Genomic DNA, 57671 nt, shown 5'->3' on the forward strand with positions numbered 1-57671 from the left:
AGTGATAAATGATGATATTTTGCACTATTTTGGTGATCCAAATCACGATTTTAATGATTAATTTATTTTTAAATGGAACTAACATGTTTCTAGCAGAAGTGTTGACGGTATCGTTTGCTTCCTGACTTGTTAAATGAAAATATGATTTTCTCGTTTTATTCACACATGAGGCCAAGAATTGATCGAATTGCTACCTGTACCGTAGATCTTGTAAAACGAACATATGGTACTAAGTAGTGAATGAATTAATGCTTTTTCCGCTCGGCTCTGTACTGCTTCCCGGCGGAAAAATGAAACTGAGGATTTTTGAGCCTAGATATAAGAGGCTTATCAAGCAAGCGTGTCAGGCCGATAACACGTTCGGTATCTGTTTGTATGATTCGAACGCCGAATCCGGAGACCCTGCGCTGTCGGTCGTCGGAACCCTTGCTGAGATTGTCGACTTTGAAGTTTTGGACGGTGGGCTGCTAGGTGTCACCATAGTCGGAACAAAGCGATTTAAGATCATTAAAGTCCGCTCGGAATACGACGGGTTAAGGCAAGCCAAAGTTGAATGGCTAGATACTTGGACCTACTCGAAAATAAAAGTCGAGCATCGGCACTTAAGTGAATATCTTAAAGATGTGTACCGCCGCTTCCCTCAGTTTTCCGAGCTTCACCCAGAGTGTTATTTCGATGATGCCACTTGGGTTTGCCAGAGATGGTTAGAACTCCTCCCTGTCAACCAAAAAGAAGCAGACCATCTGCTCATGCAGAGCGATTGTCAGCAGGCTATAGAATTTTTATCTCAGTCGATAGAGAACTAAACTTTAGATAAGATAGAGTCCAATTTTATGAACTCGAATGTGATCACTTTGCTGTCAGTGTTCGTATACCGACTAATACAGCACGTAAAAGGAACTCGGCATGTTATCTAAAGACACTGAGTCGTTTGCTAAGCAAGACTGGTGTGAGTGCATGGACAGAGTGAAAGAGCAGGATAAAGACGCTTTTTCTCTGGTCTTTAAGCATTTCGCACCGCGTCTCAAGCAGTTTGCTTTCAAGCACATGGGGAATGAACAAGTCGCACTTGAGATGGTCCAGGAAACTCTGGCAACAGTGTGGCGAAAGAGCCAACTTTTTGATGGAGCGAAAAGTTCTTTATCTACATGGATATATACTATCGCGCGAAACCTATGCTTCGACACACTACGTAAGCAGCGTGGGCGGGAGTTACATATCCACTCTGAAGATATCTGGCCAGATGATTTTTGTCCGCCAGATCGAATCGAAGATTATGCCCCAGAGCACGAGATGCTCAAAGAGCAGGTCGTCAAGTTTTTGAGCGTACTGCCAGAGCCGCAAAGAAAGGTTGTACAAGCAGTGTATCTGGAAGAACTTCCTCATCAGCAAGTCGCTGACATGTACGATATTCCAGTGGGGACGGTGAAATCGAGACTGAGATTGGCCGTTGAAAAATTACGTCACTCAATGGAGGTAGAGCGGTTATGAGTTATCATCCTGAACTACACATCCTCAAAGCGTATGCGGCAGGAGAACTTAACTCCGTTGACGGGTTTGCTATTGCTACGCATCTAGAGAGCTGTCCAGACTGTAAAGTAAACGTGTTAAAGCACGAGCAATATTTGGGTGAGGAGCTGAGTTCTCTCAAGGGGGAACAAGATCCGAGCTTTGAGTCTATGTTCGCGGACATAGTTGACTCTGAGCAAGAAATCATGCCAATGAGGCCGTTCAGAAAGCCTCTATCAGTGCAAGTGCATGGCAAAACCTTTTCTCTGCCGCTTTCACTGTCTAGGTTTGAAAACAAAATTGGTGAGTGGCGCAGTTACGGCGGCAAAGTATTTAGTGCTCCGGTCGATGTGTGTGACTCAGTCAAAGTGAATCTGTTGTATATCGCGGAGGGGGTGAAAATTCCTCAGCATACACATAAAGGGGTTGAATCGACCTTGATATTGCACGGAGGTTTTAGCGATGAAGCCGGGCATTATGAGGCGGGAGATTATCTAGTCAAAGATGGTTCAGACAAACACAGCCCTTATACTAAAGATGGCGAAGATTGTTTATGCCTTACCGTATTAACCGAGCCAATGATGTTCACTCAAGGAGTGGCGAGAATATTTAACCTGTTTGGCAAGGGAATGTATCCCTAACTTGCACTAAATAGGAAAAGGCTTGGTGATGAAACCAAGCCTTTTTTTATTCCTTTTGTCTATTCGTTCAACCGTGATTTTCTTCGTTATCTTTTTGCTGAGCTTTGTTCAGTAAGTCGGTGAAATGGTGGCGAAGCGAATACAGCATTATCAGGCTTGGAATCACCATTAAACAGGTAATGATAAAGAATGTTGACCAATCGTTTAAATAATCGACCAACTCACCACTGAAGGATGCCAGGGTTGTGCGCCCCAAATTACCAAGTGATACGAGCAGGGCGTATTGGGTCGCCGAAAATGCTTGGCCAGTGAGAACGGTTAGGAAAGACACAAAGGCAACCGTGGAAAATGCCGTTGTGAAGTTATCGACAATGATGGTTGCCAAGAACAGATGCTCATTTGGCCCCACTGATGCTATCCATGCAAACATTAAGTTGCTCGCCGACATAGTGATACCACCAATCATCAACCCTCGAACAATACCGAACCTTACATTGACCATGCTGCCTACTAAGGTGAACAACGTCGTTAGTCCCCAACCTACGAGCTTAGAGTAATAGCCAATCTGCTCATTTGAGAACCCGATTTCCTTGTAAAAAGTAATCGACATTCGGCCAAGGAAAGCTTCACCGATTTTAAATAAGAACACAAATAACAGCAGTGTGAGAGCGACACGTGTCCCATTGCGCTTGAAGAAATCTAGAAAAGGTTCGATAACGGTAACCGTCAGCGATGCTATCACTCTATTTCCAACTACATTGCTATGGCGATCTTCAGCCGCTGCTTGTAATTTCTCTCGATCAGTCGCGGGCTCACCAACTAAAAGAGTAAACAGCATCAACACAGCTACTATGATGGCCATTCCGTAATAAACCCCATTCCAGCCAATGGTGTCTGCGTTGATGAATGCTACATAGCCGGGTAGAGAATATCCTGTCCACCATCCCATTACCGCCATTGCTGAAGCTTGAGGTAGTTTGGAGGAATCTGATTTTGGGAAAGTATCAATACGAAAAGCATCTATAGCAATGTCTTGAGTAGCGGACGAGATTGCTATCGCAAGCGCCAGCATTGATGTGAACAGGAGATTTTCTGCTGGATCAACTCCTGCGATCCCTATGGTGCAGATTAAGACGAGTGATTGACAAAAGAAAATCCAGCTTCTGCGTTGACCTAAGAAGGCATGGAGCAATGGAAGCTTAATTCGGTCAACCAATGGTGCCCAAAGAAAATTGATCGCATAGACAGCAAAGACACTGCCAAAATATCCGATAGCTGCTCGCGTTAGACCAGCGTCTTTTAGCCAGCCAGACATATTTGAACCAATCAGTACCCAAGGAAAGCCACTAGAGCAGCCTAACATGAATACCCAGAGCAATCTTTTGTCTGAATAGCTACGTAGAGTGGCTAGCCACGATTTGGAACAGGAATTGATTGACATGAACTCATCCTAATAGCGTTTAAATGTATACAATCACAAGTAGCTCTCACCCTTTAGGCTGGAGCTAGATACTTAAGCTCTTTAAAACAGCTTTAGTCATAGTGGTTAAAAATATTGCTTAGCCCTTAATAAGGCGAGATGATTATGTTCACTAATAATTTATTTATCAATAATAAACAGCTCCAACCTGCTAGGTTAGAGCTTGCTCTTAATTTAGGGTACTAAAGTTGTTTTAGTGATGATGATTGCCGGGTCAGGGACGTCACGGTAGCGACCTTTGGTTGTCGTTGATACTTTGCTCATGTTTTTGACAGTATCAAAGCCCCTAATGACTTTACCAAAAACAGCATAGCCGTCTGTTAAAGGTTTCGTCTTGTCATTTTTGTTGTAATCAAGGAAGTTATTATCCTTGTAGTTAATGAAAAACTGGCGAGTAGCCGAATTCGGATCGCTAGTTCTGGCCATCGCGATTGTTTCAACTTGGTTTTTTAACCCATTAGATGCTTCATTTTTAATGGGAGCATAAGTAGGTACAGGGTTCATGTCTTTGTCAAATCCACCACCTTGAGCCATAAAGCCAGGAATGACCCGATGAAATTGCGTACCTATATAACTGCCATCTTTGACGTATTTTACAAAGTTGGCGACTGTAATCGGTGCCTTTTCTTTATCGAGCTCAACGGTAAATGCGCCTAAAGTGGTTTCAAATACTACTTTAGGCCCAGCAAAAGCTAGGCTACTAAAAAGCGCCAATGAGGCAATGATTGTCTTCCACATTAGAAGCGCTCCTGCATGTAGTCTTTGAGCTCACGATCGTTGGCGACTTCTTTTAACACTAAGTTAGTCACATCGTTGAGTACCATACCTATTTCATCATCTGATGCGCTTAGTGCTCCATTTCTTTTTGCGGTCCCCGTGTAGGTCTTCACTAGCTTACCCTTGGGAGTTTCAGCGGTGATTTCGAGTACGACTTTGCCGTCCATTTCATTGGCCATAACCGAGTGTTTTACAGATACGAGAGCTTCTTGTATCTCCACACTTACAGAGTTTTCGCTGTTGACTGTGGTATTAAAACCTTGGGATTGGAATTGCTCTAATAAGGCGTTCTCAATACTGATGCGAACATTTTGTCTTGAGTGTATTGGTTCAATGTTAGAGCGCCCGCTGTCTATCAATGCTACGTATTGAGCCGATCGAACATCTTTACTTGTGAGCGTAAAATTTGCATTTTGAACAAGGTTGCTGTTACTCAGAACAGGCTGAGGCATAAAGTTTAGCTGTTCTTGTTGAGGGGAGGCGCATGCAGTAAGTAACGCCACTGAGGCGGCTAGAACCAGTTTTCTCATCATAATTTCCTTTAACGTAACTCTAATATAGAGACATGATAGTGAACTATTTAGTTGCCTGTAAAATAACAAATTTCTTATTTGAGGCGATAAGTTTGACCTTAGGCTTACCAAACAACTTAGATAACTTTACATCGTAGCCGAGGTGTCGATTGCCGATAACTAATAATTTGCCATCATTGCAAAGAACATGCTTTGCATCACAGAACATTTGCCATGCTATGTGATCCGTAATAGCTTGTTGTTGATGAAAGGGAGGATTACACAAAACCAGCTCTGCACTATCGATTTGAAACTTATCCAGACAGTTATTGGTGATACATTCTATCTGTCTATCGGAACCAAGAGCATCGAGTAGATTTTCCTTTGCAGAGGATGTAGCCATGTAACTTTCGTCTACACATGTAATACTTACATCGGGGTTGTCGAGTCCTAGTTTTACTGATAGCACGCCGTTCCCACATCCAAGATCAATGACTCGCTCTGTGGTTAAGCCTTTTGGTAAATGCTCGAGCATAAAGCGAGCGCCTTGGTCGAGCTTTTCTCCCGAGTAGACATTGGGCAAGTTCTTCAGTTCAAAGTTATGCGGCTCAACTTTCCATTTAGTGATGGGATCGACAGCAATAGCGTCAGGAGCGTCAGGAGTAGAAAAAACTAAGCGGTGCTTTTTCCAAGCGAGAGAGGTATGAGTGCTTCCTAGATGTTTTTTGAACAATTTGAGTGTTGAAGAATGGATTTCTTTGGCTTTATTCACCGCAATTACAGGAGTGGCTTTGTCCAAATGTAGCCTCAACTGACTCAACTGCCATGTAAGATGGCGATTGTTTCTTGGGATTTGCATTAGGACGTAATCCACGTGAGCTGGGATATTGGCTAGCGTGCTGCATAAGGTGATATTGTTACTTTGATTATCCGCTAGGTTTTGCTGTGTCGCTTGATGTGCAACATGAGAGTCACTCATCAAGGTAACCTTATGGTTAAGTGAAAACCAGCAGCTTAGCGCACCGAAACTATCGTTTAGGATCAAAATATGTTTGCCAGGGGTAATGTCTAACTCTTCCATGTGGTTTATGAGGTATTCATCTCCAGCATCCCAAGCTTGTAGTGTTTCATTATTCCTTTTGGGGTAGCGATGAAGAGTTAAAGTGCGTTGGTGAAGCGCAAGTTTAGTTTTCATATTTGTAATGGTATGGAAATGTGTACGATAAATTGTCGCAGAAGCAGAAGGTAGTTAAAACTAAAACCTTTAGCTTTATTCATAACAAGAGTATTATTCGTGGACAGGAGCAATTCGTATTGAGGTTGACGTAATGGTACATGAAGCAATAGAAGCTAAACTCTCGGACTACTTTGAACCAGCCCACCTTGAGGTAATAAACGAAAGTTATATGCACAATGTTCCAGAAGGTTCAGAAAGTCATTTTAAAGTTATCATTGTCAGTGAGAAATTTACAGGACAGAGATTGATTGGCCGTCATCGTCAGGTCAACCAAGTTTTGGCAGATGAACTCGCAAATCATATCCACGCACTCTCTATTCATACTTACACAATAGACGAGTGGAATAAACAAAATCAGGTAGCTCCTGACAGCCCAATGTGTTTAGGCGGATCCAAGTAGTATAGCGTATTATAAAAGCCTTGGTGGTAAGCTGTATTTTTCTGATTATAAATTAACCAAGTTTTTAACACTAAATATACAAATACACGGCTTGATTGGCTCGATCGCTAAGTATTTCATACTATGAATAAAATATAGCATTATGAGGTGTGTGGTTATTGCTGTTTGTGCGGTGGTTCAAACTTATGACCAATACTTAACCTTTTAAACTCAAATCCTTCGAAATATATATCTGATTCCTTTCTTTGGTCATGGCGTATACTTCTAAAAAGATGATAGACTACCGCACCTGATAAATCTCGACTAAATTTGTAGCGAGGTTTTTAATAGGATGTTGCGATTTTGGTGTTTTAAACAGCATCAAAACCGGACACTAATGTCGTGTCTAAAAGTTACGCAATCAATGAATCTTTTTCCCGATAAAAGTAGTGCAAGTGCGTATGATTACAATAAAGAAGGGTTTGGACCTGCCAATCGCAGGAACTCCTACCCAGGTGATTAATGATGGTAAAACCATCAAGAAAGTCGCCTTGCTTGGCGAAGAGTACGTCGGCATGCGTCCTACCATGCATGTTCGCGTAGGTGATGAAGTGAAAAAAGCTCAAGTTCTTTTTGAAGACAAGAAGAACCCGGGCGTGAAATTTACTTCACCAGCAAGTGGTAAAGTAGTCGAGGTTAACCGTGGCGCTAAACGTGTCCTTCAATCTGTTGTGATTGAAGTGGCAGGTGAAGAGCAGGTTACGTTCGATAAGTTTGAAGCAGGACAAATAGCTGGAATTGGCCGTGATGTGGTTAAAACTCAGCTTGTTGATTCTGGTCTTTGGACCGCTTTGCGTACTCGTCCCTTTAGCAAGGTTCCAGCTATTGAATCTTCTACACAGGCAATTTTTGTTACTGCTATGGATACTAATCCATTGGCGGTTCAGCCTGAGTTGGTCATTAATGAACAGCAGGAAGCATTCGTCGCAGGTCTGGATGTACTTTCAAACTTGACTGATGGCAAAGTTTACGTTTGTAAAGCCGGCACCAGTCTTCCTCGTTCTTCTCAAAGCAATGTTGAGGAACATGTTTTTGACGGCCCCCATCCAGCAGGACTTGCCGGCACTCACATGCATTTCCTGTATCCAGTAAATGCAGAGAATGTTGCTTGGAGTATTAACTATCAGGATGTGATTGCATTCGGTAAGTTGTTCCTAGCTGGTGAACTGTACTCAGAGCGTGTTATTTCGCTTGCTGGCCCTGTTGTTAATAACCCCCGCTTAATTCGCACCATTCAGGGAGCAAACGTTGCTGACCTTACTGATGGTGAATTAATGCCAGGTGAAGTTCGTATTATCTCAGGCTCAGTTCTTTCAGGAACTCAGGCTTCTGGCCCGCATGCTTATCTTGGTCGCTATCATGTACAGATTTCAGTCTTACGTGAAGGCCGCGATAAAGAGCTGTTCGGTTGGGCGGCGCCTGGTAAGAATAAGTTCTCGATAACGCGTGCCTACTTAGGTCATATTTTCAAAGGTCAGTTGTTTAACATGACTACAACGACCAATGGTAGTGATCGCTCTATGGTGCCGATTGGTAACTACGAACGTATTATGCCGCTGGATATGGAACCTACTTTGTTACTTCGCGATCTATGTGCGGGCGATACTGACAGTGCTCAAGCACTAGGTGCGCTAGAACTGGATGAAGAAGATCTGGCATTGTGTACCTTTGTATGTCCGGGTAAGTATGAGTACGGAGCATTGCTTCGTGAATGCCTAGACACGATCGAGAAGGAAGGGTGATTTTCATGGCTCTTAAAAAGTATCTTGAAGACATTGAACATCATTTTGAGCCTGGTGGTAAGCATGAAAAATGGTTTGCTCTGTACGAAGCTGTTGCGACAGTATTCTATACTCCAGGTCTAATTACGAAGAAAAGTTCGCATGTTCGTGACAGCGTTGACCTAAAACGCATCATGATCATGGTTTGGTTAGCGGTTTTCCCTGCGATGTTCTGGGGAATGTATAACGCTGGTGGCCAAGCTGTAGCGGCTTTGAACCATATGTACGCTGGTGATGAGTTTGCCTCAATTGTTGCTGGCAACTGGCACTACTGGCTGACGGAAATGCTCGGCGGTACTCTTGCAGTCGATGCAGGCTGGGGCAGTAAAATGCTCTTGGGTGCGACTTACTTCCTACCTATTTATGCAACAGTATTTGTTGTTGGTGGTTTTTGGGAAGTACTTTTCTGTATGGTGCGTAAACACGAAGTTAACGAAGGTTTCTTTGTGACTTCCATTTTGTTCGCACTCATTGTTCCTCCAACGCTTCCTCTGTGGCAAGCAGCCCTTGGTATTACTTTCGGTGTTGTGGTTGCTAAAGAGATCTTTGGTGGTACAGGTCGTAACTTCTTAAACCCTGCGCTTGCTGGTCGTGCGTTCTTATTCTTTGCTTACCCAGCACAAATTTCCGGAGACGTAGTTTGGACTGCTGCTGATGGCTTCTCTGGTGCAACAGCTTTGAGTCAGTGGGCTCAAGGTGGTAACGGTGCTTTAATGAATACCGTAACCGGTGCTCCAATTACTTGGATGGATGCGTTTGTTGGTAACATTCCAGGTTCTATCGGTGAAGTGTCTACGTTAGCGCTAATGATTGGCGCAGCAATGATCGTATATATGCGCATTGCGTCGTGGAGAATCATCGCTGGTGTCATGATTGGTATGATTGCAACAGCAACATTATTCAATCTAGTCGGCTCAGATACTAACCCAATGTTCAATATGCCATGGCATTGGCACCTAGTTTTGGGTGGTTTTGCATTCGGTATGTTCTTTATGGCGACAGATCCAGTATCTGCTTCGTTCACTAACAATGCCAAATGGTGGTACGGAATACTTATTGGTTTGATGTGTGTGTTGATTCGTGTTGTGAATCCGGCTTACCCAGAAGGGATGATGCTTGCGATTCTATTTGCGAACCTGTTTGCACCTTTGTTCGACCATGTAGTCATCGAGAAGAACATCAAGCGGAGATTAGCACGTTATGGCAAGTAATAACGACAGCATTAAAAAGACGCTGGGTGTTGTTATCGGGTTGAGCCTTGTTTGTTCAATCATAGTATCAACAGCCGCTGTAGGTTTGCGAGATCAACAAAAAGCGAACGCTGTGCTGGATAAGCAAACTAAAATTATCGAAGTTGCTGGTATCGATACTGACGGAAAAAAAGTTCCTGAGCTTTTCTCTGAATTTATCGAAGCGCGTTTGGTTGATTTCAAAACTGGTGATTTTGTTGACGGCGACGCTGCAACCTATGACCAGCGTAAAGCAGCTAAAGACCCAGCCACGTCAATCAAGTTAAGTCCTGACGAAGACCAAGCTAAGATACTTCGACGAGCTAATGTAGGTACTATTTATCTCGTTAAGCAAGGCGATACTGTGTCTCGGGTTATTATACCCGTTCATGGTAACGGCCTATGGTCAATGATGTACGCTTTTGTTGCCGTAGAAACGGATGGCAACACAGTGTCAGGGATTACCTATTACGAGCAAGGTGAAACACCTGGACTTGGTGGTGAGGTTGAAAACCCATCATGGAGAGCTCAGTGGGTCGGCAAGAAATTGTTCGATGAAAACCACAAGCCTGCGATTAAAGTCGTTAAAGGTGGTGCTCCGGCTGGTTCTGAGCATGGTGTCGATGGTCTATCTGGGGCAACATTAACCAGTAATGGCGTTCAACACACATTTGACTTCTGGTTAGGAGACATGGGCTTTGGCCCGTTCCTAGCAAAAGTTCGTGACGGAGGTCTGAACTAATGTCTAGTGCACAAAACGTTAAAAAGAGCATTTTAGCGCCTGTATTGGATAACAACCCAATTGCGCTTCAGGTTCTTGGTGTATGTTCTGCGCTTGCAGTAACAACCAAACTGGAAACTGCATTTGTTATGACGCTAGCGGTAACCTTTGTTACTGCTATGTCTAACTTTTTCGTTTCTTTGATCCGAAACCATATTCCAAATAGTGTGCGTATTATTGTCCAAATGGCAATTATCGCCTCTCTTGTTATCGTGGTTGACCAAATACTTAAAGCCTATCTTTACGATATTTCTAAACAGCTTTCGGTATTCGTAGGTCTTATCATAACCAACTGTATCGTAATGGGCCGTGCGGAAGCATTCGCAATGAAATCAGCACCACTACCTTCTTTCATTGATGGTATCGGTAATGGTTTAGGTTATGGCTTCGTCCTTATCACTGTTGGTTTCTTCCGCGAATTGCTTGGCTCAGGCAAGCTATTTGGCATTGAAGTGCTGCCTCTAGTGAGCAATGGTGGTTGGTATCAGCCTAACGGCTTGATGCTACTTGCCCCATCTGCGTTCTTCTTAATCGGCTTCCTGATTTGGGCAATCCGTATTCTTAAGCCAGAACAAGTAGAAGCGAAGGAGTAAGAGAGTCATGGAACATTACATTAGTCTGTTAGTTAAATCGATTTTTATCGAGAACATGGCTTTGTCCTTCTTCTTGGGTATGTGTACTTTCCTTGCCGTATCTAAGAAAGTAAAGACCTCTTTCGGTCTTGGTGTTGCTGTTGTTGTTGTACTGACTATCGCAGTACCAGTAAACAACTTAGTATACAACCTAGTTCTTAAAGAGAATGCCTTGGTTGCTGGGGTTGACCTTAGCTTCCTAAACTTCATTACCTTTATCGGTGTTATTGCGGCTCTAGTACAGATCCTAGAAATGGTGTTGGACCGCTTTTTCCCACCTTTGTATAACGCGCTTGGGATCTTCCTGCCATTGATCACAGTAAACTGTGCGATCTTTGGTGGTGTGTCTTTCATGGTTCAACGTGATTACAACTTCGCAGAATCTGTTGTTTATGGATTCGGCTCAGGTGTGGGTTGGATGCTAGCGATTGTCGCTCTTGCAGGTATCCGAGAGAAAATGAAGTATTCTGATGTACCTCCAGGTTTGCGTGGTCTTGGCATCACATTTATATCTGTAGGCTTAATGGCGTTAGGCTTTATGTCTTTCTCTGGTGTTCAACTGTAAGTCGGGTAGACCGCAGCAATAAAGGAATAGTCAATGGATATTATTCTTGGTGTAGTGATGTTTACTCTGATTGTACTGGCTTTAGTACTAGTGATTCTTTTCGCTAAATCTAAGCTTGTACCAACAGGTGACATTACAATTTCTGTTAACGATGACCCATCATTGGCCATTGTTACACAGCCAGGTGGTAAATTACTGAGTGCGCTAGCAGGTGCCGGCGTATTCGTATCTTCTGCTTGTGGTGGCGGTGGCTCTTGTGGTCAGTGCCGTGTAAAAATCAAATCAGGTGGTGGTGACATCCTGCCTACCGAGCTTGACCATATTACCAAAGGTGAAGCGCGCGAAGGTGAGCGTTTAGCCTGTCAGGTTGCAATGAAAACTGACATGGATATTGAACTTCCTGAAGAGATTTTTGGTGTTAAAAAGTGGGAGTGTTCTGTTATTTCTAACGATAACAAAGCAACTTTCATTAAAGAGCTAAAGCTTCAGATCCCTGATGGTGAGTCAGTACCTTTCCGTGCTGGCGGATACATTCAGATTGAAGCGCCAGTGCATCACGTTAAGTACGCCGATTACGATATTCCTGATGAGTATCGTGAGGATTGGGATAAGTTTAATTTGTTCCGTTATGAATCTAAGGTTAATGACGAAACTATTCGTGCGTATTCAATGGCTAACTATCCGGAAGAAGAAGGCATAATTATGCTTAACGTCCGTATTGCTACGCCTCCGCCGAACAATCCTGATGTACCACCTGGCATTATGTCTTCGTATATTTGGTCACTAAAAGAAGGTGATAAGTGTACAATTTCAGGGCCGTTTGGTGAGTTCTTTGCTAAAGACACTGACAATGAAATGGTATTTGTTGGTGGTGGTGCAGGTATGGCGCCAATGCGTTCTCATATCTTTGACCAACTGAAGCGTCTCAATTCTTCACGTAAGATGTCTTTCTGGTACGGCGCTCGTTCTAAGCGAGAAATGTTCTACGTAGAAGATTTCGATGGATTGCAAGCAGAGAACGACAACTTTGTATGGCACTGTGCCTTGTCTGATCCAATGCCTGAAGATAATTGGGATGGCTATACAGGTTTCATTCACAACGTTCTGTATGAAAACTATCTTAAGGACCATGAAGCGCCTGAAGACTGTGAGTACTACATGTGTGGTCCACCAATGATGAACGCTGCTGTTATCGGTATGCTGAAAGACCTTGGTGTTGAGGATGAAAATATCCTACTAGATGACTTTGGTGGTTAACACTTTAAGTTATTGATATGTATGGCTGGCCTACAAGGTCAGCCATTATTTTTTCCTACGCTGTAATTTAAAAGTGATGATAGAAGATGAATCTTTAATCCAGATTTATGTACTATCTTCATTTCGTTATAAGGAGTCAAACAAGTGAAAAAATGGCTTGTTGTTTTTGCTTCTCTGTTCATTATTGCTGGCTGTGAAAAGCCCGTTGATCAAGTCCATCTTAGTGGCCCGACTATGGGCACGACATACAACATTAAATACATTGTTGCCCAAAACCAGCCCACTCCTGATGTGGTACAGAAAGAAATTGATCGCTTACTTGAGCAAGTGAATGATCAGATGTCGACCTATCGAACTGATTCTGAACTAAGTCTTTTTAATCAAAGTGAAAGCTCGCAACCTTTTGAAGTTTCGCCGCAAACGGCAACTGTAGTGAAAGAGGCTATCCGTCTTAATAATCTGACATTGGGGGCTTTGGATGTCACCGTTGGTCCACTGGTGAACTTATGGGGCTTTGGCCCCGAAGCACGTCCTGAAGTGGTGCCAAGTGACAATGAGCTTGAAAAACGTAAAGCAGAGACGGGAATTGAGCACTTAAGTGTAAATGGCAATGCGCTGTCGAAAGATATTCCAAGCTTGTATGTTGACCTTTCTACTATTGCAAAAGGCTGGGGGGTTGATGTGGTAGCGGATTATATTGAGTCGCAAGGCATACTAAATTATATGGTTGAAGTCGGCGGTGAGATGCGTCTCAAAGGCTTGAATCGTGAAGGCGTTAAGTGGCGAATAGCGATAGAAAAGCCCACGGTTGATGAGCGAGCCATACAGGAAATCATTGAGCCAGGAGATATGGCGATTGCCACGTCAGGTGATTATCGTAATTACTTCGAAAAAGAAGGTGTGAGATACTCCCATATAATCAATCCACAAACGGGGAAACCCATTAACCATAAAGTTGTTTCTGTTACTGTACTCGATAAATCCTCTATGACGGCTGATGGTCTAGCAACGGGCTTAATGGTGCTTGGAGAGGATAAAGGTATGAAGGTCGCTAACGACAATAATATACCCGTATTTATGATTGTGAAATCGAGTGATGGCTTCATAGAACTGGCGTCAGACGCGTATAAGCCATATATTAATAGATAATAATTAGTGAGTATGTTGTTATGAGTACATTTCTGATCACCTTTGGTGTGTTTATCGCCTTTATAACGGCCATGTCTGTCGGTTATATCTTTCAAAAGAAAGTGGTAAAAGGCAGCTGCGGTGGGTTAGGGGCTGTCGGTGTAGATAAAGTATGCAATTGTCCCGAACCTTGCGATGCACGTAAAAAGCGCGAAGCAAGAGAAGCGCTCAGAGCTGAAAAGCTAGCCGCATGGGAAAAAGACCGCATAGCATAGAACACATGAGCCCGACTAATCGTCGGGCTTTTTCATCTTCAAGAGCAGACTTATTTATCTTCAAAACTTTATTGTAAAGACCCCTTCCTACTTGTCATTATCAATGACAACCTATCTAGACACACTTAGTTTGCTGTTAGAGGACAATAAAGTTCGCAACTTTTTTGGGGTTTATTTGGCTGCTTATTTTGGGTCTAGCTGATTTTTGGACAATTCTGTGTTGCGATTTTTTATGAATGTCGGGCATTCGGATAAATTTAGCTAGGGCAAAATGAAAGACTTGACCCCGTTCATATCCTAGAAAACGCAAGGTATGGCCCTGTTACGCTCTCGCAAATCAAGCTCAGTTTGCACTCGAACAAAATCCACTAATTAAAAAGCAAACCGCAAAGAAACCAATGATTAATGGGAAAGTTAGCTCTAATACTAACCAGCGTAGGTTTTGACTCCTAAGCATGAGCTTAAATCGATTATCGAAACGCTCTAGTGAGGCAGGTATCCGCTTATCAGTAAGTGTTTTTTCCACAGTCTCGATTTTTTTTTGAACCTTCTCGATATCTGTCTGAACACTTCTAAATGACTCCACCACTGACCTCAAGTTAGGATCATTACTAAGAATCGAAGTATTTACACGTTGTTCCCATTCTTCCAGTTTAGATTTTGTTGTTTCGAGCGGTTCAATTAGAGATGAAATTTTGGAGGCTTCATCTTTCCACCAATTATAAAGTGTAGATTGACGTGGATCTGACGGGTAATCACAATGTGAACTTGAAAATCTTCCAGTTGTAACGAATGCAACTCGAGAGCCCGTAAACCTAGCACACAATTCACGCCAACTGTCATATCCCCCCCATAAAAAGTGAATTATAAGGTAGATGTTAGTAATGAGAAGCGCTTTCTTTATTAGTTCATCCGATAGGTCTTTGAACTTCACACCAAGGACAGATGAGGATGGATCAATCGAAAGGCCTCCTTCTACCAAAGCAATTGAAATTAGGCTAACAACAATTAGTAGGGTGCGGACACGCCTCATGTAGTCTGTAAATTCTGGCATCAGTGGCTCACCGAGTGCCTTTTGAACTTCTTTGATGTTGGACTCTGTCAACTGATGGTTCCTTGTATTCGAGCATTTTATTAGTCGGTAGGTTCACTTCCATAGCAAATCTCAGACAAATGGGCTTCAGATTTCAACCAATAAATAAGCATTTACTAGGCGAACTTTGCACCATGAATCATAGAAGAACCGAGTCATATTCATTCCATCTAGCATTACATAAATTTAGGTGAGGTACAGCTACCTTTATCAAGCTTTGGGACATTTTATGGCTCCCAATAGTGTTTTTAAGCTCACTCTTGATTACTCTAATCATAGTGTTAATTATGGTGATATTTAACGCATTTCTTTCTATCGATATCACGTAGTAAAAAAGTTATTTTTATCCAAAACGACTCTATCTGTGAATATGCCAGACAATATTGACACTAAATCTATCCTTCCACTCTATTATGCAGTCATAAAGAACATAAGGTTCAATATTTCAACTATTTATCTGGGTAATATGCAGGAGTGAACGTGAGCACCTAGTTTGCTACCCTTCCCTTTTTTATCGGAGGTAGAACATGTCAACAAGAGCTTTTCTTTCAATCGAGAGCATCAACAACGGATGTTTATCTAGTGCTTGCAACACCCCTCTTTCTATGGGGAACAGCTACCAGTCAGGTCATGAAGATCAAATCACTATTTTATCTTTCTCTCATTCAATCGCTTATGATAACAACTCCATCCATAACCCGATTAAAATAGTTAAAAAGATAGACAAAGCAAGTCCGATGCTGGCTCAGGCATGCTCAGATGGGGATGAATTAAAATGTTGCTTAACTTTCTATAGGCCAAACCCCAAAGGTGGAAGCGAACTTTTTTACGAAATTAAGCTAACAGGTGCGCTCATACGTTCTGTATCAACACATATGCCACATGTGATTGACTTCAATGACAATGAAATGAATGAAACCATGCTGATCTCATACCGAGACATCAGTTGGAGACATATTGGAGCAAATACTGGGGCCTTTTCTTCATGGCTTCAAGCATTCTCAGAAGCTCGGGATAAGGTTGAGAGATGAGTTCAAGTCGAGGTGAAGTCAGCGAAGATGAAGTGAAAATGATTGTGCGTGGGCTTCTTCAACAAGCCAATACATACAGTCTGACGTACTTGTCTGATCCTACCATTCAGCATGAGTTTCGAGAGCAATATCGTTTTCTCGGAAAATGTTTATTACGAGACTATGAGAATGGTATTTTAGTTGGAGATAGGGTTGTCCGACTAGCACGACGAGAACGCCAGAGCCTAATTGATCAGGCCTTCGAGCTTGGTAATTATGGTATAGGTTTAGTGGCGGGTATTGGGCAAGTATCGGTCGGTTATGGAGGATGTGTTACCAGCTCTATTTTTTCTATCGCGGGGGCATCTTGGTGTAGTACAGTAGGTGTAACTATGATGGCACATGGTGGTAACAATATTTATGAAAATTCATACAATATGACAGGGAATATAGTTCAAAACTGGAAAGGAGAATATACTGGCAAATATGGAGATAGTAATAGTATGTTACGCAAGCAATATCACAAGGCTGCATCATCTCTCGGATTAAGTAAACGAGATGGTGACGCAGCTTATGCCATTGTTGATCTTGCTACAAGCGGGTATGGCCTGATCTCCAAAAAGCGAGTAGCTCAAAAATGGACTAATGCGCCAGACTCTGAGCAGCTTATGCTATTTCGATACGCTAAACGAGACTATGCCAAAGGGTGGCGTTCGATGTCAAAAGGATCACTGTGGTTTGAAGGTTATGGTAACGCGATAACCGCTAAATCTGCGATAAGCCCCTATCTTGACGGTGATGAATAATGTCTATTTGGTTGTACGTATTAGTGAGTCTGCTCGGTGTGATGATATGTCACTTTTTATCTGAACTGTATCTTCGTAAAGAGAAAGTCATGGTATTTATTATCTATTTTCTTGTTGGTGTTGAGTTCGGTAGCCAGCACTATTCCTTAACGTTCGACAAAACCTTTGTAAGACACTGGCTGTTTATATTCGAGGCAGACAACTCTGCCTATACGGATTTGTATCGCTATATTGCATTGGTGTTTATGATAGTGTCGGCTTTTACATTACCACCGTCTAGGCTGACTTTTTTAAATCGTCTATTCAAGAAAAAAAATTATCGTTGTTAGTTTATTCAACCTCCTTTAACCCTTGGGTCTGAGGAGTTGGCAAAGATAGAACTTGCTTTTGACTAACTATTAGTTTTTCTATACCAAATCTGCCCGATGGGCTTTGCCCCATTTCGACACCTAACTCGAAATGGGGCAAAACCTTCTCAGAGCGAAAGACAAACGACGACAAAAAAGTATTGGGAAGTTTGCAACTCTATTTTCACAATTGGCTTTTGGTAGCCATGATAGAAGCGGGTTTCGGGGGCAGACAGTTTTCATTTTTGTTGTTCAGCGACAGTGCATAAACAACGTCTTCTGCCTTGGCGTACCAGTAAAATTACAATATACTGTGTTTATATACAGTTGTTGGGTTTTATGGAATCATGGAGCAAGGCAAAATAAGGAAAATTATCCATATTGATATGGATTGCTTTTACGCTGCTGTAGAGATGCGTGACAATCCAAGCTATCGCTCTCTACCTTTGGCTGTGGGAGGTAGGGAAAAGCAAAGGGGAGTGATATCGACCTGTAATTATGAGGCGAGAAAGTATGGAGTTAAAAGCGCTATGCCTACGGGGAAAGCTTTGACTTTATGTCCGAACCTTGTGGTGATTCCGGGCCGAATGCAGGTTTATAAGCAAGTTTCGCAGCATATCCGACGTATTTTCTCTCGCTATACTTCTCTGATTGAGCCCTTGTCTTTAGATGAAGCCTATTTAGATGTGACTGACTGCCCACTTTATAAAGGTTCAGCCACGCTTATTGCCGAGGCTATTCGGCGTGATATTGCGAAAGAACTTAATCTGACCGCATCAGCAGGCATTGCACCGATTAAATTTTTGGCAAAAGTGGCTTCAGTTCTAAATAAGCCCAATGGACAATATGTAATACCGCCAAGTCATGTACAACACGAAGTGGACAAATTGCCACTGGAAAAAATCCCAGGTGTTGGAAAAGTGAGCTTAGCTAAGCTCAACAAAGCGGGCTTATATACTTGCTCGGATATCAAAAACAGTGATTATCGCAATTTACTTTTAGGTTTTGGTCGTCTCGGCGCTTCTTTATGGACGAAAAGTCACGGCATTGACAACCGCCCCGTTATTGTCGAGAGAGAGCGCAAATCTGTAGGGGTGGAAAGCACATTGACTCATAATATTATGACATTTGATCAGTGTTGGCAGGTTATTGAAAGTAAACTGTTTCCTGAACTTGAAATAAGGCTCAGCAAAGTTTCTCCTGAAAAAATGATATTAAAGCAAGGTATTAAGCTTAAGTTTGCCGATTTTCAACAAACTACGATAGAACACCTGCATTCACAGCTAGACCTTGGCGATTTTAAAGGTTTACTTCGCGATATTCTCAAGCGGCAAAAAGGTCGAGAGATTCGCCTACTTGGCCTAAATGTGATGCTCAAACCCGAAGATGGATCTCAGCAACTAAGCTTTTTCTAAACTTTTCTTTCTCAATACGACTTCATCAAGAACTTGCTGGTAGGCACAATGGCCAAGCTTGCCAAACCCCGTCAATTTCTTGGCTTTTATCTTGGTAAAGCAAGGAGTTGGAATGCCACAAAGAAATTTAGTTTTCACTCTATCCGATAATACTTCTGATGTGAGATTTTCTAATTCTTGTAACCATTTATCCAATTCTGATGTAGGTATATTTGAGTTTACCTTCTCTGGCCAAGGTTTGGTCTCTTCTTTACACACACTGCAGTGACCACATTGTTGCGGCGCGTTAGGATCAGAAAAGTAGGATGCTAAAGCGTAACTTAAACACTGATTGGATTTAAACAATTTAAGCAGAGTGTGAATTCGTTCGATATCGCAGGACTCTTTATCTTTAAACAAAGACCATAGCTTCTGAGCCATCTTCTCTTTGTCATCGCAAATATCATCAACTTGATACACTTCGGTCATTAGCTTACTTTCGAGTTCAATCCATCCTTGCTGATGAAAATAATCCAGCGCGGCTATCGCTCGGTTTCTGTCACCTCGATAGGTATTCCATAAATGTTCAAAGTCTACTTGATTCCATATTTTAGCGCTGGAAACACTATCAAACAGCGCTTGGGTAAATGTTCGTCTTTCACCATTAAAGCGGTTTATGATGTCATTTTTAGCTATTAGAAACTTAAACCGATATTGCGCAAAGTAGGTATACTGAGCGGAGATAAGCCCATGCAATTCCATATAAACCAGTAAGGTTTTGAGAGGTAATGGGCGAATGTTACTTTCACTAGACAACCTGGAAATAACGACCTCCCATTGGGGAGCAGAGGAGGAGGCTTGCTTAATGATATTGAGGATTTCACCATATTCGGGCGTATCACCGTAAATATAATTTTCTAAAGTACAAAGTCCTTCTTCGTTGGCAAGCAATATGCACTGTGAAGAAAGGCCATCTCTGCCTGCTCGGCCAATTTCCTGAGCATAGTTTTCTATAGATTTGGGTAAATCGAAATGAATAACTCGGCGAATATCCGCTTTGTCTACCCCCATTCCAAAGGCGATGGTCGCGACGATACAATCTGTGTTACCTGCCATAAAGGCGTGTTGAATGTTTTCTCTTTGTTCACTCTCAAGGCCAGCATGATAGGCTACAGCATTGATGCCCCTCGAGAGCAGCATCTTGGCCAACGTTTCGGCAGTATTTTGCTGAGTGACATAAATGATGGTGGAGAGTGTAGGCGTTTGATTGAGCAGCGAGAGTAAAACCGTTTCCTTTTGGTTTACTTGGCATGGCAGTACTGACAATTCGAGATTTTGCCGATAAAAGCCAGTGACAGTAATATCATTTTTTTCAATCGTGAACTTATTGCTCATATCATCCAGTACTGCTTGAGTAGCTGTTGCGGTGAGAAGCAACACCTGAGGTATAGAAAGTTGCTGCTGAATTTGAGGGAGCTTTAGATAATCAGGTCGAAAGTTATGTCCCCACTCTGAGATGCAGTGTGCTTCGTCAACAACTAGGAGAGATATGGATTGTTGAGATAGAAAATGACGAAAACGTTCATTCTTCATTCGTTCTACCGACACCATCAAAATACGGATCTCACCAGTTTGAACACCACTCATTGTGGCCTGAACTTCTTCTTTAGTCTGACCAGAATGAAGTGAGGCGGCTTTGACTCCTTTACTTTTAAGAAAAGTAAGCTGGTCTTTCATCAGCGCGAGCAATGGAGAGATCACAAGGGTGAGATGAGGAAGACACAAAGCAGAAAGTTGGTAGCAGAGGGACTTTCCTGAGCCCGTTGGAAAGATAGCTGCACATGACTTTCCGCTCAATACCTTATCTATGACTTGGTATTGTCCTTCTCTTAACTGCTCAAAACCAAAGCACTGTTGCAGTTTTTGGTAGATGATCTGTTGGTTATTTGAAGTCTGCATTTTTGCTATCTGTATGACTTGGGCTCATGAAATAGTATTCTAAAGAGATTATCAGTTGAGGAATATGATTTTAGTATGAATAAGTTTGAGCTACTGCAAACAATATTACTCGAGATGGAAAAGTCGCTCGTCATTGCTCAAAGCGCAACTCAAAGAGCGATTGAATCGGCAACAGATGAAGAGACAGTTCCTGAGCATAAATATGACACTTTGGCATTAGAGGCTTCTTATTTGGCACATGGGCAAGCTATGAGAGTTGAAGAGTGTGAGCGCGAACTGAGCGTGATGAAACAGATGCAATTACCGAAAAATGCTGAATCAGTGATGCTTGGATGTTTAGTCTCACTTTTGGACGATGATGACCAAGCTCAATACTTTTTTATTGCACCATGTTCAGGCGGATTGAAGATTGACTATCAAGCAAAGCGAGTCATGTTAGTCACACTTAGTTCACCACTAGGAAAGGCATTAAAAGGTAAGTTAGTGGGGGATGACGTGGTATATCAAGTTGGACCAAAGAGTTTCTATTATCAAATCGATACAATAATTTGACGTAAGCGGGCGAATTGTTTGCTAGGGTTTGGAAGTATTTAATAAAGCGAGATAAAAATGAAACAAGTGCTTTGGATGATCCCTTTACTTATGGTAGTAAACCAAGTGGCCGCTGCTCAGTGCAGTGTCGATCTAAAAAATGATATTCGATTGAATAATGAAAGGTTGGAAATCCATCAGCCAGACGGTAACACGGCGGTGCTAGATTCGAACAATCGACTGTTGATTCAAGGAGAGGAGGTCACTCTTAAACCTGAACAAACACAAGCAATATCCGACTATCGTGCTCATTTAAATGATTACTTACCACGAGCAAAACAAATGGCTCGTGATGGGCTTGCACTAGCCAATGATATTATCGATGATGTTGCAAAAAGCTTTGATGCGCCTAAAGCATTTGAAGGGGTTAAAGCTTCGATGCAAGAATTTTACGCGAGTATTGAACAAAGGTATTACAAAGAAGGAGATTTGATTTTACCCGCAGATAGCTTTTCTTCTTTGAGTGAAACTTGGAACCAAGATTTGGAAGATGCTAAAAAGCTTTTCAATAAAGAATTCATATCCAGTGCTTTTACTGCAATGTCTGAGAAAATGAAGGCCGAAGATGGCCTTAATCTTACCCAAATAACTGAAACGATGAGCGAGCTTAAAGAGCGTATCTCGGCTAGGTTGAAAAAACATGCTGGCGAGGTTGAGCAACAGAGCCAAGAGTTTTGTGACTCTTTGGGTGAACTTGCAGAAGAAGAGCAAGAGCTGCACCAGATTATTCCTCAGCTTCAAGATTACCAAGTGTTTACTATTTAGACACTTATTTAATACTTCCCTTTACCCTTAGAAAGAGCGCATTGAGCGCTCTTTCCTTCTATACCTTCACTCTTTTGTCTTTTTATCAGAGATCTATTGACTAGCTGATTATTTATGTAAATAAATATTTACGATCTGTGATGTTATTTTTTGCTGAGTAAGTGGTGACTACCGCCTGATACCACTAGAGAGAAATCAGTGATTGTAATATTGTACTAGCCAACTAGTTTGTGAATGCAGTATTTTTAGTTTTATGGTAGCAAAAGATAATAGTGAATCTCGGGAACACTTTGGCTCTCGATTGGGTTTTATTTTAGCGGCGGCTGGCGCAGCGGTCGGATTGGGTAATATTTGGGGATTTCCGACTCAAGCGGCGAGCAATGGTGGAGGCGCGTTTTTGCTGGTCTACCTAGTCATGATTTTGGTTGTCGCTTTTCCTATGCTTGTGGTTGAGATGGCGATTGGTCGCCATGGACAAGCCAACCCTGTGGATAGTATGCGAGCTCTGACACCTAATTTAGCGATGAAAAAATTTGGTGCTATGGTTGGCTGGATTGGTCTGAGTGTCCCTAGTATGGTACTTGCCTTTTACAGTATTGTTGGTGGTTGGCTTATCTGCTTTCTCCTTGGTGCTATCACTGAAATTCTAGGTCTAGAGTCTGCGACGAAATGGCTTCAAGGGTTTAGTGTCGAGCGCAATTTATTTGGTACTCTAGCTTTTTATGTACTGACGATTTTGATCGTCCAAGGCGGTGTAAAGCAAGGCATTGAGAAATGGTCAACGCGTCTGATGCCCGCACTATTTGTTCTGTTTGGACTACTTTTTGTTTACATCATGACTCAGAGTGGAGCGACAGAAGGGTTAAAGCATTATTTGGTTCCCGACTTTAGTAAGGTGATGGATGGCAAATTGATTTTGGCAGCTATGGGCCAAGGTTTTTTCTCCTTAACCATAGGTGGCTGTTCTATGTTGATTTATGGGTCCTACCTGAGTAAGAAAGAAAACCTACCCAAGATGGCGATGCATGTAACCCTTGTTGACACATCGGTTGCTTTTATCGCTGGCTTGGTGGTTATGCCTGCGATGTTTGTTGCCATGCACAAAGGGGTCCAGATCTATGCAGAGGATGGGTCGTTACTGAGTTCAGATACCTTAGTGTTTACTGTACTGCCTTTAATGTTTGATAGCCTGGGATTTTTAGGCCAGTTATTTGCTATTGTCTTTTTCACCTTGCTGACGATCGCTGCTTTAACCTCATCCATCTCAATGTTGGAGTGTCCAGTGGCTCTAGTGAGTGAAAGACTAGGTACCAAACGCAGTTCGACCAGCTGGATTTTGGGAGGCTTGATTGCGCTATTTAGTACAGTGATCGTGTTCAATTTTGGCAATCTCTTTGGCTTGGTTGCCACAGTGGCCACTCAATATGTTCAGCCAGTAGCTGCACTTTTATTTTGTGTATTTGGGGGCTGGGTTTGGAATCGAAGTTCGAAAATCAAAGAATTAGAGCAAGGGTGTCCGGATTTTACTCTCGGTTGGTTTGGAAAACTTTGGCCTGTATACGTTAAGTTTGTTTGTCCTGTACTAGTTGCTACGGTTATTTGGGCATCATTTAGCTAAATAAAATGGCTAGCAACGCCTCATTTGGTATGAGGTGTTGCTAGTTGGGTTGAGTAATTTGTCCTGTGGTGAGTGGCTCAAGATCAGCATCTGAGACCTCATCAATAAAATCGCCTACCACTTGCTCTACTTGCTGATCGTCTTCTTCAAAATAGGCGAGGTGGAAGATGGCATCCCCTTCATTGACCAGTGGCAAGGTTTGTTGCCCGATGACAATCCCCCCTTTACGCGCTTTTAAAGCGATTTCACTGTGGCCTAAGGGCGCACTAATATAGGCGAGCACTTGCCCTCGAGTGACTTTTTCTCCTAGCGTCACCATAGTTCTTAAAATGCCATTACTTTCCGCTCTGAGCCAGTTGGTCGATTTGGCTATTACTGACGTTGGTAAAGTTTTTCTGCTTTTTCGCAGCATTCCTATTGCTTGCATCACACGCTTAACCCCCAAAAAACCAGCATTTATACATATGGGTTCAAAGCGCAGCGCCTCTCCAGCTTCATAGGTAAGCACAGGAATATTGAGTTGTTCTGCTTCACTGCGCAGTGAACCGGGCCGTAATGGGGCATCAATAATAACCGGAGTTGCGAAAGCTTGTGCAATACGCAGTGTCTCAGCATTAGTCAGGTTGGCACGAATTTGCGGTAAGTTAGTTCTGTGAATTGAGCCTGTATGCAGATCAAGGATGTAATCGCAACGCTTCGCTACTTGAGAGAAGAAAGTGTGAGCCATACGAGAGGCGAGAGAGCCTTTTTCGCTACCGGGAAAGCAGCGGTTTAGATCTCGCCTGTCGGGAAGGTAACGTGATTTGTGAATGAAACCAAAAACGTTAACTATGGGGACTGCAATGAGTGTACCTTTGAGTTTATCGATCTCTATGGTGTCTATTAGCTGGCGAACAATTTCAACCCCGTTCAGCTCATCGCCATGGATGGCGGCGTTAACCATAAGTACAGGACCAGCCAGCCTTCCATGAATTATTTCTACTGGGAAGGATAGAGGAGAGTGCGTATAGAGTTTGGCGGCCTCCAATTCAATGACTTTTCTCTCGCCGGGTAATATTGATTGACCGAGAAACTCAAATGCGTGATTTTTTTTAGCCTTTGCCACGAGTTTGTGTCCTTTTACTTGCTGCGTTTTTTTGGATAAATTCAATGATCATTCCAGCAATGTCTTTTCCAGTTGCAGTTTCGATACCTTCTAGGCCTGGAGAGGAGTTAACTTCCATAACCAATGGCCCTCGAGAAGATCTCAATAGATCGACACCAGCAACATTTAGTCCCATTATTTTAGCTGCTGCAACAGCAGTTCGGCGCTCTTGTGGGGTAATTTTTGTTAAAGATGCACTGCCACCGCGATGCAAATTAGAGCGAAACTCTCCTTCTGCACCTTGGCGTTTCATGGATGCAATTACTTTATCTCCGAGAACAAAACAGCGTACATCGGCACCCTCGGCTTCCTTGATGTACTCCTGAACCATAATGTTTGCTTTAAGGCCCATAAAAGCTTCAATCACACTTTCTGCTGCTTTACGTGTCTCTGCCAGTACTACACCTATGCCTTGAGTACCTTCGAGCAGCTTGATAACAACAGGCGTCCCGCCCACCATTTCTAAGAGATCTTTAACATCATCAGGTTTACTGGCAAAACCTGTGATTGGCATCCCTACGCCTTTACGAGATAACAGTTGCATTGAGCGAAGTTTGTCGCGTGAGCGAGTGATAGCAACGGATTCGTTGACAGGGTAGACCCCCATCATTTCAAACTGACGTAGAACGGCTGTGCCATAGAAAGTAACCGAAGCTCCGATTCTTGGGATCACGGCATCGAACCCAGAAAGTTCTTCCCCTTTGAAGTGAATTTGAGGCTTGTCTGAGTTGATATTCATGTAACAACGTAGGGCATCAATCACTTTGACTTCATGTCCTCTGTCTTGTGCCGCTTCTATCAAACGTTGAGTAGAATACAACTGAGCATTACGTGAAAGGATACCTATTTTCATTGGCTTCTGTCCTTAAAGGGGATTAAATATGACTGACTTGGATCAACGACAATGCGTTTACCCATGGCTGTTCTTCCTAGAAGCATGCGAAATGACATATTTTCACGATTGGTGAGAGTGATTTCTATTGGCCAAGTTTGCCCTCCCAATGAGCATATGGACTCAATTACGTAGCGAGACTCTTCATGTCCTCCAGAGTCTCTGACGATTCGCTCGTCAATAATTGCTGCCTCACAGATGATTTCTTCTTCGGTATTGCGTTGTACGGGATGAAGCCAAAACCGAACCCAAGGAGTATTGTGCTTCTCAAATTTTTCCATCCTAAAGGTGTGAAGGCATGACGTGCGTGCCCCTGTATCCACTTTGGCATTTATCTGGGCTATTCCAAGCTCAGGCAGGCTCACCGTCTCTCGCCAACCAAGAACCATTTTTTCTTTTATCACTATTCTAACCCTAACCACGATTTACAGAACCACATTAACAAATTGTTTTTCATGATAAAAATCTTGTTAAGAATGGCTAACTGTCAGTTCTAACTTAGGGGGCTATCCTAGCAATATGGGAGAGATTGGACGAACAGAAAAGCTCATCGTGACGACAAATAATATTTATCGGAGGCATAGGATAAATGATGTGTTGAAGGGGATATCCGATAGGTATGTACACATACAGAGGCGCTTTGTTTGCCCCTGTAGTGCACTATTAATTGAAGTTGAAGGGATTATCTTTTTTCTGGAATGGCTTCGAGCAAAGCGACCATTTGTTCCCAATAGAGAGCCACGGTGTCAATTTTGACTTTCTCATCAGGAGAGTGGGGAAACTTGATGGTTGGGCCGAATGAGACCATATCCATATTAGGGTAAGGCTTTTTGAATAACCCACACTCTAAGCCCGCGTGTATTACCATAATATTTGGCTTGTGACCGTATATGCCTTGATACATCTCGCGAAAGATTGACATGATTTCTGAATCGGGATCTGGTTTCCACCCTGGGTAGGCACCGGAAAATTCAATGTTTGCATTGGCAAGTTCAGCAATTGAACTCAACATACTCTCAACTTGGCTGCGTCCTGAATCAATTAAAGAGCGCACCAAACAAAGGATTTTGATGGTCTTTTCTTGCGTGCTAATTACACCCACATTTAGAGAGGTTTCAACCACACCTTTGATGTCATCACTCATACGAATGACTCCGTTCGGGCATGCATTAAGCGCCGCTATAAAGCGTTGTTGATCGACGATTGCAATCACTTCTTGGCTCGATTCAACGTTTTGATTTAGTGAAATGATGCTGGTTTCTGTTTTTCCCAACTCTTGCTGTATTTGGTTTGTATAGGCATCAAATAAGTCTGACAATTTAGATTCATTGTCAGCTGGAATCGCAACGGTCACAAAAGCTTCGCGCGGAATAGCATTACGCAGTGTTCCGCCGCGAAATTCAACTATACGCAGGTCGAGCTCTTGAGCGTGGCCAGCAAGAAAACGAGCGATGAGTTTATTGGCGTTACCACGCCCTGTATGTATGTCACAGCCAGAATGACCACCTTTTAGCCCCTTCAAGGTTAACTGATGAGTTGTGTAGCCACTCGGGATTGCTTCACGCTGAATATCGAAGGAGATTTCACCATCTACACCGCCAGCGCAGCCCATATAAACTTCGCCTTCCTGCTCTGAGTCAGTATTAAGCAGGATCTCGCCTTCTAGCCAGCCTGCTTCAAGTCCGAAGGCGCCTGTCATACCTGCTTCTTCATCGATAGTAAGTAAAACCTCTAGTGGTCCATGTTTAATATCATTGGAAGCCAGTACAGCCAAGCATGATGCCATACCCATACCATTGTCAGCACCGAGAGTTGTACCTTTTGCCGTTACCCATTCGCCATCAATATAAGGCTGGATTGGATCTTTAGCAAAATCGTGATCTGTGTCCTCATTTTTCTGCGGCACCATATCAATGTGAGCTTGGAGTACCACGCCTTTTTTATGTTCCATTCCCGATGTTGCGGTTTTTTTGATAAAAACATTACCCACAGGATCACGCCGGACATCTAGGTTTTGTTCTTTTGCCCAGTTGACTATGTACTGGGCCAATGCTTCTTCATGCTTAGAAGGATGAGGAATTGAGCAAATTTTATCGAAAAACTGCCATACGACGCTTGGTGATAAGCCGCTAACTTCAGAATGAAATTCAGACACAGGTGACTCCTTTACTGTGATAGTGCCAAGATTTGGGCATGTAATGCTAACCGCTCGTTGTCATACATGGCTCTAGTTGGCGCACGAATTAGAGCATTTGAGAATATCATTCATTACTGCAACCTAGTAGTAAAAGTGAACAAAAAACCGTTTTATCATCACAATTGTCATGATTGAGTATATGATATTGAGCTCGTATTTTGGAGAGTTTAAAACTGATAGTAATGTAATTAAATTACAAAGATGGCGAAATTACTCTTTTTTGATTAAGTTTTTGTGATTTCAATCTTCAATTGTTGTAATAAAACCTCTTTTTGCTATAGTCAGGAACTAACTTCTGCAGTGAAGATAAAATGTTCAAGGGAAGAGTTCGCTGTGTCGCCTCCAAGAAACTGAGAAAGCAATCTAGATTGTTTTTTAATTGAATTAGAAGGTGATGGTTATGAAAGGTTTGCCAAGTGCAAAATTCTAGATAAGCAACTCTATTTACATTGGCGATTTTGTCTATTCATCTAGTTTTGATTATTTAACTTAGACAGAGATTCCTGGATGAAGTTTATATACCCCCTATTAATTAGAATTTTGTCTCAGTCATCTTGTCACTGATATGAATCAACCGCCACTCAAATTGAGTGGCGTTTTTTTATTACTCTATGAACTTAAAGATGTTTTTGATTTAGTGATATTGTTTCACATTATTTGAGCTGAAATATTATAAATAGATTACTTTCTTACAGATGAAATCTGTCTGGAATTTGAAAATATTAAATTCTATAATTCCGCCAATCGATTACGCAACCGTTTACTTTTTCACCTTTGGAATTCGATTATGCTCGAAAAAATCTTTAAGCTCAGTGAACACGGCACAAGTGTAAAAACTGAGATCCTTGCCGGTCTAACAACCTTCTTGACCATGGCTTACATTATCTTTGTTAATCCTGCAATTTTAGCGGATGCGGGCATGGATCATGGTGCGGTATTTGTAGCGACCTGTTTAGCAGCTGCGATCGGTTGCTTTATCATGGGGTTTGTTGCTAATTATCCTATCGCACAAGCACCGGGTATGGGGCTGAATGCTTTCTTTACTTATGCTGTTGTGCTTGGTATGGGGTACACTTGGCAAGTTGCATTAGCCGCAGTATTTGTGTCTGGTTTACTGTTTATTCTTCTGAGTGTCTTTAAGATTCGTGAGTGGATAATTCATTCTATTCCATTGTCACTACGTACGGGCATCTCTGCGGGTATTGGGCTTTTTCTTGCTTTTATCGCGTTAAAAAATGCTGGCATAGTGGTTGATAACCCAGCTACCTTAGTATCATTAGGCGCTATTACATCATTGCCTGCTGTATTGGCATCAATAGGCTTTTTCCTAACTATTGCTTTAGTCAATCGTGGCATCAAAGGTGCGGTTATGATTGCTATCTTAGCGGTGACGGGACTGGGTTTGGCATTTGGTGATGTTCAATGGGCGGGTATTATGTCCACACCGCCGAGTATCGCACCTACTTTTCTGCAACTGGATTTCTCCGCTGTATTCGAAGTGGGTATGATTTCAGTTGTCTTCGCTTTTTTGTTTGTCGACCTATTTGACACCGCTGGTACCTTAGTGGGTGTTACGCAAAAAGCGGGCTTAATGGATAAAGATGGCAAAATCCCTCGTTTAAGCAAAGCGCTGTTGGCTGACTCAACCGCGACGTCTGTCGGGGCTTTGCTTGGAACATCCAACACCACATCTTACATTGAGAGTGTTTCGGGTGTGTCAGCTGGTGGCCGTACGGGTTTAACTGCTGTTGTTGTTGGTATTTTATTCTTACTTGCTTTATTCTTCTCTCCTTTGGCAGGAATGATTCCAGCCTATGCGACGGCTGGTGCGCTATTTTACGTAGCAATCTTGATGTTGTCAGGGTTAGCAAACATCGATTGGCAGGATTTAACGGAAGCGGCTCCTGTGGTTGTGACATGTTTGTTGATGCCGTTAACTTTCTCAATCGCTGAAGGTATTTCGTTGGGCTTTATTGCTTATGCGGCAATAAAGTTATGCAGCGGAAAAGGTCGAGATGTTTCTCTTAGTGTTTGGGTTATGTCATTAGTCTTTATCATCAAGTACATGGTTGCTTAGCGCTTTTCATACTTGCTAATCGGAATCAATCTATGCAGTGGCAAGTTTAATTATTGGGTTATTACAATGACTAAGAAGTTCATTATTACGTGGGATCAAATGCACGCATACTGCCGGGAACTTGCTGAGAAGCAAATGCCAGCAGAACAGTGGAAAGGGATATGGGCTGTGAGTCGAGGTGGTCTTGTTCCCGGAGCGATTTTAGCTCGTGAATTGGGTATTCGCTATGTCGATACCATTTGTATTTCCAGTTACGATCATGATCACCAACGCGACATGAGTGTTCTCAAAGCGCCTGAAGGTGATGGTGAAGGTTATTTAATCGTCGAAGATCTGGTAGACAGTGGTGATACGGCGCGTAAGTTACGTGAACTTTATCCAAGAGCGAAACTTATTGCGGTTTGTGCTAAACCTTCCGGTGCGCTTCTTCTTGATGATTATGTGGTAGATATTGAACAAGAAACATGGATAGAGCAACCTTGGGATATGTCGATTCAGTACATTGAACCAATAAACCGCAAGCAAAAATAATTTGATTAAAACCAGAACCCTTGTCTTGCTGTGCAAAACACGGAACTAATGGAATGGAATCAGACTTAAATGGCCCCTAGTGGGTCATTTTTGGTTTGTCTTTTCCGGCGCGCTTATTTTGATTTTCAGCTGAATGTGAACTTGTATGTTAAACAACAAACCAGATCTGATTTTTAATCCAACCCATGTATACAATGTAGAAAACTTAATAACTAGGCCATGTCATGTCTGAAGAAGTGAGCAAAAACCTCTCAGAAACTCTGTTTACCAACCATAAGCAAGCGAAGGAAACCTCTTCGCTTACTCAATATATGCCAAGCAGCCAGAAAATATTAGACGATAAACGTCACAGAGAGGGGGCTAAGTGGTATAGGAATATCAATCGATTGCAATGGGCATGGCAAGGTTTAGATCCGATTGAAGCAGATGAAGTGTTATCCAAAATAGCATCATCCAAACATTCAAGAACTTATGATGAGTGGCTTGATACAGTGATGGGATATCACAGTGGTAACTGGACCTATGAGTGGACTAAGTTGGGTATGTCACACACCGTTCGCTCTAATGAACTCAAGGGCGAGGAGGCGGCTGATGCACTTTTTAATGCTTCTTTGTGTTTTAGTATTGCTGGTTACCCTCATTTAAAAAACGATAACCTGGCCTCCCAAGCTCAAGTATTAGCAAGTAATGCGTATTCTGAAGCGGCAAAAAAGACTCAATACATAATCAAAAAGTTAGAGATTCCCTATCAGAATAAGGTCATTATTGCTCATTTACACCTTACCAGCACGGATAAACCTCAGCCTGTTGTAATGGTCAGCGCTGGATTAGATAGCTTGCAGACGGATTTGTGGAAGTTGTTTCGTAATCACCTAGCGGCTAAAAATATTGCCATGTTGACGGTTGATATGCCTTCTATCGGCCATAACAGTCATTGGAGTTTGACTGAAGACACTTCGTGTTTGCATCAAGCAGTACTTAATGAATTGTTTAATATTCCTTGGGTCGATCACCATAGAGTAGGCTTATTGGGTTTTCGTTTCGGTGGTAATGCTATGGTCAGGCTTGCATTCGTGGAGCAAGATAAACTTAAAGCCTGTGTCAGCTTGGGTGCGCCGATTCATGATGTACTGTCCTCGCCTGAGAAGCTGAAAAAAATGCCGAAAATGTATCTTGATATACTGGCCTCTCGACTAGGAAAAAGTGCAGTCGATATCAATAGCTTATCGGGTCAATTAATGGCTTGGTCATTAAAGGTTCAAGGCATACTATCAAATCGTAAAACCAAAGTGCCTATTTTAGCGATGAGTTTGGAAAATGATCCTGTGTCTCCACATAGTGATAATCGCTTAGTTGCATTATTTAGCGACTATGGGAAAGCAAGGAAAATTAGTGCGAAAACAATTACACAGGGATATGAGGAATCACTCGATTTAGCCATCAAGTGGTTGGAGGACGAGCTAATTAGATGACAAATCACATAAATTAGTCAACACTTATATATGGGCAATACCCTAACTAAGTGGTCCTGATTTTTGCTCATCATAATTACAACAGATATTGAATATGGAGATTCATTATGTCTGAACAGTCGAAGAATCCAACCCATTACCGTTTATTATCTACGCTAAAAGCAATTGGTCCCTATTTACGAGAAGCGCAGTGTGAGCAGGGCAAATACTTGTTTGACTGCCTTTCTGTGTGTGTGAACGACAAAAAATCACCTGAAGAGAGAGAGTTTTGGGGGTGGTGGTTAGAGCTGGAACAAGAGGGAGAGGCGTTCGAAGCAAAATACCGAGTCGGTTTATATGACGCTAAAGGTGATTGGATGGATGAGAAGCTGCCTAAAAAAGCGGTAGCGGAAGTTAGCCGCACTCAAGAAGGTTTTCACCAGAAGCTCATTGAGACACTGGCAACACAATTTGGTATGACGCTTGATTTTCATAAAGAGTCTGCAGAGTTCGGTTAGATAAGTATCTGTATATATTTCCTAGATTAAAAAAAGGCGCTAATTAGCGCCTTTTCTGCTTGTTAATTGTTGCGTTGATTGTTAAAACATCTAGTTCAACAACACCCAGCAATGACATCCACACTCATTGCAAGCGGGTGGACCAAGGTTTTTATTTTTATAGCAGATCGATAATGAATCAAAAATGCGCGAAGGCTGCGAGCCGTCAAACCGTTGTTATTAAGCTCGGGACCAGTGTCCTTACTGGCGGTACGTTAGCATTAGATAGAGCTCATATGGTTGAACTGGCAAGGCAGTGCTCAGAGCTTAAGAAGCAAGGCCATTCTGTGGTTATGGTTTCATCCGGTGCAATAGCCGCTGGAAGAGAGCATTTAGGTTACCCAGCTTTAGCTAACTCAATGGCAAACAAACAGCTTCTCGCAGCTGTTGGTCAGAGCCAACTTATACAAACTTGGGAAGCATTGTTTGGTCTTTATGACATTAAAATAGGGCAAATGTTGCTTACTCGTGCAGACTTAGAAGATCGTGAACGTTTCCTCAATGCTCGCGATACTATTAATGCGTTGGTGGATAACAATATTATTCCTATTGTTAATGAAAACGATGCAGTCGCGACCAGTGAAATTAAAGTGGGTGATAATGATAACCTTTCTGCATTAGTAGGCATTTTGTGTAGTGCCGATAAGCTCTTATTGCTTACCGATCAAAAAGGACTGTTTACTGCTGATCCCCGCAAAGACCCCCAAGCTGAATTGATCAAAGAAGTAAAAACCATTGATGATACCTTGCGAAAGATTGCTGGGGATAGTGGAACTTCGTTGGGAACCGGAGGTATGGCCACCAAGCTGCAAGCTGCGGACATTGCTCGTCGTGCTGGAATCGAAGTGATTATTGCAGCAGGCAGTGCACCAAATGTTGTATTCGACTCTCTTAGTGAGCAGCCACAAGGAACCCGTTTTCTGCCAATAGAAGAGGCATTAGAAAGTCGTAAACGTTGGATCTTGGCCGGCCCCTCTGCTTCTGGTGACATCGTAATAGACGATGGTGCAGTAAAAGCAGTGTTGTCGCAAGGAAGTAGCTTATTGGCTAAAGGTGTCACTCGCATTAGTGGTGAGTTCGGACGAGGAGAAGTAGTGAGAATTACTGATCAAAAAGGAGTGCTCATTGCTCGTGGTATTTCGAGCTACTCTAGTCTCGATATGGCTCGCATCATAGGTAAACACAGCAAAGATATTTTAGGGATTTTGGGTTATGACTACGGCAGTGAGGTGCTGCATCGTGATGATATGGTCATAATTCAGGAATAATTGAGGTAATGAGATTGGAACTGATTTCTATAGGTAAGGCTGCAAAGCAAGCTACATTTCAACTAGCCAATGCATCAACAGCACAAAAAAATCATGCTTTGGCGATAATTGCCGATGAATTGGAAGCCAACTGTGCTCGCATTCTTGACGCCAATGCTAAGGATATTGAGCTTGGAAGAGAGTCGGGGATGAGTGAGGCACTACTTGATCGGCTTTTACTTGATGAAACTCGTTTAGCCGCTATCGCTGATGATGTTCGAAATGTGATAAAACTTGATGATCCTATCGGTAGCGAAATAGAGAGTAAAGTCCTCGAAAATGGCATGTCGCTAGCTCGCCGCCGAGTACCGCTGGGGGTAGTGGGTGTGATTTATGAAGCGCGCCCTAATGTAACCATAGATATTGCTTCTTTATGTTTAAAAACGGGTAATGCCAGCATCCTTCGAGGTGGTAAAGAGACGTTTTTCTCCAATATGGAGTTGGTCAAGGTCATTCAATCTGCGTTGGAGAGGGCTAATCTTCCAGCAGCTTCCGTACAATATATTGAAAAGCCAGATAGGGAGTTAGTTTCTCAGCTTTTAAAGCTCGACGATTATGTTGATATGATTATTCCGCGTGGTGGTGCTGGTTTACACAAAATGTGCAAAGAGAACAGTACGATACCTGTAATCATCGGTGGTTTTGGTATTAGCCATATCTTTGTCGATGAAAGCGCGGATTTGGAAAAGTCAGTTAATGTGATTGAGAATGCAAAAGTTCAACGCCCATCGGCTTGTAACGCACTCGATACTTTGCTGGTTCATCAGGATATAGCCGCCGATTTGCTAACAAAACTGAAAACTCGCATGCAAAACAAAGTAACTTTTGTTGCAGAGCCAGCCGCGAAAGCATTGCTAGGCGATGCAGAAAACGTTCGTGATAGTGCAGAAGGAGACTTTGATACCGAATGGTTAAGTTACACTCTGGGTGTAAAAGTTGTATCAGATATAGCACAAGCGATTGACCATATGCGAGAGCATAATGCCAGTCATTCAGATGCAATCATGACAAATAGCTTAGAAAATGCAGAGCGATTCATAAACTCTGTCGATTCAGCCGCGGTCTATGTTAATGCATCAACCCGATTCACTGATGGTGCACAATTTGGCCTTGGAGCTGAGGTGGCCGTATCGACGCAGAAACTACATGCTAGAGGCCCTATGGGAATTGAAGAGCTAACCAGTTATAAATGGGTTGGTAAAGCTAACTATCTAGTACGAGCTTAATTAGTGTTTAATTGATAGTTATATTTTTATTTGTTTTGTGCTCAACACAGGGCAGCTCAACATTTTGATCATCTTTAGGATAAAAAAGGGGCGATAATGTCCCTTTTACTTTTCTTCACTTTAGCAAATCCGTTACACTAGCAACGATATATTAAAATAGCTTTGTTGATGGAATTAGCTCGTCAATGAGAGGGTATTTCAGTATATTATGGAGGTGATATGCATTGTCCTTTTTGCGCAGAGAATGACACCAAAGTGATCGATTCTCGTTTGGTGGCTGACGGTCATCAAGTTCGTCGTCGCAGGCAGTGTTTAGCCTGTAGTGAGCGTTTTACCACTTTTGAAACCGCTGAGTTGGTAATGCCTCGAGTAATTAAATCAAATGGAAACCGTGAGCCCTTCGATGAAAATAAAATGATTGGTGGGCTTCAGCGTGCGTTAGAAAAGCGTCCTGTGAGTGCAGATTCGGTTGAGCTCTCAATAAGTATGATTAAGTCACAACTTCGAGCGACAGGTGAGCGAGAAGTTTCCAGTGAGATGATTGGTAATTTAGTGATGGATCAACTTAAAGAGCTCGACAAAGTTGCTTATATTCGTTTTGCTTCCGTTTATCGAAGTTTTGAAGATATTCGAGAATTCGGTGAAGAAATAGCGCGTCTGGAAGATTGACGGTTAGCAGTATAATGTCTGAATTCTCTTCTCTAGATTATAAAATGATGTCGCGTGCCATTAATTTGGCCAAAGGCGGCATCTATACTACGCCACCCAACCCAAATGTAGGGTGTGTTATTACCCGTGATGACGCCGTTGTTGGCGAAGGTTTTCACTATCGTGCAGGTGAACCCCATGCTGAAGCTAATGCACTTAATATGGCAGGGGAAAAAGCCGTTGGTTCAACTGTTTATGTCACACTCGAGCCTTGCTCTCATTACGGTAGAACCCCTCCTTGTGCCTCTGCTTTGATTCAGGCTAGAGTGGCAAAGGTTATTTGTGCGATGGAAGACCCGAATCCCAAAGTTGAAGGCATTAAAATGCTTCGCGATGCTGGGATTGAAGTGCAAGTTGGTCTTTTAAAAAGTGATGCAGAAGCTTTGAATCCTGCCTTTATCAAAAGGATGCAAACAGGGCTTCCTTTTGTGCAATTGAAAATGGCAGCCAGCATTGATGGTCAGACCGCTTTATCTAATGGCGAAAGCAAGTGGATTACTTCTGCGCAAGCCCGAAGCGATGTACAGAAATATCGCGCTCAATCTGATGCTATTTTATCAACCAGCAAGACGGTGATTAAGGATAATGCCTCTCTCAATGTGCGTTGGTCTGAGTTACCTGAATCGGTCAAAAGCCAACTTGCCGAGAATGAAGTGCGTCAACCTAAGCGAGTTATTTTAGACAGGCAAAACTTGCTCACACCTGAACTTAAGCTTTTCTCAACTGAAGGGCCACGTATTATTGTGTCTCAGCAGGGGGAACTCAGTCCTCATCTTGCTCCTAGTGGTCAAATTGATTTAGTTCCCACATTCGCTGATTTGGCATCAAACTTTGGAATTAATCACCTTTGGGTAGAGGCAGGAGCCACTCTAGCTACCAGCTTAATTAAGCAAGGGATAGTGGATGAGTTAGTTTTGTACTTGTCGCCGAAAATCATGGGCAGTGATGGTAAAGGTTTGCTTGGTGCGCTTGGTTTACAGTCGATGCAAGAAATAATAGAACTTAATCTCCGCGATGTAAGGCAGATTGGCTCTGATATTCGTATTATTGCTAAAGTGGAAAACAAAGAATCATAGTTATGTTTACAGGAATTATAGAAGCGGTTGGTACATTGACCGCAATTACTCCTAAAGGTGAAGACATTAGTGTAACGGTTGAAGCCGGCAAGCTTGATATGTCTGATGTGAAACTTGGCGATAGTATTGCTACTAATGGAGTTTGTCTAACAGTCGTTGATTGTAGCTCGACGGGCTACACTGCTGATTTATCTTTGGAAACACTCAATAAAACGGGTTTTACTGACTATCAGGTGGGGAGTAAGGTCAACTTGGAAAAGGCCATGCTACCCACGACTCGATTTGGTGGTCATATCGTCTCTGGACATGTAGATGGCGTAGGGGAAATTGTCGAGCGAAACCAAGTAGGTAGGGCGATCGAATTTTGGGTTTCTATGCCTCAAGAATTGTCGAAATATCTAGCCGAAAAAGGTTCTATTACCGTTGATGGTATTAGCTTAACGGTTAACGCCTTGAGAAAGAACGCGTTTAAGCTGACGATAGTGCCTCATACCGGAGATGAAACGACGATCAAAGACTTTCATGTCGGGCGTAAAGTTAATCTAGAAGTTGATGTACTTGCTCGTTATATGGAGCGTCTTTTAACGAGCCAATCTTCACAACCAGAATCACGCTTAACCATGGAGTTTCTCCAGCAAAATGGTTTTGCTTAATGAATAGTTTGCAGTACATGCTGCACTTCTAATAACGATAATATAGTTCAGAGCCCAAAATACAGGAATCCAGTAATGCCAATTAGTACTCCGCAGGAAATCATAGAAGACATTCGTCTAGGTAAGATGGTTATTTTGATGGATGATGAAGATCGCGAGAACGAAGGCGATCTTATCATGGCGGCAGAACATGTAACCCCTGAAGCCATAAATTTTATGGCGACTCACGGCAGAGGGCTTATCTGTCTGACCATGACTAAGCAACGCTGTGAGCGCTTGGGCCTTCCACCCATGGTTCAGGATAATAATGCCCAATTTACGACAAACTTTACCGTTTCTATTGAAGCTGCTGAGGGCGTTACCACTGGTATCTCTGCCGCTGACAGAGCCAAAACCGTTCAAGCTGCGGTTGCAATTGATGCCAAAGCTGCTGACTTAGTACAACCAGGGCATATTTTTCCACTGGCAGCACAGGAAGGTGGCGTGCTCACTCGGGCTGGCCATACAGAAGCTGGATGTGATCTTGCTAGGTTAGCAGGGCTTGAGCCAGCAGGAGTGATTGTCGAAATTCTTAACCAAGACGGCACTATGGCTCGCCGCCCCGACTTGGAAGTGTTTGCTGAACAGCATGATATTAAGCTTGGGACTATTGCTGATCTTATCGAGTATCGTAATAATACAGAGACGACGATAGAGCGTGTAGCACAGTGTCAATTACCTACTGAGTATGGTGAATTTGAATTGGTGACTTATCGAGATACTATTGATAACCAAGTGCATTATGCCCTGTGTAAAGGTGAAATAACCGAGCATGTGCCTCTAGTTCGAGTTCATCTTCAAGATACGTTTACAGATTTACTACGCAGTGATAGAAATGTTGAGCGTAGTTGGACTTTAGATAAAGCCATGAAGCGGATCGGTAAAGAAGGTGGGGTTTTAGTGATCCTTGGTAATGAAGAATCGAGCGATCTTCTTATCCATCGCGTGAAAATGTTTGAAGCTCAGGATAAGGGGCAAGCACCGACTTTGGCCAAAAAGCAAGGTACTTCTCGACGTGTTGGTGTTGGATCGCAGATCTTGGCTGATATCGGTGTTCGCGATATGCGTCTTCTTTCTTCGACAAATAAGAAGTATCATGCACTGGGCGGATTTGGCTTAAATGTAGTTGAGTACGTTTGCGAATAATACAAGAGTACGTATAACGTTAATTATGATAATCACCGCTAGCGGCATTTTCTGTGACAGTTTTTCTCATTGAGTAGAGACAAATTTCTATTAGATATTGATCACAGGTTTGTGCTAGAATCCGGCGATTCTCACTTGATGAACATAGTTAAAGGAAAGCTTATGAAAGTGATCGAGGGTGGCTTCCCAGCGCCAAACGCAAAAATTGCTATCGTTATTTCTCGTTTCAACAGTTTTATTAACGAAAGTCTATTGTCTGGTGCAATCGATACTTTAAAGCGTCATGGGCAAGTTAGTGATAACAACATCACAGTCGTGCGTTGTCCTGGAGCGGTAGAGCTTCCTTTAGTTGCGCAACGTGTGGCTAAAACGGGTAAGTTTGATGCTATTGTGTCACTAGGTACAGTGATCCGTGGCGGTACGCCTCATTTTGAATATGTTTGCAGTGAGTGTAACAAGGGTTTGGCTCAAGTGTCGTTGGAATATAGCCTTCCAGTTGCATTTGGTGTCTTGACTGTTGATACCATAGACCAAGCTATTGAGCGCGCAGGAACCAAGGCTGGTAATAAAGGTGCAGAGGCTGCACTAAGCGCACTTGAAATGATCAACGTATTATCTGAAATCGATTCCTAATGGGGGCCAGTGTGAAACCAGCCGCACGTCGTAATGCACGTCGATTCGCTCTGCAAGCGATCTACTCATGGCAAATTACTAAAGAAAATGTTGCCACTATTGAAGAGCAGTTTTTATCTGGTGGTAAGTATGATGAAGAAGAGCATCATGCTGCAGAACCTGCATTGATAGCACCAGATACTGATGTCGCATACTTCCGTGATTTATTAACTGGTGTGGTGTTAAGTCACACAGAACTGGACAGTAAAATTCGCCCTTATACGGCTCGTCCAATGCAAGATTTGGATATGATGGAGCTGGCTTTGCTTCGTCTAGCTATGTATGAAATGACTCGCCGTGAAGACGTACCATACAAAGTGGTTATTAATGAAGCTATTGAGTTGGCAAAAGTTTTTGCAGCTGAAGAAAGTCATAAGTTTGTGAATGGTGTGCTGGATAAAGCAGCGCCACACGTTCGCAAAAAGTAGGATAAATAGCTAAAAAAGGTCAGCAAATGCTGACCTTTTTTATATCGCACGTTACATTGAATACTATGTTTGGTGAATTTAATCTTATTGAAAAATACTTTGTTGGCCGTCAGTCTCGTCGTAAAGATGTGTTGCTAGCGGCTGGAGATGATTGCGCTCTACTCAAAGTGCCAGAAGGCATGTCTTTGGCGGTCAGCACGGATACACTAGTTGCGGGAACACATTTCCTCAAAGAGGCTAACCCCGCTTGGGTAGCCCACAAGGCTTTGGCTGCAAATATAAGTGATTTAGCGGCTATGGGAGCGACACCTGCTTGGGTTTCATTAGCTTTGACTCTACCTGAACCCAATGAGTCTTGGTTAGCGCCGTTTTGTGACTCGTTTTTTAAGCTTGCAGATTATTTTGATATCCATTTGATTGGCGGAGACACGACCAAAGGCCCGTTGAGTTTAACGCTCACAGTGCAAGGCTTTGTTGACGCTGAAAAGGCACTCCGAAGAGATGGCGCACGAGTTGGTGACTGGATCTATGTGACGGGAGAGTTGGGAGACAGTCAGGCTGGTTTGGAAGTTATTCTTAATGAAGAGCTGCGTAATAAACCATTTGCTGAGCAGCTTGAGCAAGCACACTATTTATCAACGCCGCGTGTTTTGGCAGGGCAAGCGCTTCTGGGTATAGCAAGCTCGGCGATTGATATTTCTGATGGCTTAACGGCTGATTTGAAGCATATTCTCAGACGCTCTGATGTTGGCGCTCATCTTGAACTTAGTGAGCTTCCCATTTCTAGTCAATTGATCCAGTTTATCGGCAGCGTGGATAAAGCTCAGCAATACGCACTCACAAGTGGTGAAGAATATGAGTTATGCTTCACAGTCCCGGAGCAGTATAAAGGAGTGATTGACGCTGCGTTGGCACATTGTGGTTGTCAGGTGAGTTGTATTGGACAAATTCGTCCTAAGGGACAGTTTCTGCTGTCAAATAAAGGGCAACCTCTTGACTGGCCTAAGCAAGGCTTTGATCATTTTCAATAGAATTAATAGTATGACAAACCCCTTACTTCTTATATCACTTAAAAACCCTTGGCACCTTCTGGCAACTGGATTTGGTAGCGGTTTATCCCCCTTTATGCCAGGTACTGTCGGAACACTGGCTGCTATCCCTTTTTACCTTCTGCTAGCTCAACTACCCCTACCTGCTTACATGATTACTCTAGTGGTGGCATCCATAGCCGGAATTAAAATATGCCAAATAACTTCAGATAGTATGGGTGTCCATGATCATGGCGCTATCGTATGGGATGAATTTGTCGGGTTTTGGATTACCATGCTGGTTGTCCCTTTATTCCACCTTTCTGTCACTGATTGGAAGTGGCTATTGACTGGTTTTGCACTGTTTAGGTTTTTTGACATGCTAAAGCCATGGCCTATCAGCTGGTTAGATAATCATGTTCATGGTGGTTTTGGCATTATGCTTGATGATATCGTCGCTGGTGTTATGGCGTTTGCCTCGCTTTACCTCGTTGGCAGGTTAGCTGGCTGGGTATAATAGTTACTATGTTTTTGAAGGCTAGAACGACAGGGGTTTACCCTGTCGCGCTTTATTTTAGTTTCTCAAGATCAGCTTCTATTTCGGCTATTTTGCTTGAAACGACTTTTTCAAGGTGGCGCAGATCTGAAAGGATTTTTTCCTTAGTGTCTACTTTTGTGAGTTTCTTGGGTTTAGTGATGGTATTCAACTCATCAATAATAAGCGTTAGGTTGCGATTTATTTCCGTCACTTCCTTGTACTTATTGCTTCCCCCATCCACCAACACATTTTTAACCTGCCTTGGGTATTTGAACTTAACGCTTTTTGCGAATAGTTCGCCTTTTTGCTTACGAAAGTAAATTTTTAATACGTCTTTGTGTGCCTCTTGCCTGAGGGAATAACGTTCAATTTGTTTAGGTTCTTGAATTCCTAACGCTGTGAGGTGTTGAAACATAGGCGACCTCTTGTGGTGAATTTAACGACCTTTATCCATGTGTACACTGACAACATAATGACCAACAACACATAATGTAGCAGCCGAAGTTGACTTGAGATAGTTGATTTCTAGTACGCCTGTGTAACTTGTGGGCGAGATCGCCTAAGGAGAAAGCTTGTTGACGCTTTCTATGAGCTGCTTTTGAAGCTCGAGTTCTTCTTCTTCAGTCAGCTTAATACCATGAGCATTAGTAATAATAAATAAATCCTCGGCTCGTTCACCGATTGTTGTAATTTTAGCGCCATGGAGATGCAGATTCAGGTCGGCAAAGGTTGCCCCAACAATTGCCAGTAAACCTGGAGTATCAAGCGCTACGAATTCAAGTAGAGTACGCTTCTTACCTTTTGTTGGCAGAAACTCAACTCGGGTTTTTACTTTAAAATGCCGTAAGTTTCGATGAGGACGGCGCGTTTTTATTTTGTTTGAGCGTCCATTACCCAAAGTGCGCTCTAGCTGCTTTATGATAGCATCATGGCGGCTCTCATCTATGACCTTGCCGTGTTGATCAAGCACCATGAAGGTATCGAGCACATACCCATCTTTGCTCGTCATGACTTGCGCATCATGTACATTTAGGTTTCTTCTATCCAATTCGGCAACTATGGATGCAAAAAGCGCATGTTGATCTCGGCTATAGACAAAGACTTCTGTGCCACCCCGAGTAGCTTTTTTGGATACAAGGATAAGAGGTTGAGTGTGATCGCTGTGACGCAGAATATGAGTACTGTGCCAAGCAATCTGCTTGTGTGAATGCCTGAGAAAGTAATCGGCTTTAAATCGTTGCCATAGCACTTCAATATCTCTGGCGCTGAACCCTTCCTTTCTTAAAAGGGCTGAGGCGAGTTGTTGGTTGTGACGTATTCTTTCTCTCACATCGACTGGATTCTCAAGTCCACGACGTAGTGCTCTTTGAGTAGAATAGAATAACTCTGCTAGTAAGGTTCGCTTCCAACTGTTCCAGAGGGCAGGATTGGTTGCACAAATATCGGCAACAGTTAAGCACACTAGGTATTCTAAATATTCTTCATCTCTTACCTGTTTAGCGAATTCGTTTATAACATCAGGGTCATAAATATCGCGCCGTTGAGCGGTGACAGACATCAATAAATGGTATCTGACCAACCAAGAAACGAGTTTAGCTTCATGTTTTGATAGACCGTGGCTGATACAAAATTCGTACGCTTCTTCTGCTCCTATTTCAGAATGATCGCCGCCACGACCTTTGGCTATGTCATGAAAAATAGCGGCTATGATAAGTAGCTCTTTTTTTTGTATCCGAGGAAAGACTTCGCAGCAAATAGGGTGCTTTTGATGATTTTCTGGTTGGCTAAATGTATGAATGTGTTTTAGAAGGCGGACGCTGTGTTCATCAACCGTGTAAACGTGGAACAAGTCAAACTGCATTTGGCCAACAATTTGACTCCATTGTGGCAAGTATGTTGCCAATACACCGAGCTTGTGCATCAAAACAAATGCTCGAGTAAGAGAGTTTGGGTGGCGACAAAGTTCGATAAACTTTTCTCTGGCTGCTGGAATCGTGTGAAGAAACTTATTCAACCGTCTTCGAGCGGTTCTTAGTTGACGAAGGGTTGAGGGCGCCACACTTTCAATGGTTGAATCATTAGCTATATGCAAAAACATATCAAGAATGGTTTCTGGGCGAGATTGAAACAGCGCGGGTTTACGGGCTTCTATCAGAGGGCCACGTCTTTGAAAGTCCTGACTGAGTATTTCAGGGTCGTACTCAATACCATTGTTTAAAATCGCTTGGTCAAATAGTTTGAGTAACATTTTATTGAGTTCAGCTACACGTCTAAGTGTGCGATAGAACTCTTTCATCATCATTTCAACGCCGCGGTTGCCTTCTCCCGAAAAACCAAGGCTCTCGGCAACTTGTACTTGATGAGCGAACGTTAAGCGATTGTCGTATCTTTTTAGCTGTAGGTGCAAAGCAAAACGCACCCGCCATAGATAATTTTGGCATTCTAAGAGCTCGCGATATTCTGCATCAGTCAAAAATCCATATTGACTCATTTCAAGTAATGAAGTGGCGCCAAAATGCCTTCTCGCGATCCAGCCTAAGGTATGAATATCACGCAACCCCCCAGGTGTTGATTTTATATCAGGCTCTAAATTGTAGGTTGTATCATGGTAGCGAGAATGACGATCTCGCTGTTCCTGAACCTTTGCTTTATAAAAGGTTTCAGTGGGCCAAAATGACTCTGAATGAATCTCAAGTTGCAGTTTACTAAAGGTTTCTTCACAGCCGCAAAGCCATCGCGATTCCTGAAGGTTGGTGGCGACAGTCAAGTCTTCTCTACCAATTGATGAGCACTCACTTATGGTTCTCACTGCGTGCCCTACTTCGAGTTTCAGATCCCACAAAAAAGTAATAAAGCGGCTTATTTTTGTATTTAGGTTCTCAGGCAAAACATGGGTTGAGGTGATCAATATATCAATATCGGAAAGGGGGTGTAGTTCACCTCTACCGTAGCCACCTACAGCAACCAGACAAATATCAGGTTCTTTAGTAAAGCCGAAATATTGCCAAAGCCTTTTAAGGACTCCATCCATGTAGTTTGCACGGCCCAAGACGAGCTCTGATATCGAGTTGTGCGAGGTGAATAGGTCTCTTTGGCCGTCAGCAAACTTCTTAAGTTGAGACTTAAGTTCTGCAACTGATATTTCATCGTCCTGCAAGCTAGAAGGAGACTGATAAGACATAAGCAAGTCCGTGCGAGGCATCCGTATATAACAATCTATCAAAATGTAGAAGATAAAAAAATATCCTCGTTTAGCGAGGATATTTTAGGGTGAAACTAGGCATTATTCATAATTCGTGGAATAGTATCATCACTGCGCAGTGTCAGAATTTCACAACCTGTATCTGTTACCACAACAGTGTGTTCATACTGAGCTGATTTTTTGCCATCCCCGGTGTAGACAGTCCAATCGTCTTGCGCATCAACGCTCACACCAAACTTTCCAGCGTTAATCATAGGTTCAATGGTAAAGCACATTCCTTTTTGCAACACTCGACGATCATTATTTTTGTAATGAACGATTTGTGGTTCCTCGTGGAATTCATTGCCTATTCCGTGGCCACAGAAGTCTTTTACGATAGAAAACTTATTCCTAGGATTTTTTTTGTTATTTTCCTTGATGTATTTTTCAATCGCTGTGCCTATGTCACCGACAGTTGCGCCAGGTTTTACCTTACGTATGCCAATATACAAAGCTTCTTGGGTGACCATACAAAGACGTTTGTCTGCTGGAGATACGTCCCCGACGAGAAACATTTTAGAGGTGTCACCGTGGTAACCCTGAGGGCGCACGCTGAGGTCTGCGTTTTCGTCGTTTGGCACAATAACGGTAATATCAACGTTAATAATATCGCCATTTTTAAGTACGGCAGGTTTCAACTGGCCGTTACTACCGATTTCATCTTCCGATGCTGGAATACCATGGCAAACAATGTGGTTGATAGATGTACAGATAGATTTAGGAAACCCGTGATAATCAAGAGGTGCAGAGTAAGCTCCTTTCTCAATCCCATACTCATGACAAATTTTATTTAATTCATCCGTGGTGACACCTTCCTTGATATGAGGCTCGATCATTTCTAGGATTTCGGCGGCTAATGCACCAGCGATGCGCATACGCTCAATTTCTGCAGAGGTTTTTATCTTGATGGACATCGTTTTTCTCTAATTTAATCAGTAGCACTTATCTGTGCGAATGAGCGCATTCTATCAGGAAGCTAGGCTAATGAGAATGATTCTTCATGTGTGAGGTAAAGTGAGACACTCAAAGCTATGGTCTAATTAACTCCATAGGGTGACTTTTTACTAGCCAAGATGGATGAAAATATGGTATAAAGCGCGCCGGAAATGTTGTCTGTTCTCTCCTTATTTGGCGAAGCTGATGACTTCCATAAAACATTTATCTTTAAATCACACACAATCCGTCACATATTCCGGGGTGCTGGGCAATGAGCCTGGTCGGAGTTATGGGGATTGTGGAGGCCTAACCCCATAGAGGAATTTAAAATGGCAACTGTATCAATGCGCGATATGCTAAAAGCTGGTGTTCACTTTGGTCACCAGACTCGTTACTGGAACCCAAAAATGAAGCCATTCATCTTTGGTGCTCGTAACCGTGTACATATCATTAACCTAGAAAAAACTGTACCTATGTTTAACGACGCTCTAGCTGAGCTAGGTAAAGTCGGCGAGAAAAAAGGTAAGGTTCTATTTGTAGGTACTAAGCGCGCTGCATCTGAAGCTGTTAAAGAAGCTGCTATTGCAAGCAACCAGTATTATGTTAACAACCGCTGGCTTGGTGGTATGCTAACAAACTACAAAACTGTTCGTCAGTCTATCAAGCGTCTAAAAGAGCTAGAAACTCAGTCTCAAGACGGTACTTTTGACAAGTTGACTAAGAAAGAAGCTCTAATGCGTACTCGTGAAATGGAGAAGCTAGAGAAGTCTCTTGGTGGTATCAAAGACATGGGTGGTCTACCAGATGCGTTGTTCGTAATCGATGCAGATCACGAGCACATTGCAGTTAAAGAAGCAAACAACCTAGGTATCCCAGTTTACGCTGTAGTTGATACTAACTCTAACCCAGACGGCGTAGATTTCGTTATCCCTGGTAACGATGATGCTATCCGTGCGGTACAGCTATACCTAAACGCTGCTGCTTCTGCAGTAACTGAAGGTCGTAACAAAGACGTAGCTGCAGCTGCTGAAAAAGACGGTTTCGTAGAAGCTGAATAATAGCGGCTTTGAGCCATACTTAGCTAACGTGAGCTAATGCACAGGTTGGCAAAGTTATCATTATCAGCAGGGGCTAACATGTTAGGCCCCTGTTTTTTACCAAATCCAGATTAAACTGAGGAATAGAGAATGGCTGTAACTGCTGCTCTAGTTAAAGAACTGCGCGACCGTACTGGCGCAGGCATGATGGAATGTAAGAAAGCGCTTGTTGAAACTGACGGCGATATCGAACTGGCAATTGACAACATGCGTAAGTCAGGTGCTGCAAAAGCTGCTAAAAAAGCAGGTAATGTAGCGGCTGAAGGCGCGATCATCATTAAACAAGACAACGGCGTAGCTGTACTTCTTGAAGTAAACTGCCAAACTGACTTCGTAGCAAAAGATGCTAACTTTACAGCATTTGCTGAAGAAGTGGCAGCTCATGCGCTTTCTACTAAAGCGACGGCAGAAGAGCTACAAGCTAAGTTCGAAGAGACTCGCGTTGCTTTAGTTGCTAAAATTGGTGAAAACATCAACATCCGTCGCGTTCAATACGTTGAAGGTGCCGCAATTGCTTCTTACCGTCACGGTGAGAAAATTGGTGTAGTTGTTGCTGGTGAAGGCGACGCTGAAACACTTAAGCATGTTGCGATGCACGTAGCGGCTTCTCGTCCTGAGTATGTTAACCCTGAAGATGTACCAGCTGGCGTTGTTGAGAAAGAAAAAGCAGTTCAAGTAGAAATCGCCATGAACGAAGGCAAACCAGCTGAAATCGCAGAGAAGATGGTTGTTGGCCGTATGAAGAAGTTCACAGGTGAGATTTCTCTAACTGGCCAAGCTTTTGTTATGGAGCCAAAGAAATCTGTTGGTGAAATCCTAAAAGAGCGTGGTGCTTCTGTTGCTAACTTTGTCCGCCTAGAAGTGGGTGAAGGTATCGAAAAAGGCGAAGAAATGAGCTTTGCTGAAGAAGTTGCAGCTGCTCAAAAAGGTTAATCCTTAGATGTGCTAAAACTTTAGACCGTAGCCTAGGCTGCGGTCTTTTTACGAATGGCAGTTATGCGGTTAATTGTGATGAATAGGTAAGTGAGTGATGTGACCAACATCATTTTAATGATGGCTTGCTTGGCTATTCATGACTGTTAATTAATAACTCTCTTTGGAAGGTAAACTCCATGACGACAAACCCTAAACCAGCGTATCAACGTATTCTGTTAAAACTGAGTGGTGAAGCTCTTCAAGGTGAAGAGGGTTTTGGTATCGACCCTGCGATTCTTGATCGTATGGCTCAAGAAGTGAAAGAACTGGTAGAGCTTGGAGTGCAAGTAGGGGTAGTGATCGGAGGAGGCAACCTTTTCCGAGGTGCAGGGCTTGCTGAAGCTGGGATGAACCGTGTTGTGGGCGATCATATGGGGATGCTTGCAACAGTTATGAACGGCCTTGCCATGCGAGATGCTCTACATCGTGCTTATGTTAATGCTCGTGTTATGTCTGCCATACCCCTGAAAGGTGTCTGTGACGATTACAACTGGGCTGACGCTATTCGTGAATTGCGTCAAGGGCGAGTGGTTATATTCTCAGCGGGAACTGGGAATCCATTTTTTACGACTGACTCTGCTGCCTGTTTACGTGGTATTGAAATTGAAGCCGATGTAGTTTTAAAAGCGACTAAAGTTGACGGTGTATTTACCGCTGACCCTGTAGCTAATCCTGATGCAGAGTTGTATGATAAGCTAGCATACTCAGAAGTTCTTGATAAAGAACTAAAAGTGATGGATTTAGCAGCATTTACACTAGCTCGTGATCACAAAATGCCTATTCGTGTCTTCAACATGAATAAGCCTGGTGCACTTCGCCGAGTGGTTATGGGTGAAGCTGAAGGTACTTTGATTAGTACTGCTGAATAACTCATTCAACCCTAGTATGGCAATTTTATACTAGGGTATTGCCTTTTAAAGAATCCTGTTTAGGCTTTCTTTTAAAAAAGAATGACACATTTAAGGTGATATCGTGATTAATGAAATCAAACAAGACGCTCAAGAGCGCATGGAAAAAAGCGTAGAAGCGCTAAAAAATAACCTTTCGAAAGTTCGTACAGGTCGCGCTCATCCGAGCCTACTGTCTGGAATCTCAGTCGAGTACTATGGTGCTCCAACACCATTAAACCAAGTTGCTAATGTTGTTGCTGAAGACGCTCGAACTCTAGCCATTACTGTTTTTGATAAAGAGCTTGCACCCAAGGTGGAAAAAGCCATCATGATGTCAGATCTAGGACTTAATCCGATGTCAGCTGGAACCATCATCCGTGTACCACTTCCACCGTTGACAGAAGAACGACGCAAGGACCTGGTTAAAATCGTACGTGGTGAAGCTGAGGGCGGACGAGTGGCTATTCGTAATATTCGTCGTGACGCCAATGGTGAACTAAAGTCCTTGCTCAAAGACAAAGAAATTTCTGAAGATGAAGATCGCAAAGCTCAAGATGAGATTCAAAAAATCACTGATGCAGCGGTTAAAAAAGTAGACGAAGCGCTCGCATCAAAAGAAAAAGAACTTATGGAAGTTTAATTTCATTCACATTCGAAATATAAAGAACGCTGTGCTCGCAGTACAGCGTTTTTTTATGCTACTCTTTGTCACCTGCTGATAACCATAAATCCTTGTATGCATAACATTCAACTATCTTCAGAACTACTTCCCAAGCATATTGCTATCATTATGGATGGCAATGGTCGCTGGGCAAAAGCGCAGGGAAAACCCCGCGTGTTCGGCCATAAAAATGGTGTGTCTGCGGTAAGAAAAACTATTTCTACATCTGCAAAATTAGGTATTAAAGCCATTACTTTATTTGCGTTTAGCAGTGAAAACTGGCGTAGACCAGAGGATGAAGTCGGTGTGTTAATGGAGTTATTCATCACCGTTTTGTCTACGGAAGTTAAGAAGCTTCATAAGAACAACCTACGTCTGCGTGTTATCGGTGATAAAAGTCGATTTAACCCAAGGCTACAAAAAAAGATAGATCAAGCCGAAGCTCTGACTGAAAATAACACAGGAATGGTGATTAACATAGCGGCTAATTACGGCGGTAAATGGGATATTGTCGAGGCGACAAAAAGTATTTCTGCGAAAGTAGCACGCGGTGAAATTGATGCTAATGACGTTAATGAAGAGCTGATTACGTCTCATCTGACCATGGCGGATCTCCCAGAAGTTGACTTATTAATACGAACAAGTGGTGAATGCCGTATCAGTAACTTCATGCTCTGGCAGATGGCTTATGCTGAAATGTATTTCACGCCGACATATTGGCCGGAATTTAATGAAGACAGTTTAATTGAAGCAATTACATGGTTTGTTAATCGGGAGAGGCGCTTTGGTTGCACCGACGAACAGGTTAAAGAACTGATCGAAAGCGATTAAGGGTTTAAGTTTGAAACAACGAATTATCACAGCTCTAATTCTTGCCCCTGCTGTTATTCTTGGTATTTTCAAGTTACCGTTAGCTCTATTCATGCTAGCTGTAGCGACAGTAACTGTAATAGGTTACTGGGAATGGACCCAATTTGTTGAGTCCAAAACACGTCTTTTAGCATTGACGCCGAGTATTCTTATTAGCGCTATTTCCTTAACTTTCATTCCTTTTGATGCCAGAAGTTTAAGTTTGATGACTGATGTGCATGTCGCCGTGCTCTCAGTTGGAAGTATTTGGTGGATTATTTCTAGCGGCTTAGTACTGTCTTTTCCTCGTTCAGCCAAGCTTTGGCAAAACTCTAATTTTCTCAGGCATGTGTTTGGTGTTCTGACTCTGTTACCTTTTTTCTGGAGTATATTATTACTCAGGGCTGAAGGTATATACGAGGATAGCTACCACGGTGCTAAACTCGTGCTCTTTGTATGCTTTATTGTGTGGGCTGCGGATAGCGGTGCTTATTTTTGTGGGAAGAGCTTTGGTCGCCGAAAAATGGCTCCTTATGTTAGCCCGAACAAAACTATTGAAGGTCTGATCGGGGGAATTGTTACTGCAATTTTTGTCGGTTGGGGAACGGCTGTTTGGTTTGACATTGAGTTTAGTAGTTCCTTCTCTATGGTGATCATTACGTTAATCACAGTGGTAATTAGTGTACTAGGTGACCTTGTCGAGAGTATGTTTAAACGAGTTTCAGGCATAAAAGACAGCGGTAATATTCTCCCAGGACATGGGGGAATATTGGATAGGGTCGATAGTTTGACAGCCGCTTTTCCTGTATTCGCACTTCTTTATTTCATTTTCTAATTACATCGGCAGGTCTTATCCTGCCTTATGGATTTTACTGGTTTCTTTATGCGTAAGTTGACAATTTTAGGTGCAACAGGTTCGATTGGTCATAGCACTTTAAAAGTCGTTGAGCACAATCCATCTGAGTTTGATGTTGTTGCATTGGTTGCGGGAAAAAACGTCGATAAAATGCGTCAACTGTGTCAAAAATGGCAGCCTAAATATGCGGTTATGGCCTGTGAACAATCTGCTCGCACATTGAGTTCCCATATCCAAAGGTTAAAACTCCCCACACAAATACTATCTGGCTCCGAGGCGATTACTCATGTTGCTTCTTTTGACGAAGTCGACACAGTCATGTCTGCAATTGTTGGGGCCATTGGTCTTGTTCCAACCATGGCTGCTGTTAAAGCAGGTAAACGTGTTTTATTGGCTAACAAAGAGGCGTTAGTCATGTCTGGAAAATTGTTTATGGACGCAGTTAAAGAATATGAAGCAGAGCTTATGCCTGTTGATAGTGAACATAATGCAATTTTTCAGTGTCTCCCTAACGCTATTCAGACTAACCTTGGGGGCTGTGACTTAACCCAGCATGGAGTCCAGCATATTACACTTACAGGTTCTGGAGGTCCATTTCGTTACACTGACCTTAGTGCATTGTCGCAAGTTACTCCTGAACAAGCGATAGTACATCCTAATTGGTCTATGGGACCCAAAATTTCGGTCGATTCGGCCAGTATGATGAACAAAGGCTTGGAGTACATAGAAGCTAAATGGCTTTTTAATACCAGTCGAGAGCAGCTCAAGGTTTTAATCCATCCTCAATCAGTAATTCATTCTATGGTGCAGTACAAAGATGGCTCTTTACTGGCACAGATGGGCAATCCTGATATGGCAACACCTATTTCTTATACTCTCTCTTATCCTGATAGAGTTCCAGCTGGCGTACCGCCCCTTGATTTTGCTCAAATTGGCCAGTTGACCTTTCTAGAGCCCGACTACCAGAGATACCCATGCTTGAAGCTAGCGATAGACGCTTGCTACGAAGGCCAACATGCAACGACGGCGCTTAATGCAGCTAATGAAATTGCCGTTGATTCTTTTCTTTCACACAAGTTAAAGTTTACCGATATTGCTGTCGTTAATGAGCGAGTCGCACATTTTATTTGTGGCAAGAGCAGCGAAGCAGATTGTAATAGCTTGGAAAGTATCATTGAGCTAGATAGAATGGCGCGAGCCTTAGCTGTCGAGACAATTAAAGAGTGTTCAGCATGACAGATATCTTATGGAATTTTGCCTCCTTTCTTATTGCCCTTGGCATCTTAGTTGCGGTACATGAGTACGGCCATTTCTGGGTAGCGCGCCGTTGTGGTGTGAAAGTAGAAAAATTCTCCATTGGTTTTGGTAAATCAATTTGGAGCAAAACTGGTCAAGATGGCACAGAGTATAGCCTTTCGATAATACCATTGGGCGGCTATGTTAAAATGCTCGATGGCCGGGTAGATGATGTTCTACCAGAACAAAAGGGACAAGCATTTGATACTCAACCTTTGTGGAAAAGGACGTCGATAGTAGCTGCTGGACCTGTATTTAACTTTTTGTTTGCTGTATTTGCGTATTGGCTTGTTTTTTTAATAGGTGTGCCTGCTGTCAAGCCTGTTATTGGTCAAATTGAGCCTAATTCAATCGCCGCTCGAGCTGGTTTAGAGTCGAATATGGAACTTAAATCAGTCTCTGGCGTCAAAACACCGGATTGGGAATCGGTAAACATGGGGTTGATTTCTCATATCGGTGATAACCAAATGACTTTAACGGTCTCACCCATCAATGAGTATGGTGCCGAAGAGGTGAAAAAATTAGATTTGACGGATTGGAGCTTTGATCCAGAAGTTGAATCAGCCATGTCTTCATTGGGCTTTAAGCCTTTTACACCCGAGGTTTCAACTCGCTTATCCTCTGTTACCCCTGGGGGAGCTGGCGATGCTGCAGGTTTGCAACCTGAAGATAGATTAGTTTTGGCTAATGATCTCGTTCTAAACGATTGGCAGCAGGTGGTTGATTTGGTGCAGAATCATCCCAATCAGGTGATTGAACTAGCCGTTGAACGCAATGGTGAGGCCATAGATTTGACCTTAGTACCAGAAAGCCGAACTCTGTCTAACGGCAGGGTTATAGGGTTTGCTGGTATTGCTCCTCAAGTCGCAGAATGGCCTGAAAACTATCGCTTCGACTTACAATTTGGTGTATTTGAGTCGGTCGGAAAAGCAATTGAAAAAACAGGACAGGTGATAGGTCTGACTATCAGTATGTTGAAAAAATTAATTGTTGGAGATGTGGGTTTAAATAATCTCAGTGGGCCTATTTCAATTGCAAAAGGAGCGGGCACGACAGCTGATTACGGCTTGGTGTATTTTCTCGGTTTCTTAGCTTTGATTAGTGTTAATTTAGGTATTATCAACCTTGTGCCCCTACCCATGTTAGACGGTGGACACTTAATGTTTTTTGCCGTTGAAGCGGTGACTAGACGTCCAGTTCCTGAGCGGGTTCAAGATATGGGCTACCGTATTGGCGGAGCGATTATTTTTTCTCTCATGGCAGTGGCAATATTTAATGATTTTGCTCGTTTATAGTCGGGCAAAGGTTGTAATAAGGAATAACTAAAACAAATATGGCGATGAATAAAATTCTGTTTGCAACGCTATTGGCAACGAGCGTCGCTGCAAATGGAGCCGAAAACTTTGTTGTAGAAGATATCCAAATCGATGGATTACAGCGTGTTGCACTTGGTGCAGCTTTGTTAAAGATGCCAGTTCGTGTCGGAGATACGGTCGATGCTCAAGATGTATCTGAAATTATAAGAGCACTATACTCATCAGGAAATTTTGAAGATATCAAAGTGTTACGGGATGGTAATCAACTCCTTGTACAGGTAAAAGAGCGTCCTACTATTGCCAGCATTTCATTTTCTGGTAACAAAGCAATAAAAGAGGAACAGTTACAACAGAATCTTGATGCATCAGGAGTTAGAGTTGGTGAAGCTCTTGATCGAACGACATTGTCAAATATTGAGAAGGGTCTAGAAGACTTCTACTATAGCGTCGGAAAATATAATGCGACAGTAAAGGCTGTTGTGACCCCTTTGCCCCGTAATCGTTCGGATCTTAAATTTGTATTTTCCGAAGGTGTATCAGCCAAAATACAGCAAATTAACTTTTTAGGTAATAAGGCATTTTCTGATGAGGATCTACTCAGCAGATTTAACCTGAATGTTGATGTGTCTTGGTGGAATTTTTTATCAGACGATAAGTACCAAAAACAAGTTCTGGCAGGCGATCTTGAAGCTTTAAAGTCTTATTATCTAGATCGTGGTTACCTGAAATTTAAGCTTGATTCTACACAGGTTGCGATTTCTCCCGATAAAAAAGGCGTGTATATCACTCTAGCCGTAAATGAAGGGCTGCCTTACACAGTTAAGGATGTCAAATTTCGCGGTGAGTTGATAGGAAAGGAAGCAGAGTTTGAAGCTCTGGTACCTTTTGTCAGCGGAGATGTTTATAACGGCTCTAAAGTAACGAGTTTGGAAGAAGGCGTGAAGCGCGTGCTTGGTGAGGCGGGATATGCGTACCCTAAAGTTCGTACTATCCCTGAATTTGACGACGAGAATCAACAGGTTTCTTTGGTTGTCAACGTCGAAGCGGGCAAGCGAATCTATGTTCGAGATATACGTTTTATTGGCAATAATGCAACCAAAGATGAAGTCTTGCGGCGAGAAATGCGGCAAATGGAAGGTAGCTGGTTAAACTCGAAGTCGATTGAAACGGGTAAAAAACGCCTTAATCGCTTAGGCTATTTTGAAACAGTCGATGTACAGACAGTTCGAGTTCCGGGAAGCGATGATCAAGTTGATCTCGTATACAATGTCAAAGAAGCAAACTCAGGTAGTGTCAATTTCGGTATTGGTTATGGAACTGAATCGGGTGTGAGCTTCCAAGTTGGTTTACAGCAAGATAACTTTTTAGGTTCAGGTAATCGTGTCGGTATTAATGCGATGATGAACGACTACCAGAAGAACGTAAGTCTTGATTATAACGATCCATACTGGAATCTAGATGGTGTTAGCCTTGGTGGGAAAATATTCTATAACACCTTCGAAGCTTCTGATGCTGGGATTATCGACTATACCAATGAAAGCTACGGCACCAGTTTAACCTGGGGGTTTCCTGTCAATGAATTGACTAAGTTACAGTTTGGTGTGGGATATACTCACAACAAGATTGGTAACGTTCCAACTTATGATCAGGCCGAGCTGTTTGCAAAAAGTATTGGCCAACCAGATGGTGATATTTTAACTAGTGATTTTGATATCACGACTGCTTGGATTAGAAGTAACCTTAACCGAGGTTTCTTCCCGACCGCAGGTAATTACCAGCGGGCATCGGCAAAAGTGACAGTACCAGGTTCAGATGCTCAATATTTTAAACTTGATTATGAAGTACGTCAGTATTTTCCATTAACGAAACAACATGATTTTACTTTGCTCATGCGGGGTAGACTTGGCTACGGTAATGGGTATGGCAAAACCGATGGGAATGATAATCTCTTCCCATTTTATGAAAACTACTATGCAGGTGGCTTTACGTCTTTACGAGGCTTTAGCTCACGCTCTGCGGGGCCTAAAGCAGTTTATACCACCAAAGGTGATTCGTGCGGAAACAATGGCTGTGTTGATGTAAATGACGACTCTGTGGGCGGTAATGCCATAGCGACAGCAAGTATGGAGCTAATTGTCCCGACACCATTTGCATCTGATGAGGCTCGCAGTCAAATTCGTACCAGCTTATTTATTGATGCAGCCAGTGTTTGGGATACTGAATTTAGATATCGTGAAGGGGTTAGTGATCCCAAGTATTATGATTACTCAGATCCTACCAATTATCGAGCGTCATATGGTGCGGCCTTGCAATGGATGTCACCAATGGGGCCTTTGGTATTTTCGGTAGCCAAACCGATCGAGATCTACGAAGGTGATGATGAAGAGTTCTTCACTTTCACAATTGGAAGAACCTTCTAAATATTGAGGAATATAAAGTGAACAAAATGATTAAAGCAGCTGGTCTTAGCCTAATGTTATTGACGTCTTCGTTTGTTGCTAATGCGGCAGGAAGCACACAAAAGATTGGTTATATCAATACAGCTCAAGTTTTCCAGGCTCTTCCTCAACGCGAAGTCGTACTGCAAAAAATGCAGGAAGAGTTTAAAGATAAAGCAGACGAGCTTAAATCAATCCAAGCTGAAGCTAAAACAAAAATTGAGAAGTTGAAGCGTGATGGTGAGCTGCTTGGTCCTGAAGAAGTTGAGAAACTGCGTGTAGAAATTGCTCAATTAGACAGTAAATACAAAATTAAAGGGCAAGCTCTAGAAAAAGCATCAGCTCGCCGTGAAGCGGAAGAAAAGCAGAAGCTATTTAAGGTAATTCAGGACGCTGTGAAGAAAGTTGCAGAAAAAGAAGGTTACGATATCGTTGTAGATATTCAAACCATGCAATACGGTAAACCTGAATATAATATTTCTGAAAAAGTCATTAAAACACTTAAGTAACTGACTATGGCAACTCTTACTTTAGCCGAACTGGCAACAATAACTGGTGGAAAACTATATGGTGACGAGCAAGCGCTTGTTACTATGGTTTCCCCAATGGAAAAAGCGCAGGAAGGAGATGTTACTTTCCTGTCTAACCCTAAATACGCAAAGCACCTTGCAGACTGTAACGCGACGGTGGTTATGGTAAAAGATGCGCAACGAGAAATGTGTGCAGGGAATGTCTTGGTGGTCGAAGACCCATATGTTGCTTTTGCTAAAGTTGCTCAAGCCTTAGATACAACACCAGCATCAGCTGAAGGTATAGCATCATCCGCCGTTATTGCTGATGATGTGGACATTGCTGAAGGCGTATCGATTGGCGCGAATGCTGTGATAGAAAGTGGCGTTTGTCTAGCTGAAAATGTAGTGATTGGTGCAGGTTGTTTTATTGGGAAAGATGCTCAAATTGGCGCCAATACTCAATTATGGTCAAACGTGAGTATCTATCACCAAGTGGTTATCGGTTCTGACTGCCTTATACATGCTAACACTGTCATCGGTGCTGATGGCTTTGGTTATGCGAATGAAAAAGGTGAATGGATAAAAATTCCTCAGCTTGGAACGGTTAAAATTGGTAATCGGGTCGAAATAGGATCGTGTACCACAATAGATCGTGGTGCTTTAGAAGATACCATTATCGAAGATAATGTGATCATCGATAACCAGATGCAGATAGCGCATAATGTACACATCGGATATGGCACAGCTATGGCTGGTGGTACTATTGTTGCTGGCAGTACTACCATAGGTAAGTATTGCATGATTGGTGGTGCAAGCGTATTAAACGGCCATATTGAAATTGCTGACGGTGTCACTATTACCGGTATGGGGATGGTGATGCGCAGTATTGATGAAAAGGGAATGTACTCTTCAGGTATTCCGTTGCAACCCAATAAAGAATGGCGCAAAACGGCGGCTCGAGTCCATCGTATCGATGATATGAACAAACGACTCAAGGCTGTTGAAAAGCAGTTAGAAACTGAACAAGATGCTTAAGCGCTAATAGATTCTAAAAGGCTCGCTTTGCGGGTCTTTTAAAATTTTAATGATAGTTAGCTGATACTACTTT

The 57671-nt window shown here is 42.6% G+C and carries 57 protein-coding genes; 44 read left to right on the forward strand and 13 right to left on the reverse strand.

Annotated features, from left to right (window positions below; genetic code table 11):
- Nucleotides 1–236 precede the first annotated feature (236 nt).
- The 3 genes from DPF90_RS04775 to DPF90_RS04785 all read left to right on the forward strand — a co-directional run bounded on the left by DPF90_RS04775 (nt 237) and on the right by DPF90_RS04785 (nt 2150).
- A complete protein-coding gene (locus DPF90_RS04775; RefSeq protein ID WP_114785179.1) occupies nt 237–806 on the forward strand; it encodes an LON peptidase substrate-binding domain-containing protein in 570 nt (189 codons plus the stop codon).
- 100 nt (nt 807–906) lie between these two features.
- Complete coding sequence (locus DPF90_RS04780; RefSeq protein ID WP_114785180.1) at nt 907–1491, forward strand: sigma-70 family RNA polymerase sigma factor; 585 nt, start codon at nt 907–909, stop codon at nt 1489–1491.
- Entirely contained in the window at nt 1488–2150 is a 663-nt protein-coding gene (locus DPF90_RS04785; protein ID WP_114785181.1) for a ChrR family anti-sigma-E factor, read from the forward strand. Before DPF90_RS04780 ends, DPF90_RS04785 begins: the two co-directional genes overlap by 4 nt.
- A gap of 67 nt (nt 2151–2217) precedes the next feature.
- On the opposite strand, the gene DPF90_RS04790 is transcribed toward DPF90_RS04785, so the two are convergent.
- The 4 genes from DPF90_RS04790 to DPF90_RS04805 all read right to left on the reverse strand — a co-directional run bounded on the left by DPF90_RS04790 (nt 2218) and on the right by DPF90_RS04805 (nt 6114).
- Nucleotides 2218–3591, reverse strand: a complete 1374-nt coding sequence (locus DPF90_RS04790; RefSeq protein WP_114785182.1) for an AmpG family muropeptide MFS transporter — start codon at nt 3589–3591, stop codon at nt 2218–2220.
- A gap of 213 nt (nt 3592–3804) precedes the next feature.
- Nucleotides 3805–4368, reverse strand: coding sequence for a peptidylprolyl isomerase (locus DPF90_RS04795; protein ID WP_114785183.1), 564 nt, complete (start codon nt 4366–4368; stop codon nt 3805–3807).
- Complete coding sequence (locus DPF90_RS04800; RefSeq protein ID WP_114785184.1) at nt 4368–4937, reverse strand: YajG family lipoprotein; 570 nt, start codon at nt 4935–4937, stop codon at nt 4368–4370. Before DPF90_RS04800 ends, DPF90_RS04795 begins: the two co-directional genes overlap by 1 nt.
- A gap of 46 nt (nt 4938–4983) precedes the next feature.
- Nucleotides 4984–6114 (reverse strand): methyltransferase, encoded by a 1131-nt coding sequence (locus tag DPF90_RS04805; RefSeq protein ID WP_114785185.1) that lies wholly within the window; start codon nt 6112–6114, stop codon nt 4984–4986.
- A 133-nt stretch (nt 6115–6247) separates the two neighbouring features.
- Between DPF90_RS04805 and bolA the strand changes: the two genes are divergently transcribed.
- The 9 genes from bolA (at nt 6248) to nqrM (ending at nt 14243) form a co-directional block, all read left to right on the forward strand.
- A complete protein-coding gene (bolA, locus tag DPF90_RS04810; RefSeq protein WP_114785186.1) occupies nt 6248–6556 on the forward strand; it encodes a transcriptional regulator BolA in 309 nt (102 codons plus the stop codon).
- Between the two features lie 440 nt (nt 6557–6996).
- Nucleotides 6997–8337 carry a Na(+)-translocating NADH-quinone reductase subunit A gene (locus DPF90_RS04815; protein ID WP_114785187.1) on the forward strand — a complete coding sequence of 447 codons (1341 nt, stop codon included), beginning with the start codon at nt 6997–6999 and terminating at the stop codon, nt 8335–8337.
- 5 nt (nt 8338–8342) lie between these two features.
- Nucleotides 8343–9587, forward strand: coding sequence for an NADH:ubiquinone reductase (Na(+)-transporting) subunit B (locus DPF90_RS04820; protein ID WP_114785188.1), 1245 nt, complete (start codon nt 8343–8345; stop codon nt 9585–9587).
- Nucleotides 9577–10347, forward strand: coding sequence for a Na(+)-translocating NADH-quinone reductase subunit C (locus DPF90_RS04825; protein ID WP_114785189.1), 771 nt, complete (start codon nt 9577–9579; stop codon nt 10345–10347). The genes DPF90_RS04820 and DPF90_RS04825 overlap by 11 nt, the downstream gene beginning before the upstream one ends.
- Nucleotides 10347–10979 (forward strand): NADH:ubiquinone reductase (Na(+)-transporting) subunit D, encoded by a 633-nt coding sequence (locus DPF90_RS04830; RefSeq protein WP_114785190.1) that lies wholly within the window; start codon nt 10347–10349, stop codon nt 10977–10979. The genes DPF90_RS04825 and DPF90_RS04830 overlap by 1 nt, the downstream gene beginning before the upstream one ends.
- A gap of 7 nt (nt 10980–10986) precedes the next feature.
- On the forward strand, nt 10987–11583 hold the full coding sequence (gene nqrE / locus DPF90_RS04835) for an NADH:ubiquinone reductase (Na(+)-transporting) subunit E (RefSeq protein WP_114785191.1): 597 nt from the start codon (nt 10987–10989) through the stop codon (nt 11581–11583).
- Between the two features lie 33 nt (nt 11584–11616).
- Nucleotides 11617–12840, forward strand: coding sequence for an NADH:ubiquinone reductase (Na(+)-transporting) subunit F (gene nqrF / locus DPF90_RS04840; protein ID WP_114785192.1), 1224 nt, complete (start codon nt 11617–11619; stop codon nt 12838–12840).
- A gap of 144 nt (nt 12841–12984) precedes the next feature.
- Nucleotides 12985–13989 (forward strand): FAD:protein FMN transferase, encoded by a 1005-nt coding sequence (locus tag DPF90_RS04845; protein WP_114785193.1) that lies wholly within the window; start codon nt 12985–12987, stop codon nt 13987–13989.
- 20 nt (nt 13990–14009) lie between these two features.
- Nucleotides 14010–14243 carry a (Na+)-NQR maturation NqrM gene (gene nqrM / locus DPF90_RS04850; protein ID WP_114785194.1) on the forward strand — a complete coding sequence of 78 codons (234 nt, stop codon included), beginning with the start codon at nt 14010–14012 and terminating at the stop codon, nt 14241–14243.
- A gap of 343 nt (nt 14244–14586) precedes the next feature.
- On the opposite strand, the gene DPF90_RS04855 is transcribed toward nqrM, so the two are convergent.
- Nucleotides 14587–15348, reverse strand: coding sequence for a hypothetical protein (locus DPF90_RS04855; protein WP_114785195.1), 762 nt, complete (start codon nt 15346–15348; stop codon nt 14587–14589).
- 515 nt (nt 15349–15863) lie between these two features.
- Here DPF90_RS04855 and DPF90_RS04860 point away from each other — a divergent pair.
- The 4 genes from DPF90_RS04860 to dinB all read left to right on the forward strand — a co-directional run bounded on the left by DPF90_RS04860 (nt 15864) and on the right by dinB (nt 18914).
- Nucleotides 15864–16367 carry an Hcp family type VI secretion system effector gene (locus DPF90_RS04860; RefSeq protein WP_114785196.1) on the forward strand — a complete coding sequence of 168 codons (504 nt, stop codon included), beginning with the start codon at nt 15864–15866 and terminating at the stop codon, nt 16365–16367.
- Nucleotides 16364–17152: a DUF4225 domain-containing protein gene (locus DPF90_RS04865; RefSeq protein ID WP_114785197.1), complete on the forward strand. Its 789-nt coding sequence runs from the start codon at nt 16364–16366 to the stop codon at nt 17150–17152. Before DPF90_RS04860 ends, DPF90_RS04865 begins: the two co-directional genes overlap by 4 nt.
- Nucleotides 17152–17481: a hypothetical protein gene (locus DPF90_RS04870; protein WP_114785198.1), complete on the forward strand. Its 330-nt coding sequence runs from the start codon at nt 17152–17154 to the stop codon at nt 17479–17481. Before DPF90_RS04865 ends, DPF90_RS04870 begins: the two co-directional genes overlap by 1 nt.
- Before the next feature lie 365 nt (nt 17482–17846).
- A complete protein-coding gene (gene dinB, locus DPF90_RS04875) occupies nt 17847–18914 on the forward strand; it encodes a DNA polymerase IV (protein ID WP_114785199.1) in 1068 nt (355 codons plus the stop codon).
- On the opposite strand, the gene DPF90_RS04880 is transcribed toward dinB, so the two are convergent.
- The gene (locus tag DPF90_RS04880) at nt 18900–20852 is read right to left on the reverse strand and encodes a RecQ family ATP-dependent DNA helicase (protein ID WP_114785200.1); all 1953 of its coding nucleotides are present in this window, start codon (nt 20850–20852) and stop codon (nt 18900–18902) included. The genes dinB and DPF90_RS04880 overlap by 15 nt on opposite strands.
- 75 nt (nt 20853–20927) lie before the next feature.
- On the opposite strand from DPF90_RS04880, the gene DPF90_RS04885 reads away from it, so the two are divergent.
- From DPF90_RS04885 to DPF90_RS04895, 3 genes are all read left to right on the forward strand, one after another.
- Nucleotides 20928–21404 (forward strand): GreA/GreB family elongation factor, encoded by a 477-nt coding sequence (locus DPF90_RS04885; protein WP_114785201.1) that lies wholly within the window; start codon nt 20928–20930, stop codon nt 21402–21404.
- Nucleotides 21405–21461: 57 nt separating this feature from the next.
- The gene (locus tag DPF90_RS04890; protein ID WP_114785202.1) at nt 21462–22208 is read left to right on the forward strand and encodes a YggN family protein; all 747 of its coding nucleotides are present in this window, start codon (nt 21462–21464) and stop codon (nt 22206–22208) included.
- Nucleotides 22209–22461: 253 nt separating this feature from the next.
- Entirely contained in the window at nt 22462–23826 is a 1365-nt protein-coding gene (locus DPF90_RS04895; RefSeq protein WP_114785203.1) for a sodium-dependent transporter, read from the forward strand.
- Between the two features lie 40 nt (nt 23827–23866).
- Here the strand turns inward: DPF90_RS04895 and DPF90_RS04900 are convergent, their stop codons facing one another.
- The 4 genes from DPF90_RS04900 to DPF90_RS04915 form a co-directional block, all read right to left on the reverse strand.
- A complete protein-coding gene (locus DPF90_RS04900; protein ID WP_114785204.1) occupies nt 23867–24931 on the reverse strand; it encodes a succinylglutamate desuccinylase/aspartoacylase family protein in 1065 nt (354 codons plus the stop codon).
- On the reverse strand, nt 24918–25823 hold the full coding sequence (rimK, locus tag DPF90_RS04905; RefSeq protein WP_114785205.1) for a 30S ribosomal protein S6--L-glutamate ligase: 906 nt from the start codon (nt 25821–25823) through the stop codon (nt 24918–24920). Before rimK ends, DPF90_RS04900 begins: the two co-directional genes overlap by 14 nt.
- A complete protein-coding gene (locus tag DPF90_RS04910; protein WP_114785261.1) occupies nt 25820–26263 on the reverse strand; it encodes an ATP-dependent zinc protease family protein in 444 nt (147 codons plus the stop codon). Before DPF90_RS04910 ends, rimK begins: the two co-directional genes overlap by 4 nt.
- Nucleotides 26264–26544: 281 nt before the next feature.
- Nucleotides 26545–28017: an aminoacyl-histidine dipeptidase gene (locus DPF90_RS04915; RefSeq protein ID WP_114785206.1), complete on the reverse strand. Its 1473-nt coding sequence runs from the start codon at nt 28015–28017 to the stop codon at nt 26545–26547.
- An 829-nt stretch (nt 28018–28846) separates the two neighbouring features.
- Here DPF90_RS04915 and DPF90_RS04920 point away from each other — a divergent pair.
- The 14 genes from DPF90_RS04920 (at nt 28847) to pgpA (ending at nt 41475) form a co-directional block, all read left to right on the forward strand.
- Nucleotides 28847–30136, forward strand: a complete 1290-nt coding sequence (locus DPF90_RS04920; protein ID WP_114785207.1) for an NCS2 family permease — start codon at nt 28847–28849, stop codon at nt 30134–30136.
- 66 nt (nt 30137–30202) lie between these two features.
- On the forward strand, nt 30203–30667 hold the full coding sequence (gene gpt, locus DPF90_RS04925; protein ID WP_114785208.1) for a xanthine phosphoribosyltransferase: 465 nt from the start codon (nt 30203–30205) through the stop codon (nt 30665–30667).
- Nucleotides 30668–30891: 224 nt separating this feature from the next.
- Nucleotides 30892–32139, forward strand: a complete 1248-nt coding sequence (frsA, locus tag DPF90_RS04930) for an esterase FrsA (RefSeq protein ID WP_114785209.1) — start codon at nt 30892–30894, stop codon at nt 32137–32139.
- Nucleotides 32140–32246: 107 nt separating this feature from the next.
- Nucleotides 32247–32636 carry a sigma factor-binding protein Crl gene (crl, locus tag DPF90_RS04935; RefSeq protein WP_114785210.1) on the forward strand — a complete coding sequence of 130 codons (390 nt, stop codon included), beginning with the start codon at nt 32247–32249 and terminating at the stop codon, nt 32634–32636.
- A 173-nt stretch (nt 32637–32809) separates the two neighbouring features.
- The gene (gene proB / locus DPF90_RS04940; RefSeq protein WP_114785211.1) at nt 32810–33943 is read left to right on the forward strand and encodes a glutamate 5-kinase; all 1134 of its coding nucleotides are present in this window, start codon (nt 32810–32812) and stop codon (nt 33941–33943) included.
- A gap of 8 nt (nt 33944–33951) precedes the next feature.
- Nucleotides 33952–35208 (forward strand): glutamate-5-semialdehyde dehydrogenase, encoded by a 1257-nt coding sequence (locus DPF90_RS04945; RefSeq protein WP_420855714.1) that lies wholly within the window; start codon nt 33952–33954, stop codon nt 35206–35208.
- A gap of 219 nt (nt 35209–35427) precedes the next feature.
- On the forward strand, nt 35428–35877 hold the full coding sequence (gene nrdR / locus DPF90_RS04950; protein ID WP_114785212.1) for a transcriptional regulator NrdR: 450 nt from the start codon (nt 35428–35430) through the stop codon (nt 35875–35877).
- Nucleotides 35878–35891: 14 nt separating this feature from the next.
- Nucleotides 35892–36992: a bifunctional diaminohydroxyphosphoribosylaminopyrimidine deaminase/5-amino-6-(5-phosphoribosylamino)uracil reductase RibD gene (gene ribD / locus DPF90_RS04955; RefSeq protein WP_114785213.1), complete on the forward strand. Its 1101-nt coding sequence runs from the start codon at nt 35892–35894 to the stop codon at nt 36990–36992.
- 2 nt (nt 36993–36994) lie between these two features.
- Nucleotides 36995–37645 (forward strand): riboflavin synthase, encoded by a 651-nt coding sequence (locus tag DPF90_RS04960; protein ID WP_114785214.1) that lies wholly within the window; start codon nt 36995–36997, stop codon nt 37643–37645.
- Nucleotides 37646–37720: 75 nt separating this feature from the next.
- Nucleotides 37721–38830, forward strand: a complete 1110-nt coding sequence (gene ribBA, locus DPF90_RS04965; RefSeq protein WP_114785215.1) for a bifunctional 3,4-dihydroxy-2-butanone-4-phosphate synthase/GTP cyclohydrolase II — start codon at nt 37721–37723, stop codon at nt 38828–38830.
- A gap of 162 nt (nt 38831–38992) precedes the next feature.
- Nucleotides 38993–39463 (forward strand): 6,7-dimethyl-8-ribityllumazine synthase, encoded by a 471-nt coding sequence (gene ribH, locus DPF90_RS04970; protein ID WP_114785216.1) that lies wholly within the window; start codon nt 38993–38995, stop codon nt 39461–39463.
- Nucleotides 39463–39930, forward strand: a complete 468-nt coding sequence (gene nusB / locus DPF90_RS04975; RefSeq protein ID WP_114785217.1) for a transcription antitermination factor NusB — start codon at nt 39463–39465, stop codon at nt 39928–39930. Before ribH ends, nusB begins: the two co-directional genes overlap by 1 nt.
- A 65-nt stretch (nt 39931–39995) precedes the next feature.
- On the forward strand, nt 39996–40961 hold the full coding sequence (thiL, locus tag DPF90_RS04980; RefSeq protein ID WP_114785218.1) for a thiamine-phosphate kinase: 966 nt from the start codon (nt 39996–39998) through the stop codon (nt 40959–40961).
- A 10-nt stretch (nt 40962–40971) separates the two neighbouring features.
- Nucleotides 40972–41475: a phosphatidylglycerophosphatase A gene (gene pgpA, locus DPF90_RS04985; RefSeq protein ID WP_114785219.1), complete on the forward strand. Its 504-nt coding sequence runs from the start codon at nt 40972–40974 to the stop codon at nt 41473–41475.
- A gap of 52 nt (nt 41476–41527) precedes the next feature.
- Here pgpA and DPF90_RS04990 read toward each other — a convergent pair whose 3' ends face one another.
- The 3 genes from DPF90_RS04990 to map all read right to left on the reverse strand — a co-directional run bounded on the left by DPF90_RS04990 (nt 41528) and on the right by map (nt 45651).
- Nucleotides 41528–41911 (reverse strand): DUF3461 family protein, encoded by a 384-nt coding sequence (locus DPF90_RS04990; protein WP_114785220.1) that lies wholly within the window; start codon nt 41909–41911, stop codon nt 41528–41530.
- Between the two features lie 144 nt (nt 41912–42055).
- On the reverse strand, nt 42056–44677 hold the full coding sequence (gene glnD, locus DPF90_RS04995) for a bifunctional uridylyltransferase/uridylyl-removing protein GlnD (protein ID WP_114785221.1): 2622 nt from the start codon (nt 44675–44677) through the stop codon (nt 42056–42058).
- Between the two features lie 95 nt (nt 44678–44772).
- On the reverse strand, nt 44773–45651 hold the full coding sequence (gene map, locus DPF90_RS05000; RefSeq protein ID WP_114785222.1) for a type I methionyl aminopeptidase: 879 nt from the start codon (nt 45649–45651) through the stop codon (nt 44773–44775).
- Nucleotides 45652–46002: 351 nt separating this feature from the next.
- Here map and rpsB point away from each other — a divergent pair, with 351 nt between their 5' ends.
- The 11 genes from rpsB to lpxD all read left to right on the forward strand — a co-directional run bounded on the left by rpsB (nt 46003) and on the right by lpxD (nt 57598).
- Nucleotides 46003–46731: a 30S ribosomal protein S2 gene (gene rpsB / locus DPF90_RS05005; RefSeq protein ID WP_114785223.1), complete on the forward strand. Its 729-nt coding sequence runs from the start codon at nt 46003–46005 to the stop codon at nt 46729–46731.
- 129 nt (nt 46732–46860) lie between these two features.
- Complete coding sequence (gene tsf / locus DPF90_RS05010; protein WP_114785224.1) at nt 46861–47703, forward strand: translation elongation factor Ts; 843 nt, start codon at nt 46861–46863, stop codon at nt 47701–47703.
- 179 nt (nt 47704–47882) lie between these two features.
- Nucleotides 47883–48614 (forward strand): UMP kinase, encoded by a 732-nt coding sequence (gene pyrH, locus DPF90_RS05015; protein WP_114785225.1) that lies wholly within the window; start codon nt 47883–47885, stop codon nt 48612–48614.
- A 103-nt stretch (nt 48615–48717) separates the two neighbouring features.
- Nucleotides 48718–49275, forward strand: a complete 558-nt coding sequence (frr, locus tag DPF90_RS05025) for a ribosome recycling factor (protein ID WP_114785226.1) — start codon at nt 48718–48720, stop codon at nt 49273–49275.
- 96 nt (nt 49276–49371) lie between these two features.
- Entirely contained in the window at nt 49372–50127 is a 756-nt protein-coding gene (locus DPF90_RS05035) for an isoprenyl transferase (protein WP_114785228.1), read from the forward strand.
- 10 nt (nt 50128–50137) lie between these two features.
- Nucleotides 50138–50980, forward strand: a complete 843-nt coding sequence (locus tag DPF90_RS05040; RefSeq protein ID WP_114785229.1) for a phosphatidate cytidylyltransferase — start codon at nt 50138–50140, stop codon at nt 50978–50980.
- Between the two features lie 48 nt (nt 50981–51028).
- Nucleotides 51029–52237 (forward strand): 1-deoxy-D-xylulose-5-phosphate reductoisomerase, encoded by a 1209-nt coding sequence (ispC, locus tag DPF90_RS05045; protein WP_114785230.1) that lies wholly within the window; start codon nt 51029–51031, stop codon nt 52235–52237.
- Nucleotides 52234–53592: a sigma E protease regulator RseP gene (gene rseP, locus DPF90_RS05050; RefSeq protein WP_114785231.1), complete on the forward strand. Its 1359-nt coding sequence runs from the start codon at nt 52234–52236 to the stop codon at nt 53590–53592. The genes ispC and rseP overlap by 4 nt, the downstream gene beginning before the upstream one ends.
- A gap of 38 nt (nt 53593–53630) precedes the next feature.
- Complete coding sequence (bamA, locus tag DPF90_RS05055; RefSeq protein ID WP_114785232.1) at nt 53631–56033, forward strand: outer membrane protein assembly factor BamA; 2403 nt, start codon at nt 53631–53633, stop codon at nt 56031–56033.
- A gap of 26 nt (nt 56034–56059) precedes the next feature.
- Nucleotides 56060–56560 (forward strand): OmpH family outer membrane protein, encoded by a 501-nt coding sequence (locus tag DPF90_RS05060; RefSeq protein WP_202408600.1) that lies wholly within the window; start codon nt 56060–56062, stop codon nt 56558–56560.
- 6 nt (nt 56561–56566) lie between these two features.
- Nucleotides 56567–57598: a UDP-3-O-(3-hydroxymyristoyl)glucosamine N-acyltransferase gene (gene lpxD, locus DPF90_RS05065; protein ID WP_114785234.1), complete on the forward strand. Its 1032-nt coding sequence runs from the start codon at nt 56567–56569 to the stop codon at nt 57596–57598.
- The last annotated feature ends 73 nt before the right edge of the window (nt 57599–57671 follow it).

Origin of the sequence: Vibrio tetraodonis, from assembly GCF_003350295.1 — a bacterium.
GTDB lineage: Bacteria > Pseudomonadota > Gammaproteobacteria > Enterobacterales > Vibrionaceae > Vibrio > Vibrio tetraodonis.

Excerpts from the sequence above, each read along its gene's own strand:
- DPF90_RS04780 (WP_114785180.1), top strand. The coding sequence starts at position 907 with ATGTTATCTAAAGACACTGAGTCGTTTGCTAAGCAAGACTGGTGTGAG.
- DPF90_RS04785 (WP_114785181.1), top strand. The coding sequence starts at position 1,488 with ATGAGTTATCATCCTGAACTACACATCCTCAAAGCGTATGCGGCAGGA.
- DPF90_RS04790 (WP_114785182.1), bottom strand. The coding sequence starts at position 3,591 with ATGTCAATCAATTCCTGTTCCAAATCGTGGCTAGCCACTCTACGTAGC.
- DPF90_RS04795 (WP_114785183.1), bottom strand. The coding sequence starts at position 4,368 with ATGTGGAAGACAATCATTGCCTCATTGGCGCTTTTTAGTAGCCTAGCT.
- DPF90_RS04800 (WP_114785184.1), bottom strand. The coding sequence starts at position 4,937 with ATGAGAAAACTGGTTCTAGCCGCCTCAGTGGCGTTACTTACTGCATGC.
- DPF90_RS04805 (WP_114785185.1), bottom strand. The coding sequence starts at position 6,114 with ATGAAAACTAAACTTGCGCTTCACCAACGCACTTTAACTCTTCATCGC.
- bolA (WP_114785186.1), top strand. The coding sequence starts at position 6,248 with ATGGTACATGAAGCAATAGAAGCTAAACTCTCGGACTACTTTGAACCA.
- DPF90_RS04815 (WP_114785187.1), top strand. The coding sequence starts at position 6,997 with ATGATTACAATAAAGAAGGGTTTGGACCTGCCAATCGCAGGAACTCCT.
- DPF90_RS04820 (WP_114785188.1), top strand. The coding sequence starts at position 8,343 with ATGGCTCTTAAAAAGTATCTTGAAGACATTGAACATCATTTTGAGCCT.
- DPF90_RS04825 (WP_114785189.1), top strand. The coding sequence starts at position 9,577 with ATGGCAAGTAATAACGACAGCATTAAAAAGACGCTGGGTGTTGTTATC.
- DPF90_RS04830 (WP_114785190.1), top strand. The coding sequence starts at position 10,347 with ATGTCTAGTGCACAAAACGTTAAAAAGAGCATTTTAGCGCCTGTATTG.
- nqrE (WP_114785191.1), top strand. The coding sequence starts at position 10,987 with ATGGAACATTACATTAGTCTGTTAGTTAAATCGATTTTTATCGAGAAC.
- nqrF (WP_114785192.1), top strand. The coding sequence starts at position 11,617 with ATGGATATTATTCTTGGTGTAGTGATGTTTACTCTGATTGTACTGGCT.
- nqrM (WP_114785194.1), top strand. The coding sequence starts at position 14,010 with ATGAGTACATTTCTGATCACCTTTGGTGTGTTTATCGCCTTTATAACG.
- DPF90_RS04860 (WP_114785196.1), top strand. The coding sequence starts at position 15,864 with ATGTCAACAAGAGCTTTTCTTTCAATCGAGAGCATCAACAACGGATGT.
- DPF90_RS04865 (WP_114785197.1), top strand. The coding sequence starts at position 16,364 with ATGAGTTCAAGTCGAGGTGAAGTCAGCGAAGATGAAGTGAAAATGATT.
- DPF90_RS04870 (WP_114785198.1), top strand. The coding sequence starts at position 17,152 with ATGTCTATTTGGTTGTACGTATTAGTGAGTCTGCTCGGTGTGATGATA.
- dinB (WP_114785199.1), top strand. The coding sequence starts at position 17,847 with ATGGAGCAAGGCAAAATAAGGAAAATTATCCATATTGATATGGATTGC.
- DPF90_RS04880 (WP_114785200.1), bottom strand. The coding sequence starts at position 20,852 with ATGCAGACTTCAAATAACCAACAGATCATCTACCAAAAACTGCAACAG.
- DPF90_RS04885 (WP_114785201.1), top strand. The coding sequence starts at position 20,928 with ATGAATAAGTTTGAGCTACTGCAAACAATATTACTCGAGATGGAAAAG.
- DPF90_RS04890 (WP_114785202.1), top strand. The coding sequence starts at position 21,462 with ATGAAACAAGTGCTTTGGATGATCCCTTTACTTATGGTAGTAAACCAA.
- DPF90_RS04895 (WP_114785203.1), top strand. The coding sequence starts at position 22,462 with ATGGTAGCAAAAGATAATAGTGAATCTCGGGAACACTTTGGCTCTCGA.
- rimK (WP_114785205.1), bottom strand. The coding sequence starts at position 25,823 with ATGAAAATAGGTATCCTTTCACGTAATGCTCAGTTGTATTCTACTCAA.
- DPF90_RS04920 (WP_114785207.1), top strand. The coding sequence starts at position 28,847 with ATGCTCGAAAAAATCTTTAAGCTCAGTGAACACGGCACAAGTGTAAAA.
- gpt (WP_114785208.1), top strand. The coding sequence starts at position 30,203 with ATGACTAAGAAGTTCATTATTACGTGGGATCAAATGCACGCATACTGC.
- frsA (WP_114785209.1), top strand. The coding sequence starts at position 30,892 with ATGTCTGAAGAAGTGAGCAAAAACCTCTCAGAAACTCTGTTTACCAAC.
- crl (WP_114785210.1), top strand. The coding sequence starts at position 32,247 with ATGTCTGAACAGTCGAAGAATCCAACCCATTACCGTTTATTATCTACG.
- proB (WP_114785211.1), top strand. The coding sequence starts at position 32,810 with ATGAATCAAAAATGCGCGAAGGCTGCGAGCCGTCAAACCGTTGTTATT.
- DPF90_RS04945 (WP_420855714.1), top strand. The coding sequence starts at position 33,952 with ATGAGATTGGAACTGATTTCTATAGGTAAGGCTGCAAAGCAAGCTACA.
- nrdR (WP_114785212.1), top strand. The coding sequence starts at position 35,428 with ATGCATTGTCCTTTTTGCGCAGAGAATGACACCAAAGTGATCGATTCT.
- ribD (WP_114785213.1), top strand. The coding sequence starts at position 35,892 with ATGTCTGAATTCTCTTCTCTAGATTATAAAATGATGTCGCGTGCCATT.
- DPF90_RS04960 (WP_114785214.1), top strand. The coding sequence starts at position 36,995 with ATGTTTACAGGAATTATAGAAGCGGTTGGTACATTGACCGCAATTACT.
- ribBA (WP_114785215.1), top strand. The coding sequence starts at position 37,721 with ATGCCAATTAGTACTCCGCAGGAAATCATAGAAGACATTCGTCTAGGT.
- ribH (WP_114785216.1), top strand. The coding sequence starts at position 38,993 with ATGAAAGTGATCGAGGGTGGCTTCCCAGCGCCAAACGCAAAAATTGCT.
- nusB (WP_114785217.1), top strand. The coding sequence starts at position 39,463 with ATGGGGGCCAGTGTGAAACCAGCCGCACGTCGTAATGCACGTCGATTC.
- thiL (WP_114785218.1), top strand. The coding sequence starts at position 39,996 with ATGTTTGGTGAATTTAATCTTATTGAAAAATACTTTGTTGGCCGTCAG.
- pgpA (WP_114785219.1), top strand. The coding sequence starts at position 40,972 with ATGACAAACCCCTTACTTCTTATATCACTTAAAAACCCTTGGCACCTT.
- DPF90_RS04990 (WP_114785220.1), bottom strand. The coding sequence starts at position 41,911 with ATGTTTCAACACCTCACAGCGTTAGGAATTCAAGAACCTAAACAAATT.
- glnD (WP_114785221.1), bottom strand. The coding sequence starts at position 44,677 with ATGTCTTATCAGTCTCCTTCTAGCTTGCAGGACGATGAAATATCAGTT.
- map (WP_114785222.1), bottom strand. The coding sequence starts at position 45,651 with ATGTCCATCAAGATAAAAACCTCTGCAGAAATTGAGCGTATGCGCATC.
- rpsB (WP_114785223.1), top strand. The coding sequence starts at position 46,003 with ATGGCAACTGTATCAATGCGCGATATGCTAAAAGCTGGTGTTCACTTT.
- tsf (WP_114785224.1), top strand. The coding sequence starts at position 46,861 with ATGGCTGTAACTGCTGCTCTAGTTAAAGAACTGCGCGACCGTACTGGC.
- pyrH (WP_114785225.1), top strand. The coding sequence starts at position 47,883 with ATGACGACAAACCCTAAACCAGCGTATCAACGTATTCTGTTAAAACTG.
- DPF90_RS05035 (WP_114785228.1), top strand. The coding sequence starts at position 49,372 with ATGCATAACATTCAACTATCTTCAGAACTACTTCCCAAGCATATTGCT.
- ispC (WP_114785230.1), top strand. The coding sequence starts at position 51,029 with ATGCGTAAGTTGACAATTTTAGGTGCAACAGGTTCGATTGGTCATAGC.
- rseP (WP_114785231.1), top strand. The coding sequence starts at position 52,234 with ATGACAGATATCTTATGGAATTTTGCCTCCTTTCTTATTGCCCTTGGC.
- bamA (WP_114785232.1), top strand. The coding sequence starts at position 53,631 with ATGGCGATGAATAAAATTCTGTTTGCAACGCTATTGGCAACGAGCGTC.
- DPF90_RS05060 (WP_202408600.1), top strand. The coding sequence starts at position 56,060 with ATGATTAAAGCAGCTGGTCTTAGCCTAATGTTATTGACGTCTTCGTTT.
- lpxD (WP_114785234.1), top strand. The coding sequence starts at position 56,567 with ATGGCAACTCTTACTTTAGCCGAACTGGCAACAATAACTGGTGGAAAA.